We start from the raw sequence: 57671 nt of genomic DNA, 5'->3' as shown, positions 1-57671 counted from the left end.
AATTAAGAAAAATATGACTGGGTATACCGTCTACAATTCGGGTAAAAAGAAAGTGCGTTCCAAAACGATTAACATTACCTTGCAGTTAGAGCTTGGCGTCCGAACCATTTCATTTAATTCCAAGAGTTCAAGTTCTAGTTCAAAGAAGACTACTTCAACAGTTGCAGATGCTTCATCTTCATCAGATACAACGGATTCATCAGTTGATTCTTCAGATTCTTCAGATTCGACGGATACTTCAAATGTTGATACCAAGAACTTGACGACGGATCAAGTAAATGACTGGATTTTGGTTCATTTAAAATCTCAGTATAATTTTAATGTTACTAAGGATGATTTTGAATTTGAACAGGCCAAAAACGATCAAGGCATTTTGGAAATAACCGTTTATGAAAATCATGATGGTCCTGATATGCAAGCTCATAATGCTGATCCGGAAACTTCTCCGAGAGTGGGAACCTATTCTATTAATTCTGATGGGAACTTATATGATGAAGATACTAATCAGGTTATTTCAACGGAGTATGGTAAATAATTTAATGAATGAGCTGGTGTGACCCAGTCAAAGGCACGAAGAAAATAGCTCACCAAAGTTAGACTGAAAAGCCAGCTTTGGTGGGCTATTTGTTTTAGAAAGTTTGTTTTTTTAACCAATCAGCAGTTCGTAACTGTTATTTCTTTTTACCACGTTTTTTCAACAATCTGCGCCGCTTTTTGATGTTCTTTTTAGCTTTTTCAAAATTAATAATATTCTCTTTCTCCTTCTCTTGCGCTTGCAGTTCAGAGTCTTCACCAGCTGCAGCAGCTTGATTATCAAAATTATTAAAAATGAGATCCTCGTCAGCCATCTCAGCAACTTGTTGGTCAAGATCACCAGTATCACCAAAGTCATCGTAATTTTCAGGATCATTTTCAAAGTCTTGGTGGAACTGTTCATTATATTCTTGCATATATTCGAAAATGGCTTTTTTATTTGTCAGATCAATTCCAGCTTTGATTGCTGCCAAGGCGAACTTCTTGCCTGGACCATAAAGTGCTGGATTGCCAGCATTTTTAATAAGCTCAGGATTAGCCTGAGAGATTGCATCTTTTAGCGCTGAACCATTTTTTATATAACCAATCGTATCAAGATAAATAACATAATTTATCAATGTTGGGGCAATATAGCGAGCTTCCTCAACTGAAAAAGCTACATGTCTTGGGAACTCGTCAAGCAAAACACGTTCGGTGCTAGCTTTAGTCCAGCGTTTGGGTACACGCAGATAATAATTATAATTAGCTTCAACGAAAAAATAAGTAATCGTTCTGATAGTTTCTTCATCGATGCCATTTTTCAATAGTGTTTTCCCCAGATATGATCCCAAGAAATCTGCAGTAAAAAAATCATTTTTTTCGAGAATATGTCGTTGAGTTATTTCTGAGAATTCAGTCATATTTATTTTCCCTCTTTTAAGTAATCAACATTAGAATAACATGCTTTGTGGAGCTTTCCTAGAAATGAATTTGGTAAAAATTAAGTTTCTGCTGATTGATCAAGTTAAAAACTCAGCATAATTAATGAAGCAGACTAAAAAATAGCTTCTAAATGGCATTTTTTAGAAAGCTAGCACGGCTCAAGTAGTGAAAAAATTATCGAGCTTTTAATGATCCTTTCGCGCTAACTTAAACGATTCAGCTTTAAAGTTGCTGATTGATATCATTTCTAATCATCCGCTTAGCTAACGCCACATTTTTAGCCAACATTGCTTGAACAATTTCTTGATGAAGATCGGTACCAGTAATATTTCTTTTCCCGTTTTTTAAAATAAAAGCACGCGATGCGGCTGCCAATAAACTTTTTAAAACATCGTAAAGCTGCTGATTATTAGTTAGCTTAGCTAAACCAAGATGAAATTGTGTGTTTTCAGATAAATATGGATTCTTTTCATCGTGTTTTTTAAAAGTTAAGCCGTTTTTGATTTCCGTGGCTGAGCAGTTAGCAATTACTAAACTAACTGAGAGCTCCTCTAATGGAATTCTGACTTGCTGGATATCGTGATAATCTTTTTCAGTCAAAATATTTTGAACGTAGCCTTTTCGCGGATAAACGATTAAGAAGCCTTCACTTGTTAACTGTCGCAAGCTTTCTCTAACAGGAGCCTTGCTGACGTTAAATTCTTCGGCCAATTTACGTTCAGTGAGGGTCGTTGGAGGTGAAATTTCACCACGGATAATTCGCTTCTTAAGATCCTGGTAGATTTTTTGCGTAGCTGAAATAGTTGAACTCATCTTTTTTCCTCACTAATAAAATTTTTAAATACCTCAGTAAAAGAATAATTCTTAGTTTCGAAGTTTGTCAACCAATATTAAAACGATAATTAGTTATTTTGCTTTCTAAGTTTAAGATTATAAAAAAATTAAAAATCAGATTGACAAATCTAATATTAGGAAATAATATAATGACAACTGAACATTCCAGTTAACATGTTCAGAAAAATATTATTATTTTAAGAGGTGATCTTTCGGGGCTTGAATGTTAATTATTGGTAATAATGGCCTAAATTTGTCAGGATGACAATTTATTTGAAATAATGATTTCAATTTAGTCCAAGCTTAATTGGCAAAAAAGAAGGACAACGATTATGGAAAATTTTGATTTGGAAACGCAAGTAAAAAGGGATGATATTGGAAATTTAGAATATAAACTAGAACCTGAAAATTTACGTGCTGCACATTTACCAACTTTTAGTTCAGCAGAAATGAATTTTAAAACTGCTCCAGTGGTTGTTGAGTCAATTGTTAAAACTGCTAAATCGGGAATTTTTGGTTTTACGCTCTGTGATGAACATTATCGTCAAGCGGTTGCTTGGTGGATGAAAACCCAAAGAAAACATCCAATTGACCAAGAATGGATCGTGCCGACTTTAGGAACAATCTTTTCAGTAGCAACTTGCATTAGAATGACGCTGAAAAACAAAGACGATTGTCTGATTGTTCAACCGCCAATTTATGAACGTTATAAGCAAGCAGCTGATCGACTTCAGCGAAAGACAGTTTTTAACCCATTGAAGCATAATGCTGATGGCACATATGCACTTGATTTTGTCGATTTAGCTGAAAAGATGGCTGATCCTAAAAATAAATTATTGATACTCTGTAATCCACATAATCCATTGGGAAAAGTTTGGTCAAAAGAGGATCTTGAAAAAATTGCTAACTTAGCAATTAAATATCAAGTAGTGGTTTTTAGCGATGAAATTTTTGCTGATTATACTTTTGACCAACATGATGTTTATCCGTACTGTTTAATAAATAATGGTAAAAATAATGGGATTTCAGCCATCGGATTAGGGAAAACTTTTAATTTTACTGGAGTCAATCATGCAATTATATTGATCAAGGATTCAAAGTTGCGCCAGCAATTTACTGAGCAACGTACTCAAGATCATTATGGCAGCTTAGATCCACTTGTTCGCGCAGCAGTTCTTGGTGCTTATACGCCAGCAGGTGCAGCTTGGAAGGATGAAGTATCTACTTTGATTGCTAGCAACTATCGGCAATTAAGCAAAGTTTTTAAGTTGATTTTGCCAGAAGTTAAGTTAACACCATTAGAAGGTGGTTATATTACTTGGGCTGATTGGCGAGCTTGGAAGATGTCGGATCCTAATTTATTGAAGTTTTTAACGGAACAAGCCTTATTCTTGCCAGAAAGTGGTCGCAATTTTAATTTAAATCAAGCTGGATTTATGCGGATCAACTTGGCCATTTCTAAAAGTGTAATGACCAAGGCATTGGAAAATCTGCAAAGGGCAATTCAAAAGCTTCGTCAGCGAGAAGTTAAAATCACTTTAAAACCTTTTGATCAAGCGCATCAGCTTGAATTTATCGCTGAGTTTAAAACCGTAAAGTATCAAGCAGGCGATTTGTTCGACACTTTACCAGAATCGGTTGCAACTTGTCCTTCAGCACGATATGATCATGAAACCTTGAAGTTCCTAAGCAGTGGTCAAAATGTAGCTTATCATTTTGAGAAGGTTCAAGGAGCCAACGGTGTGGAGAGAAGGTACATTTTTGACCAAGCAGTCACTGGCAATTTGCAAGTTATTGGCAAATTAACAAGTCAAGTCCGAGATCCTTATCATGGAGATCCTGGAATGAACTTTTTGCAGCATGATACAGGTACTACAGTAGCAGCTTTGATGTTTATCTTATTACCAACAACTGATTGGGCCTGGTATCACCTCCACTATGATTTAAGCCAATTACCAGCAGAAGATTCAGCAATTTGCGGCTGGTCAAAGAATGATTTTAGCCGTTATTGTTCGAGTTCTGAGCTAAAAAATTTATTTTTTGCTTTTGGCAAACTTAGCATTTCAGATGACAATGATCACAAACTGCGAATAGTAACTTTAGATCATGATATTAAATTTCTCGATCAATTAAAAAAACATATTTTTAAACTTTTCAATTTCATGCAAAATTTTTTCAATGACGCCTCGGAACCATTTGTGATGATCATTTATCCGACTCCTCGTGCTCAGGCAACTGGAACAGGTTATTGTCGAACTAATTACTTTGGTTTCGGTGACAAATTAGTTGATTCAGTTACTGAAGTAGATGATACTTTGGCTCACGAACTAGTTCATAATTGGCTAGTATTTAGCGGCGACTCAAACGAAGATGCTTATGGGCTGCTTTATGATGAAGGTGCTGCGGATTATTATGCTGGGATGATGTGTCAACGGACTTTTGGCAAAAAAGATGCGTGGTTGGGATCGCTAAATGATAAGCTGCGTGCTTATTATTCTAATCCATTGCGTGCTGAAAATTGCTTAAATAATTTTGCTACTGGTTGGAAGCAGACCTATGCTTTACGTGCAATTTACGGACGTGGAGTTTTATTAATGCTACAGCTGGATGCTCAAATTAAACGGGCAACTCATCAAGCCAAATCACTTGATGATGTCCAAATTGAAATTGCCAGCAAGACTTCACGTGGTCAAAGAGTAACTTTTGATTTCTTTAAACAATCAGTAAGTAAACTGGGCGGTCAAAAGGCGGTTGAAATTATCAATAAAGCTTTGGGTGCAGGATTAATGCTTCCGCCGAAAGACTTATTTTCTCCAGCTTATCAATTAGTTGAAGGAAAAGTACCGCAAGAGGAACAGGGATTTGATTCAACTGTCCGCTTTGAAATACCATCAATAATCCATGGTTTAATACCTGGATCAAATGCTGAAAAAGCCGGTTTGCAAAATGGGGATGAAATCATTAAATATGATTCAGATTGGAATACGATGGAAGATCCTAAAATGTTGACCAATGTTGTAGTTGATCGTCAAGGACAACAAATTGCTTTAAGTTATCTTGCTCGAGGGTCAAAGACAGCTTGTTGGCAGTATCAAAAAATAAAATTTAGGGTGTGAGAAGATGAATGCTAAACTACGTAAGACTGTTTTTATAAATTCAGTGATCGTAACATTGACGCTTTTTTTGGGAGCTTGTTCAAATTCTTCGAAATCAAGTACTGCTTCAACTAAAAAAGATTTGAATTGGATGCAAACTTCTGAAATTACAACGCTTGATCCATCATTACCAATGGATACCGCTTCTGAATCACAAATTGTTGATAGTAATGAAGGACTTTTTCGTTATGGCAGTCATAGCAAGCTAGAAAAGGCCTTGGTGAAATCAGAAAAGGTTTCTCAAAATGGTTTAACACGAACTTATATTTTAAGAAAATCAAAATGGAGCAACGGCCAGGCATTGACAGCTCAAGATTTTGTTTACGGCTGGAAGCGGACAGTTGATCCTAAAACAGGTTCGGAGTATGGGTATCTTTTTTCAGGCATTAAAAATGCTGATGCCATTGTGAATGGCAAGAAGAGTGCGCAAACTTTAGGAGTAAAAGCAGTTGGTAAGTACAAATTAGTTGTTTCATTTGAAAAAAAGGTTCCATATTTTGACCAACTACTGGCTAAAACCTACTTCTTTCCTGAAAACAAAACAGCTGTTAAGAAATATGGTTCAAAGTATGGAACAAGTTCAAAATATGTGTTAAGCAATGGACCTTACAAAGTTGAAAATTGGAATAGTGGGAAGAACACCTGGAAACTAGTTAAAAATAAAAATTACTGGGATGCTCAAGCGGTTAAAACGCAAACAGTCAATATGAGCGTTCAAGAGACAACATCAACTTCATATGATTTATATCAATCTAAAAAACTTGATGCGACCAGTCTTGATTCTAATCAAGCAAAAAATTTGGAAAATAATTCAGCTTACCATTTGTATTCACCTGGCTCAACAAATTATTTAATATTTAATATTTCAAAAAATAAATTCTTGCAAAACTCAAATATTAGACGAGCAATTTCACTAGCTATCAGTCGAAAAAGCTTAACTAAGGTCTTGGGACCAACTTCCAAAGTTGCTAAAACTATTACTCCAACTGGCTTAACCAAAGTAAATGGAAAAGATTATATTACGACAATTTCGAATTCGGCCAAAAGTTACAATCAAAGTTCGGCTGATAAACAGTTAGCACAGAAATATTTAGACAAAGGATTAAAACAGTTAGGAGTTAGCAAAGTTAGTTTTAAGCTGACCGCTAGTGATAGTGATTTGAACAAACAAGTTACTGAGGCACTGCAGTCACAGCTTGAAATGAACTTGAAAAATGTTAGTGTTGAGGTTCAAAACTTGCCCGCCAAAGCCCTAATGGGACGAATTTCCTCTGCCGACTACGATATTTTGTCAGTTGCTACTGGTGGTGATTACAACGACCCTGCTTCAATTCTTGATGGATTAGTGACAAATGGTTCATTTAATTATGGTGGCTGGTCAAATAAGCATTATGATAAATTGATTACTCAAGCATCTGATGAAAGCCAGACAACTAAACGTTATAAATTATTAGCTCAGGCTGAAGGTGTTGCTCTTAAAGATGAGGCATGGTCCCCACTCTTCTATATGGTTGATCCATGGCTGATTCGCAGCAATGTGCATGGTGTAGTTTATACCAGCGATATTTGGGACCTAAAAACTGCTTATATCACAAAATAATTTATTGTTGTTAAACAGAATGGTTCGATTTAAGGAGTTTGGCAAATGATTTTATATAATATTCGACTTTTACCAGAACTTTCTGGTGGAGTTTCGGCTGAACACGGCTATCTTGAAATTCAAGCTGGCAAAATCAAAATGGTTTCAGCAACCGAATTAACAACAATTCCTGCTAATGCCATAAATTGCCAAGGGATGACCTTATTACCTGGTTTCTTTGATTTGCATACACATTTAGATTTACTAGGCTTTAGCGCCGACTGTCAAGGTGAGCCTTTGGAAATGCTAGTTAAATCAGCCAAGCAAGCGAATTGTTACTTAAAACATGGTTTTACGACTGTGCGAATCTGTGGTTCACAGTACCGCATTTCGCAATACGTCAAAGAAATGGTTGAACAAGGGAGCATAAATGGTCCAACAATTTTATCTGCAGGTAAGATTCTTGGCACAAGTGCTAAAGAAAAAAATAGTGGGATCGATGAGCTTGATTATTTTCAAGATGGTCCCTGGGCTTTTGTTAAAGCAGCTCGTAAAGAATTTGCTTACGGGGCAGATTTCATTAAAATTTATGCTTCCGGATCAGCTTTTAATCCAACAGGAATTCCGCTTAATCCAATTATGACTAAGGAAGAAATTTCTGCAGCAGTTCGCGCAGCAACTGAAGCAAATTCATATGTTGCAGCACATGCCCATGCTGATCAGGCGATTCGTAATTGTATTGAATGTGGCGTCAGAACAATTGAGCATGGTACTTACATGAGCCAAGCAACGTTAAATTTATTAGTACAAACTCCAAACTGTTTTTGGATTCCAACATTATCAGCCATGTTTGTTAGCCAAACTGAGCCAAATGAACGCCAATTTTGGCTGAGTCGGTTGCAGCCAATGCTTGAACAGACTAGTGGTATTTTAAGTCAAGCTTATGTGGCAGGCGTTACGCTAGGATTTGGAACTGATTCTGCTCCAGATGGGAAACAATATGCAAAAGGGATTGAGTTTCAATATCGCCAGAAATATGCCAAAATGAAAAATATTGATATTTTACTTCAGGCTACTAAAGATTCTGCAGCAATTGCTGGCTTTGCTGGGAAAAAGGGTGAGCTCAAGGTTGCTTATGATGCTGATCTGGTTTTAATCGCTGGTAATCCAGTCGAGGATTTATCTGTACTTTCACATCAACCAAAGTCAGTTTGGAAAGCAGGCAAATTAGTTTTTTCTATTTAGTCATTTTTAGCGGCAGTTTAAAAATGTTTTCAGCAAGTCAACTGTTTAAAAGAACAGTTGGCTTTTTTAAGTGCACCCGGCATGGATGATAAGTAAGCAGTGCAAGTCCGCTGTAGGCCGTAGTAGTCGGCGTAATCATATTTTCAGAAAATTATTAAATTACAAAACACCACTTGAGGTATTTATGAAAAATATCACAGATAAGCAACTGAGTTTTTTCTAACTTAATTTGACATTTCAGGTTGATTAAAATTTCAATTGATAATCATTATTTTTATAATTAGACAAACTGTTTTCATATTCAAAAGCAAAAATAGGTTTTGTTTGTTGACAGTTTTTCTTCATCAGCTTCGACTTCAAAACACAACAGCTCGCCAAATTGACTAGTTAATCAAGCTTTAGCCAATTCATGCTGTCCTTTAAGTGAGTATTCATCCAAGAGTTCATTAGTATTTTTATTTGATTCACATTGTTAAAGTAGCTTTTTTAAATTGAAATTTAAAGAGCTTAGTTATATTAGAAAGGCTGTCACTGCTAACTTTTAAAGCTAGCAATGGGAACCTTTTTTAAATTTTTAGACTAGCTTTTCAGCATTAATTAATTTATAATTTTCGTTTAATTGATGTTATCATAAAGGCAGCTTCAATAAACTTGCAAATTAATAGGAGAACCAATATGGATAAATGGCAAAATATTTTTGCACCGACAATTTTAAAACGCGGGGAAAAGTATTTTAAACAAAGAAAAGTTAAGAGCTTACATTTTAACCAAGATCGACGAATTTGGGAAGCTTTTGTTCATGGCAGTCGCAAATACCGTGTTCGGATCAGAGTTGCTAAAAATGGTGACTTGCTAGGCATAGGATGCTCTTGTCCTTATGCAGCTCAAGGTGATCCCTGCAAACACTTGGCAGCGGTTTTCTTCGCTTTAACGGCTCAGAATTTGGTGAGAAATACTGATAGTCCAAATGGGGTTAGTATTTTTGAAAAGCAGCGAACAAGCTACAAATTAATGAAAAAATTAAAAGCTCAAGTCAAACAACAATTGACCGCTGCTTATTACTTTGATTTAAATACGAGTTTGGCAAAAGTTTGGATCGAGGATGAAATTTTTCAACGAGCACTTGCTTTAAAGAAAAGCCATAATTTTACTGCAATCAAATTTAGATTGAAGTTTTCTCAAGATGAATTTAGCAAAGACTTTTATCGACCTTACGAACAAATGATCGAAGCATCTGGACTAACTTCAAATCATATTTCAGCTAATTTAACGCTTAAACGTGATCGAATCGTTGATCTGAACTGTAATCTTTGCCATCGATTTGGTGATTTTTGTGAACATACGGTTATTCTGTTGTTACAGCTAGTTGATGAAATTTTGGCAAATAATCCAGGAGATTTCACTAATTTTGCTGGCTTGAACTTGCTAGATGACTGGCAAGCAATGAAAGCTCAACAGAATCAAGCAAGCTTAATTAATTCTGCGCCAAAACAGTCAATCTCTTTATTGCCAGAAATAATTGATTACCAAGATACTTCATTGTTGCTGCGTTTAAAAATTGGTGAAACGGGTAAAAGACTTTATCAAGTTAAGGATTTGTTTCAGTTAATCAAAGACTTCAAACAGCAGGCAACGGTTCGTTTGGGTAAAAAGCAAATGCTGACTTTAGCTGTCGCTCAGATAACCAGCGATTCATTGCCGTTGTATCACTTTTTGTGCCGCAATTTGCAGCCACTGATTGATTTGAAAAACCAACTTAATCAATATCAGGCAGGTGGTTCACTTTTTGATTTGACTGGCTACGGTTCAAGTGCCATTTTATTAGGGCCAGCCGCTTTGGATGACTTTTTCCAGACCTTTAGTGGACAAACGATAACTTTCAAAAGTGATCATTTCGATGAACCAATGCCCTTAAAACTGATAGAAGGCCATTTTAATTTAGAAATTCAGCTGAAGAAGCTTTACGATGAGCAAAATAATTTTCAAGGCTTAAAAATTGCTTTTGAATTGCCGCCCTTGTATTTAGGGGAAAAGGCGGCCTATTTGGCAGAAGAAGAATTCTTCTATTGTATCCCACTGCCACAGCAGAGTATTTTCAAATATTTAATTAAACAAAATCATTTAGGTCAGCTGGAAGACATTACGATTGGCAAGCAGAATTTGGCTGAGTTTTACTACGATCAGTTACCGCAGTGGCGCCAGGATCCCCAAATTAAGGTGATCGAGCCAACATTGACAGCTACTGAAATGCCAACTGAAGAAACTTTTACTTTCTTGCTTGATATGAATGAAGAGTTTTTAACTTGCCAAGTATGGGTCAACAAACAGCAGGAAACTAAAAACTTACTAGAACAAGCTGACAGTTTACAGTTGCATGTTAGTCGGCGTGAGAAAAAACTGCAAGCTGATTTGATAGAATTTTTTTCTAAAACAGATTCAAAGAATCAAAACTATCGCTTAGAATTTTCAGATGAACATTTATTTCAACTTTTAACTCAAATAATTCCTAAATTGCAAGCGTACGGGACAGTTAAAGTATCCGCCGCACTTAAAAAAATTTCAGTCAAGTCAGCTCCGAAGGTTTCGGTGGGCGTAAAGTTACGAGGTAATTTATTAGATCTTAAATTCAGCAATCAAGATTTCTCACCAACTGAATTGCAGCAGATATTTTCGCAGTATCAATTAAAAAAGAAGTTCTATCGGCTTGCAAATGGCAGCTTCGTCAATTTAGCGGCTGGGAATTTGGCAACCGTTTCTAAGTTGCAACATGATCTGCAGCTGCCAGCGGCTGAATTATTTACTAGCGATAATCAATTAGGAGCAAACCATGCTTTCTTTTTGAACCAGTATCTGAAAAGCAATCAGGTTGAGCTTGACTTACAGACCGACCAACAATTTGAACAGTTGGTCAAACAGTTCGAAAAGATCCAACAACAGCATTTTTCTTTACCGACTCACTTAAAGGCAACCTTGCGACCATATCAGCTCGCCGGCTACCAGTGGCTTAGGACATTGACAGCTAGTCATTTTAGTGGAATCTTGGCGGATGAGATGGGCTTGGGCAAAACGCTGCAAGTTATCACATTATTATTGGCCAATCAGCAGGAAAAATTTGTTGTCCCTAAAACTTCACTGATCGTCACGCCTGCTTCTTTGATTTATAATTGGCAAGCAGAATTGACCAAGTTTGCTCCGCAGTTAAAGGTCATTTTGCTTGCAGGTTCGCAGAATGAACGGCAAGCGCAATTGCAAGCTTTAACCGAAACTAAACCCGATATTGCGATCACTTCGTATGATTTGTTGAAGCGAGATTTGAAACATTATCAAGCAGTTGATTTTGGCTTTGAAATCATCGATGAAGCTCAGTATATTAAAAATCCTCGGACATCAGCAGCTAAAGCCGTCAAGCAACTGTCGAGTCAAATCCGGTTTGCCTTAACTGGAACGCCAATTGAAAATAGCTTGAGTGAGCTTTGGAGCATTTTTGACTTTTTGATGCCAGGTTTTTTAGGCACTTATCATGATTTCCGCAGTCATTATGAAAATCCAATTATCAAAGATCAGCAAACTGCCGTTCAGCAAAAACTAAATCAGCTTGTTTCACCATTTATTCTGCGACGCTTGAAACGTCAGGTACTCAAGGATTTGCCGGAAAAAACTGAGCAACTTTACTTAGTTGAGATGGAAAGCAAGCAGCAGACTTTGTATCGTGCTCAAACTAGTTTACTGAAAAAGCAAGTTGAAGATCAATCGGAGCAAGAATTTAATCAAAGTAAAATTGAAATTTTAGCCGAATTGACTAGGTTACGAGAAATTTGTTGCGATCCGGCTTTAGTCTATGATAATTATCACCGGATTTCTGCCAAACGACTGGCTTGTATGGAGCTGGTGCAACAGGCAATCGACGATGGTCATAAAGTTTTAATTTTTTCACAGTTTGTTTCACTTTTAAAGCTTTTAGCAACCGATTTGCAGCGGCATGGGCTGGAATATTATGAAATCTTCGGCAGTACTCCGAAAAAGCAACGAACAATTTTAGCACAAAAATTTAACCAGAACCAGACACCTGTCTTTTTGATTTCGTTGAAAGCTGGCGGGACTGGCTTAAATTTGACCGGAGCTGATGTGGTGATCCATTTTGATCCTTGGTGGAACTTAGCTGCTCAAAATCAAGCAACTGATCGAGCTCACCGAATTGGACAACAAAATAAAGTGAATGTCTATTCTTTGATCAGCAAAAATAGCATTGAAGAAAAAGTTTTGCAGCTACAGGCAGCTAAAAAACAATTAGCGGATAATTTATTGAATAATCAAAAAGTTACTAGTACTAAGTTGACAAAACAAGATCTTTTACAAATTCTACAATGAAACTATTTTGTTAATGACAAAAAGGTGCCTTAAATATAGGCATTTTTTATAGTAAAATTTCCGGTTATGTTTATTTGGGTATAATAATTCCAGTTGAAGTCACTCTTAATGAAAATAATCAATTATTATAGGCAGTCTTTCACTAAGCATTGCTGGTAAGCATGTCTTTTGGATAGGTTGATTTTTTAGAAAAAAGATTTGGCCAGATCAATCAAACTTTGCCGGTTTTGATTCAAGATTTTAAATTTAAATTAAAGAACGATAAAAGCTATTAAACAAAGACTGGGAATTTCGAACGCTTGTTGAGTTTCATGTTTGTCGATAAAATCTTAGTTGTTCTTTTTGGACAAGGAAAGGTTTTATTGAATCTTTACTTCTGGTAGAAGGAATCAACGGCTTATCCCTTTTGGATCTATATGTCAGCGAAGTTATTAAGGACTATCAAAAATATCGAATTGAAATTACAAGATGACAAGAAAAGAATTATTGACAATTTTACTTAGAAGTGTCCATCATATAATGATTTAAAAATTATTTTAAAAAATCAGCCGAAAATTTGGCTGATTTTTTATTTAAAGTGGTATCCTTTGAAATCATTTGCGTAATTATCAATTAAGAATGAAAGGGGCGGTATCTAATAATGGCATTGAAAATTAAATTTATTGATTTTAATAATTTACTCATTGCACCAGATTGAACTGCCAGTATATAAGCTCTGCCAAACGAAACAGGAAGAATTATTGATTTTGACTTATAAAAATAGAATTCGGCGAGATATTATGCAGCTTCAATTCCGAAACGATACTGACTTACTTGATTTTATAAGTTGGAAAAGATTATTAGGCCGTTAGAAATTTAACAAAAAACTATAGTTAATTTTCTCGAAAGAATCAAAAAAAGACCGTAAAAGAACGCTTTTAACCCGATTTATCGGACAGCCATCTTTTTACAGTCTATTAAAATGAATTTTACCTTTTAGTGATTAAAGATCTTTGCAAACATAATAGGCTTGCCAAACTGCATCCATGATTTTTCCAGGTTTGACAGCATCCCCAAACAAGTAGGTTTCTTTATCAGAAGTTTGGAGCAGCTTGTAGAAGGGATCATTTGAGCGATAACCGATCGCGCAGATGACTGAATCACCGTTGAATTCTTTGACTTGACCGTTTTGATCTGTTGCAACGACTTTAGTGCCATCGATATGGTCAACTTTTGTCTTTAATTCCACGTTAATTCCTTCATATGGCAACAATTCAGCCATCATTTGCCAATTTGCAAAACAGGAAGCACTTGGACCGCCACAGATTTGATCGCTCATTTCAATTACAGTGGCTTTTTTACCTTGACGTTGCAACCAAAGGGCTGTTTCACAGCCAACTAAACCGCCGCCGATCACAGTAACATGCGTTCCAACTTTGGCTTTATTCAGCAAAACCTCTTCAGCTGTTACCATTGCCGAGCTGCCAAAGTCAGGAATGACTGGTTTGGCGCCGGTTGCAACAATCACTACATCAAAACTAGGATCATCAAAGTCCTTCTTAGTTGCTGTTGTCTTGAGCTTGATCGTGACATTTTTAAGCCGAGCTAGCTGTTTTTGATACCAAATGATTAGTTGATAATCATCATTTTTGAAACTTGGTTTTGAACCAGGGACTAAGGCACCGCCAAGTTGATTCGTTGCTTCAAAGAGAGTTACTTGGTGACCGCGAAGTCCACAAATATAAGCAGCCTCCATTCCGGCTGGCCCACCGCCGATGATCAGAACGTGCTTTTTAACGAGTGGGGTTTGTAGTTGGTATTCAGCTTCGTGACCAACTTCTGGATTAACGGTACATGAATAAGGCATTCCTTGACTTAACCGCAACAAACAGCCGTCTTGACAGGAAATGCAAGGGCGAACATCTTCCCAATCATCAGCCTTGATCTTATTGACTAAATCAGCATCAGCTAATAGTGGGCGACCAAATTCAACCAAATCGATTTTGGCATCAAATGCAGCATTGATTGCTTCGGGATCATCCATTCGTCCGGCGACCGCCACTGGAATTTCAATCGCCTCTTTGACTTTAGCACCAAATTCATTGTAGATCCCTTTTTTCTCAAAATACATTGGAGGATGATTCCAAAACCAAGCATCATAAGTACCGGCATCAACATTCAACATATCATAACCGGCAGCCGCTAAATATTTGGCTGCTTGGAGACCTTCAGCCAGATCGCGGCCTTGTTCTGCAAAGTGTTCGCCAGGGAGCCCGCCTTCACGGAGATGACGAATAAAACTTTTAAGTGAAAAACGCAAAGTTACCGGAAAGTCCTCACCACAACGCTGCTTGATGGCCTGGACAATCTCAACTGGGAAACGGAGCCGATTTTCAAGCGATCCGCCGTATTCATCTTGGCGATGATTGAAAAAGCCAATCGTAAACTGATCCAGCAAGTAGCCTTCATGGACAGCATGGATCTCAACACCATCAAAACCAGCTGCTTGGCAAATTGCTGCCCCCTGCGCAAAGTTTTCAATTGTTTGCTGGATCTCTGCTTTAGTCATTGCTCGGTGTTTGATCTTAGGGTCAAAACGATTTTCCTGTTCAGAAGGGGCCCAATTTTGTTTGACTGAACCAGGGAATGCTGAGCGGCCAAAACCAGCTGAAATCATACAAAGAGCTTTGGTGCCATAATAATGGATTTGTTCAAGCATTTCCTTTGAAGTTTTAGTGAAATCATTTGGATTATAGATTGGACAGGGAAGGGTCAAATCAACAAAATCTTGGTAGTCAACGGCGACCAGACCAACAGTAATTAGACCTACACCGCCTTTTGCTCGGCGAATATAAAGTTCCTGAATGTTTTTATTGAAGCCACCTTGACTATCGCCATAACCAACTAGGCCAAGTGGAGCCATGACTGTTCGATTTTTAAGTTGTAGCTTGCCGATAGAAGTTGGAGTAAACAAACGTGAGACATTTCTTTTTTCAACATCAGGTGTTACTAGTACCATTAAGATCACCTTCCTAAAAATAATATTGTTCCAAAATTAATTGTGCAATCATTAACAATGAATGTCAAATATTATTTTAATAAAGTTGTTTAGGAAAGATTAAAGAAAGTAATAGCTTAATTTAATAAGAATATAATTTTGAGATCTACTTTATTTATTTAGTTATTTATTGTGAATTAGTGGCTTATCTTCTTGATGTATTAAAAAGTAGTCATTTTCAAAATAGAATTAGTTGATATAATGCATCAAACGAACTTCCAAAAAGAGACTAAAAGTCTTCATTTTGGAAGTTCGTTATTATTACCAGGAAGCTATTAAAGGGTTAAAACAGTACTAATCATTTTAAACTGCTTTCTCGTAATACCAAACTTGTTCCGATCGTAATTTTGCGTGGAATATGGTTCCTTTTTTCCGAATCAAAGAAGGTCGTTTTTAATAAACGTAATGCTGTAGCTCCCATTTCTTCAGTTTCCACGCGAATACAACTTAAGGAGGGAGAAACATAGCGTGCAATGGATGTATCATTAAATGAAACAACACTGACCCTTTGAGGAACTTATGTAGACGGACAGAAGCTATACGATTGTTAAGTCAAAACAACTAATTTTTAAATTAAAAGAGTCTTCTTAATAAAGAAGACTTTTTTAATATCTGAAAGGCATTAAGATGCTTTAAGCATTAGTATAAACATTTTAACATTGACAGATGTGAAGAAAAAAGTAAAATATAAAAAGGATTAAAAAGCCCTTTTTAAGGACAAACGAAATTTTTTAGGTTAAGAGGAAAGAAAATGTCTTATCAAAGAAAATTTATGGAAATAGCTGCCCAAGAAGCTCTTAGTAATGTTGGTACACAAATTGGCGGTCCATTTGGAACGGTGATCGTTAAAAATGACCAAATTATTGCACAGGCGCATAACTGTGTGTTACAAAACCATGATCCTTCAGCCCATGGAGAAATTACTGCAATCCGACAAGCTTGCCAAAAGCTAGGCACGCATGATCTTAGCGGTTGTGAGCTTTATACGAATGCTTATCCATGTCCAATGTGTTTAGGAGCAATTATTTGGTCGAATATTAAGACAGCTTACTATGGAAATACACCACAAGATGCTGCAGAAATTGGTTTTCGAGATGATTTTATTTATCAGTTTATTCAAAAAAATTGTCAGGATCCAAAAGTTCTAAATTTACGGCAATATGATCGATCGATAACAATTAAAGCCTTTCAAGCTTTTCAGTCGAATAATGATTCAAAACTTTATTAGAAATTAAGTTGCTACAACTTCCCTAGATTAAACTAAATAATCAGATTTAAAGATATTTTTAAATTTGAGTGTTCAAAAAACATCTAAGCCGTCACTTTGCATTTGAACAAGCAATTCTTTGGCTTCTTGTGAGAAATCCTTTTTTGAATAAGCATATCTTTGGTAGTGCGAGTACTGATAAATATTTGACTCAGGGAATTCTTTTTTTAGTAAGCTTTTGCTTTTAGTGAAATATGGGAAACTTTTTCCTAAAAGAATAAAAACTGGATCTTGTTTAACACCGATGACTGTCTTTAATTCATAAGAAAGCCCGGCAATATTATGAGCTAACATTGCAGATGTTAATTCATGCATTGTTTTAGTTGGAATTCCATAAGCTTGCCAACTTGTATCATTTGCAGGAAATTTATATAAGTCAGTCATATAAGCCCCTTCGAGGTAAGTATTGACAAAAAATGGATAAAGTCCTTTTTTCCCATAGCAACTGCCATACTGATTGCTAAGGTAATTTAATTCTTTATACTTAGGAATTACTAGCTGCTGATTCCCTGAAGCTACTAGCCGGCTTAGGCTTTTAGGAACTCCAAAATTGCTGCCAACAAAAACTGCATCAGCATGAAGAATTTTATTTAAGCCTTTTTGAAAATACTCTGATTCAGATTTAGCGATAATTGGGTCCGAGTTGCTTCCATGATGATTTTTTGGCCAATATGCAAAGCTGCCAATATGTGAAAAATGTTTTCTTAAATTATTGTACTGGCACCAAGTTAAATAATTATGTTTTTTTATTGTTATTCCCCCCTGATAGCTAAATTTAGGTTATCAGGTTTTAGTTAACATGTAAATAGAAGATTATAGTTGTACATTAAGTTTACTTTAATCCTAGTTACTAAAAAATATGAATGATAGAGATAGTTTCGAATTGTTATCAGTAACAAAATATTTAAAGAACGCTGTAAAGCTAGAAAAAGAGTGTACTCAAGGATTAAAAGCAAATCTGCATTAGTCAAAAATATCATGAGTTAAGATTTCGGAGCCTCATTCTTTAGCGAAAACAAAAACTGGCCAGTGTTTTGGAGAACTATGAATAATTAAATGGAATGTTTAATCAAAGTAATGATTTAAAAAATTTGTATTATAAAACAATTTTTATTAGATATTAAACTTTGATAAAAAGAATATTGAATCAAAAAAACTTGATTGTTAAAAAAATTGATAGTTTGTCTTGATTTGCTAACTCTTTTTCTTTAGTATTACTCTAAATGAAAAGGAGTGATTAGTTTATGGGGCGAAAAAAACTATTTTGGTTATCACTGATTGGCATAATTAGTTTAACTGCTTTGTCTGCTTGTGGTAAATCAACAAACAGTTCTGGGGAAATTGCGGACAAACAGGTTTTGAACTGGGATGAATCTTCTGAACTACCGACGATGAATATTTCGACGGCAACAGACACGATTAGTTTTGATATGTTGAACAACACTAATGAGGGTCTTTATCGAATTGGTAAAAATAGTAAAATTGAACCGGGAATCGCCAAAACAACTAAAATCAGCAATAATGGTTTAAAATATACTTTTACTTTGCGTAAAAACGCTAAATGGAGTAATGGTCAAAAAGTTACTGCACATGATTTTGTTTACTCGTGGCGGCGAACAGTCACTCCATCAACTGGAGCTGAGTATGCTTATTTGTTTGATGGTATCAAAAATGCTGATGCGATTGTTGCAGGCAAAAAATCACCAACTACTCTGGGTATCAAAGCTGATGGAAATTATAAATTAGTTGTAACATTGGAAAAACATGTTCCTTATTTTAAATTATTGATGGGATTTCCAGTTTTCTTCCCACAAAATAAAACAACGGTTACTAAATATGGCAGCAAGTATGGGACAGCTTCGAAGTATTCAGTCTACAATGGACCATTTGTAATGAAGGGGTGGACTGGCTCGAATCTGAATTGGAGTCTAAAGAAAAATCAAGACTATTGGGATAAGAAAAATGTTAAATTAAGTCAAATCAATTTTAAAGTCAATAAAAGTACTTCTACCAGCTACAATTTATATCAAAGCGGCAAGCTAGATGAAACTTTATTGGATGCAGAACAAGCAAAGCAGCTTTCGAATTCAAAAGAGTTTACACCGCGCAAAGAATCACGAATTTCTTATCTTGAGTTTAATCAAACGCAAAAGAATTTCCAGAATAAAAAAATTCGTGAAGCAATTTCATTGGCGATTAATCGTCAACAATTAGTCAAAAAGGTTTTAGGCGACGGTTCAACAACTGCTCCGGGAATTGTTTCTCGCGGTTTGGCCAGTTATCAGGGAAAGGACTTTGCAACTGCGGCTAAGACATCAGCTGGTATCTCATATGATAAAGATAAGGCAAAGCGGCTTTGGAAGGAAGGACTCCAAGAACTCGGGGTCAAGAAATTAGACTTTACTTTATTAGCTGATGATACTGATATTGCTAAAAGTGTTTCTGAGTATATTCAAAGCCAAATTGAAGAAAACTTACCAGGGGCAAATGTTTCTGTTTCGAATGTGCCGTTTAAGACTCGGTTAACGCGCTCTGAAAATGGTGATTTTGAAGTAGTACTTTCAGGTTGGGGAGCAGATTTCAGTGATCCGATCACTTTCTTACAGCTCTTTACCTCTGATAACTCATATAATGATGGCAAATGGAAAAACGATCAATATGATCAGTTGATCAAAGCTTCAGGGACAGCAGATGCAACTAATAAATCACAGCGTTGGCAAGATATGGTGCAAGCTGCCAAGATATTAATGAAGGATCAGGGCGTCGCACCACTTTATCAACAAACGCAAGCAACTTTAGTCAAATCAAAAGTTAAGGGAGTAATTTACAATTCAGCCGGTGTCAGTTTTAATTTCAAAGAAGCTTATCTGAGTAAATAGGATCAGAAATAATTAAATTAAGAAGGGTGCTTAACTCAAACAATCAACTTGAGTTAAGCACCCTTGATTTTTTAATGTTGTTTGACAGTTTTGATTAAACGAGCAATATTTTCAGCAGTTTGTTGAATATCATGTTTTGAATCGGCGAATGCTCGTTGAAGATTTTTCGCACCAGCGGGAGAAGAGAAAATTGCATCAAAAATCTGGTTATCATAGAGGTCTGATAAATTATTGCCGATCCCGCCGGCAATCCCGATCACTACAGCTGCTGGATTGATTTTCTTAACTGTCTGCGCGACACCAAATGGAGTTTTGCCAAATTTAGTTTGAAAATCAATTTTTCCTTCACCGGTGAAGCAAAATTGTGTGCCGGCAGCTTTTTGGGCTAAACCGCTGTATTCAATCACTAATTCGATTCCCTTTTTCATGGTCGAATTGGTGAAAGCTAATAAACCTGCTCCCAGGCCGCCAGCTGCACCCGCCCCCGGTAGCATTTCAAGATCTTTTCCCAAGTCACGTTTGATGATGGTCGCATAGTGGTGCAAATTGGCATCAAGTTGCTTGACCATGGTGGCGGTTGCTCCTTTTTGCGGGCCAAAAACGGCTGAAGCACCGTTTTTGCCAGTTAAAGGATTGGTCACGTCCGAAGCAATCAAGATTTCCGTTTTAGCGATCCGCGAATCGACTTGTGAGATGTCTAAATGATCAAGTTGGTTTAAGTTGCCGCCGCCAAGCAGAATTGGCTGTCCGTTTTTGGTCAGTAAACGAGCTCCCAAAGCTTGAGCCATACCAGCTCCGCCGTCATTAGTTGCGCTGCCGCCGATTCCGAGAATGATCCGCTTGACGTGATGATTCAAAGCATCAAGAATTAATTCACCAGTCCCAAAAGTGGTAGTAATCAGCGGATTATGTGTTTGATCAGTCACATACTGAATTCCGCTGGCTTGGGCCATTTCAATTACAGCGGTTTGAGAATCTCCTAAAATTCCGTAATAAGCGTCAACACCTTGTTTTAGTGGCCCATGGACTTGACAATGGATCTTGGTTCCGTGAGTGGCATCGATCAAGGACTGGACTGTTCCTTCACCGCCATCAGCCATTGGGACTAACTGATAATCAGCTGTTGGGAAGACTTTGATCAGCCCTTGATAAATGCTTTCAGCAACTTCTTTAGCTGTTAGCGAACCTTTAAAAGAATCTGGAGCAATTAAAAATTTCATTTGCGACTCCTTTCAAAAATTAACGATGCAAGCAATTTTAACGATTAAAGGTGCAAAAAGCCATAGAGGATTGTGGCAGTCAACATTGCTGATCCACCAACTAAGGCTTCATACAAAATCGCTTTTGATCGCTCTTTAATGTCCATATGCATCGCATTAGCAGTAACATGGAAATAATTACCATGTGGCAGTTGGTCGATCACGATCGCTCCAGTATGAACCATTGCAGCAGCAGCTAAAGGTGCTACGCCAAAACCGAGAATTGCTTTGGCAAATGAACCGGTTGCTAAAATTACTCCGGTAGAAGTTGAAGCCGCAGCCGCAGCCATTAAGATTCCTGAAATTGGTGCTAACAATGTTCCAGACAAGCCACTGGATTTAATTGCTTGGATCAACATCTCCGGGAGATTTGATGAGGTAATGGTCGCACCGATTGCACCGGCACCAATTAAAATCAAAACTACATCGGTCATTTTCGAAACACCGCTCAAAGCAAACTCCCGCAATTTTTTCCCTTGATGCATGGCTAAAGCCCCGATTACAGCTGCTAATGGCAAAACGTATAAAGCATCTAAGTTGAACTTTTCTAGAAATTCAAGATGAAAAATCGATCCAATTGGATTTAATAGTAATAAAACAACTGCAATAATTGGTGCAACCAGTGCTTGAGCAAAAGTTGGCTGAACTTTTCTTTTTTTATTTTTGGGTTCGCTGATCAGTTCCAAATCATGCTGGCTAACGGCAGAGCCTTTTTCGCGAATCAATGAAGCAGTAGCTACGGCAACTAATAAAGCGACGACTGCCGGAATAAAATCAGCAATCATTACTTGACTTAATTGTAACCCAAAGCCTTTAGCAGCGGCAATCGTATTGGCATTTGGTGAAATAATATTGCCAGCTTTGCCGCCACCTGATAAAGCAACCAGTAGCGAGAGTTTAGATATTTTTAACCGCTCACCAACCTCTAAGGCAATCGGAGCAACGATCAAAACGGCGACAGGGATAAAAACTCCCACCGCGGTAATCAGCATTGTAGCAAATGTCAAGGCAAAAATTGCCATTTTGTTGCCGAATTTTGCAACGATCGTCCGTGCTAGCACATCAGCTGCACCAGAATCCATCATGACACCAGCTAACATTCCGGCAGCCAGGACTCGTAAAACAGTTCCCATTACATTTTGTGAGCCCTTAGTTAGAATATTGATCGTCTGAACTAAATCAGCTCCGCCAATCAAACAGCCAAAAATGGCACCTAGAAAAAGTGAATATACCGGATTGAGCTTCTTTAGGATCAAAATAATTGCTAGTAGCAATCCTAAAAGAGCACCCCACCAAGAAATCAACATAAAATCTTCCTCTCCAAATCTTTTTAAATAGACACTTCACAATGTTCAAATATACTCCTTTTATTTGATAAAATAAACACATATTAGATACCAATTTTTAATTTAAACTTATTGAAATTCTTTTATATAGGCGTTTTTGACTAATTTTAAAAAGCATAAAGATTCACAAATGATAAATTAACTAGCAATTATTTGTTTCAAGCAATTGTTTTGAAAAAAGATTGCTTGAATATATTTTTGCACTTTAACAGTGCAAAGATAGGTTTGATAGCTTACTGTAAGCGCTATATTATAAAGCTGAAAAAGAAATGGAGGATGATTTTAATGAGTGAACGAAAAAGTATTTTATTAATTTGTGGTTCTGGTGCTTCGTCAGGTTTTATGGCAGCCAATATGCGTAAAGCTGCCAAGAAAAAAGGTTTGAATTATGAAATAAAGGCGCGGAGTGAATCAGAATTAGCTGATTATGCAGATTCAATTGATGCCCTAATGGTTGGCCCACACCTGAAATCGGAAATTGATGATATTAAGGAACAAGTACCAGACAAGGTTAAGGTCATTTTAATGAAGCCCGATTATTATTCAATATTAGACGGTCAGGCAGCTATAGATCATTTAAATTCGGAACTTGATATTTAGTATTAAATAATTTGAGGTGAAAAAAATGAATGGTTTCATTGAATTTTTAAATAAGAAATTTGCTCCTAAAGCTGAAATTATAAATCGAAATACTTGGATAAACGTTTTAAAAGATTCAATTTTACAAACACTGCCGTTTATTTTGGTCGGATCACTAGTTAGTTTATTAAGTATTCCAGGAAATTGGTGGAAGTGGTGGCCTGATTTTAGCCCGATAAGTAGTTTCACTTTTGGCTTAATTTCCATCTTTGTAGCGTTTTTGGTTCCATTTAATTTAATGGAACGAAAAAAATTAAAGAAACAGCGTCTAATTGCAGGTTTGACATCGGTTGCGTTATTTTTAATGATGATACATCCGGTTATTAACTCGAATTCAATTGCAAAACTTAATTTTAGTTATTTTGGTGCTGGCGGTATGTTTGTTGCTATGATTTGTGGTGTAATTGTTGGTATTATAATGAATGCTTTTGGAAAGTTTTCATTTTTCAGTGAAGATACTGTTATACCCGATTTTGTAACCGCATGGTTTGATTCAATGCTTCCAATTGGTTTAATTATTGCAGTTGGGTGGGTAGTAATTGATCTTTTTAGTTTTAATTTATATCAACTAATTTCTAGTGCGTTTTCTCCTCTTGGAACAGTTTTAGAAACTTTGCCAGGATTTATCCTTGTAATGTTTATTTATTGTTTCTTTTATTCAATGGGTGTTTCAAGTTGGGTTTTCACACCTATTATTACCCCACTTCTTATTCAAGCTATTCAAAAAAATGCAACTTTAGTTTCTCATGGTCATGATCCAAAGTTTATTGTAACCTATGAAGTCATTTTTGTTGGCTTTTTATGGTGGGGAGGAACAGGGTGCACTATGCCTTTAAATCTAATGATGTTAAAAGCAAAGTCACAAAGGTTACGAGCATTGGGCAAAGCTTGTATCGCACCAGCATTATTTAACATCAATGAACCAACTGTTTTTGGAACCATTGTTTGGAATCCATACTTAATGCTGCCTATGTGGCTTAATGGTATAGTGTTGCCAGCAGTGGTTTGGATAGCGCTTAAGCTTGGAATTACAGCTCTTCCTTCAGCGGTTAACGAGTTATGGTATATTCCATTTCCAATAGGTAGTTGGTTAGTAAGTCCTCATATTGGTTCGATATTATTGACACTGATTGTCTTTGCTATTTCTTTTTGCATTTGGTATCCATTTTTCAAAGTTTATGATACTAATGAGTATAAGAAAGAGCAAAATGCAGAAAATAATAAATAAAAGAGGAAAATGAACATGGATGATACAAAAAATTTAGCTGAAAAAAACACAATGGAAATAATTTTGCATGCTGGTGATGCACGTGTTTCAATTATGAAAGCCCTAGATTTGATTGGTACTTCAGATTACCAAAGGGCTAATGATTTAATGAAAGATGCACATAAAAAATTAGTTTTGGCACATCGTTTGCAAACAAATAAATTGCAGCAAGAGGCAGAAGGAAAAAAAATAGCATATTCTGTTCTATTTACACATGCGCAAGATACTTTAATGACTATTAATACAGAATACAATCTTGTCAAACATTTAATAAAAGTGTTTGAAATTAAGGAAGGAAAAGAAAATGATGGAAAAAAATAATTTTCCTTTTTTCCCAGATGATTTTTTATGGGGAGGTGCTCAAGCAGCCAGTCAGGCTGATGGAGCTTATAAGGTCGATGGAAAAGGTTTGAACTCTTCAGATATACAACCATATCTTAATGGCAAATCAAATGAAGAAATTCAGCGTTTAGAAAAGTCAGGTATGACTTTAGCAGATGTTAAAAAAAATATTAAAGATAATAAAAATTATTATCCTAAACGTTATGGAATAGATTTTTATCATACTTATCCAGAAGATATTAAATTGCTTTCTGAAATGGGATTTAAAACCTTTAGAACCTCGTTAGATTGGTCCAGAATTTTTCCTAATGGTGATGACCAACAACCTAATAAGGAAGCATTAAATCATTATTCAAAAATGATAGATTGTTTAATTGATCATCATATTGAACCAATAATTACTATGAATCATTATGAAACACCAGTCAATATCACGCTTAAATATGGAGGTTGGCCTAATAAAAGGGTTATTCCATTATTTGAAAGGTTTGCAAAGACTTTGTTAGATTGGTATGGCAGTCGGGTAAAATATTGGATTGTAGTTAATCAAATTAATATGGTTCAAATTGAACCTTGGCTATCTGTAGGTGTTGCTAACGATCAGTACGAAAATATTGAGGAAGCCTTATATCAATCTGTGCATAATCAAATGGTAGCGGCAGCTTGGATAAAATCTTATGCTAAATCGTTAAAAAATTCTGAAATTAAAATTGGTACAATGGTGGCAGATGGTACAGTTTATCCTTTCAGTTGTAAACCAAATGACGTGATTTTGGCCATGCAACAAAATAGAATGCAATATATGTTTACAGATGTTCAATTTAGGGGATATTATCCGCAATTTGCTCTAAATTATTTTAAAGAAAAAGGAGATAACTTAGAAATTACTGCCAATGAAATGAAAATTATTAAAAATAATCCATTAGATTTTCTAGCTATTTCGTATTATTATTCAAAAATGGTAGATTCTAAAAAGAATAAATGCGTTCCTTCTGATACTAGTGAGAATCCATTTCTGGATAAAAGTCCATGGGGCTGGGCAATCGATCCGCAAGGACTTTACAACAGCTTATCACAGTATTATGATCGTTATCAAAAACCAATTATTATTGCTGAAAATGGTATAGGTATGTATGATAAAATCGAAAATAACCGAATACATGATGAGTATCGTTGTACTTATTTAGGTCAACATATTCAACAAGTAGGACGTGCGATTCATGACGGTGCCAAAGTGATTGCATACTGTGCTTGGGGGCCAATTGATATAGTGTCCTGTTCTTCGCAACAAATGTCTAAACGCTATGGATTTATATATGTAGATAAGGATGATGAAGGACATGGTTCCGGCAAAAGAATTAGGAAGGATAGTTTTTATTGGTATAAACAGGTAATTAAGTCTAATGGTAAACAAATTTGATTGCAATTAACTACTTCGAATGGGGACTTGATGAACTTGATAAAAAGTACACAGTCAAAATTATTGAATTATTTAAGAGATAATCCAGGCTTCCATACAGCTGCAGAGCTTGCAATTGAAATTGGGAAATCGAAGCGTACAGTAAAAAATTATATTCAGGATTTAAAGATTAACTATCAAATAATTTCAGGTCGTGAGGGTTATAAGTTTCTTCAAACAAAAAAAGATTATTATGATTTAAATTCATTTTCAAATCAAAAGAACAAATTGTTGAATGAACTGATAAATTCTTCTACACCGCTTAATATTTATGATTTGGCCGAAAATTTTTATGTAAGCGAATCTGTGATTAAAAGAACGGTCAAAGAATTACAAACTAAAGTTGCGCACTTTAATTTAAAAATTATGTATAAAAATGATTCACTTTGTTTAATAGGGTCTGAACAGGATAGAAGACATTTAATATCATCTTTATTGTATAATGAAATTTCTGGAACATTTTTGAATGAAGATGTTTTGAAAAATAACTTTCCTCAAATTGATGTTTCATCAATTTTTAAAATCGTGGTTCATGAAGCTGAAAAAGAAAAAATTTATTTAAACACTTTTGACTTAAATAACATTGTTTTGCATATTTTAATCTCAGTTGAAAGATTGCAACAAGGTTACAAAATAAAAAATGGAATTGGAATTTCAAGTAGTAAACAGGGATATGATTTTGCAACAAAAATTTTAAATCAAATTGAAGACCAGTTAAAAAATGTTCATTTTGATTTTAGTGATCGTCAAGAATTGAAGACAATTATTAATAGTTCGGCTTCCAGGAAAGATAAATCATTTGATAACTATCTTTCTTCGCAAACAAAATATTTGCTTTGTCAAATAGTGAAGTATATTAAAGAGGTTTATTCGATTGATTTGAGCCATTCAAAATTCCTAAAACAATTTGGGTTGCATTTAGAAAGGCTTATTGTGCGTTTAAAAAGTAAGCAAATTGTACACAATCCATTGGCGGAATCTATAAAAATGAGCAGTCCAACAATTTATGAATGTGCGGTGCTTATTTCACATTTAATTAGTGAAGAATGCAACATTATCGTTCCAGACAATGAAATAGCATTTATTGCATTGCACATAGGGAACGCTGTATCTGAACAAATATCTTCAAATAATAAAATTAAAGTAATCTTGTTGGCTCCAGAGTATCAGGAAAACATTGTTCAGATTGTCAGCAAGATTGAAAAACATTTTTCTGAGCAAATGGTTATTATAGATATTGTTCAAAACTTTAGTTCAATAGAAGATCAGGATGCAGATTTAATTGTTTCTTTAAATGGTTCGACAGACAATCAAGTTAAGACAATTTCCGTTTCTCAGTTTTTAACTTTTAAGGACTTAGATAAAGTTGGTAAAGCTATCACTGAAGTTAAAGCTACAATTAAGAAAAAGCAATTCTTGCATGATGCGGGTAACTTTTTTCGCCCAGAGTTTTTTCTGTACAACAAAGGTTTGAAAAAACGCGATCAAATTTTAGCTTATGTAGTTGAGGGCTTTTCAAAAGAAAATGTTACTACTAAAGAATACTTTTCTCGTTTGATCAATCGAGAAAGAATGTCAAGCACTGCTTTTGGAAGAGTAGCAATTCCACATTCTTTTGATATGATAGCACAAAAAAGTCGCGGATTTGTTGTTATTAATCCTAGTGGCGTTCAATGGGATAATGATAATAAAGTTTATTTAGTAATTGTTTTAGCAGTTGCTAGTGACGACAAAAAAATATTTAGAAATATTTTCGATAAAATCTCTAATGTAATGGTCGATAGTAAAAATATTGAGGAATTAGTCAATTGCAAAGATTATAAGGATTTTATTGAAAAATTAACTGATTTGATTGAACAAACTGATTTTTAATCAATATAATTTCTAAAATTAAAATCAAAACGGTTTACTCAACTCATTTATCGTTTCTAGCAAGCTCACAAATTTTCAGATTTTGTGGGCTTGCTTGATTTTACGCATATTGAAAAGTTATAAATTTTCAGTTACTGTTTAAATAGCCGGCGGTACTTAATAAATTATTTACACAGAATTTGTTTACTTGGAGGGAAATAGTTGAGCTTTTTTATTAGTCAAGAAAAATTTAAAACATATATTACAGAAAAACAACCAAAAATTAATTTTGATGAAACAAAAACGGTTATTGCGCTTAGTACAGTTAAAACCAATCCAATTATTAATTGTTTATACATTGATAAAGACTTTTTCTTTGCTGCTCGTTATCATAGTGCACTTGACTTTTTCTCAGACAATTTTTGTTTAGAAAACAGTCAAATAAAAAGAATGTATCTAATTGATAAGCAGCTGTCGACAAAATTAATTATCGAAACGAATGAGATTTTAAATAATCAGACTAATTTAACTTTGAAAATGAATTTGCCAAAATTGAATTTTACTCCTTGGCATGTGAGAAATTTAAAATTGTTGCGTACAAAGTTACCTTTTAAAAATTGATCTTGGTTCATTTATATTTAAAGCAGCTTCAATTAGACAAATTAAGCTGTTATAAAAAAACGAAGCGATTTGTTTCATTTTTTTATAACAGCTTTTTTAATGAAATAATTAATTGTGACAATTGTCATTTGAAATTTATGATTAAAATCACGTTAAACTCATCATGAAAATTGTTAAGCTAAATTTAAGAAATGAAGAAAGGAGGCAAATAATGAAATACCTATTGTTGGTTAGTCACGGTGATTTTTCTCAGGGATTAAAAAATTCATTGTCAATGTTTGCAGCCAACAAACTTGATGATGTTATCGCAATTGGTCTAAAGAAGGAAGAATCTGTGGATCAGTTAGCTGCTAGATTTTCAAAGCAACTTGATACATTAGATAAAAATGCGGATTTCCTGGTTTTGGGAGATATTATTGGTGGTAGTCCATTAACAACGATTTGTAATGTTTTGGCTCAACACGGTTTGCTAGAATCAGCTACGATTTTAGGTGGAATGAATTTTCCAATGGCTTTGAATGCAATTATGTTAAAAGATTCACTCAGGAGTGCCGATCTTGTTGAAACCGTTTTAAGCGAAGCAAAATCAGCATTAAAGGAGTTTAAGCCAAGCATTGCTGCTGACGATGATGATGAAGAGGAAATTTAGCTGGAGGAGGAGAAAAAATGACAGTTTCTTTTGTAAGGATTGATGATCGTATGATTCATGGACAAACAGTAACTCGTTGGGCGAAGGAATATCCATGTGATGGGTTAATTGCAGTTAATGATTTAGTGGCTAAAAATCCTGTTTTGAAAGATGCCTATAAAGCTGCTTCCGATAAAAAAACTTTTGTTTGGAGTTTGGCCGCTTGGCAAAAAAAATGTCAACGAGTATTAGATTCGAAAGACAATTATTTCTTAATTACTAAAAATCCAATTGATATGAAAAAAATTCTAGTTGATCAAAAATTCGTGCCTAGTGATGTAAAAAAAGTGATTGTTGGACCATGTAATGATCGTCCCGGAACGACAAAATTAGGCAACAATCAGTCGATTACGCAGAAAGAAGCTGATGCAATCGAAGCAATTGAAAAAGCTGGTTATCAGGTCAGATTTCAGTTACTTCCAGATGTTTCAATTGGAGATTGGGATAAATTTAAAGGACAATTTGGCTATTAAACTAAAAAGGAGCGATTTATTATGACAATTAGCTGGGTGCAAGCGGCTATCTTGGGCATTTTTGCTTGTTTATCATCTTTGCCTGGTATGGCAGGTACATCGATTGGTAATTATACCTTAGGACGTCCTTTAGTCGGTGGTTTGGTTTGTGGTATTGTTTTGGGCAATCTTAAATTAGGCATTATGTGCGGGGTTGCAATGCAGCTTGTTTATATTGCATTAGTAACACCAGGTGGAACAGTTTCAGCAGATGTTCGAGCAATTTCCTATATTGGTATTCCTTTAGCAATGGTGGCTATTCAATCGCAAGGTTTAGCGGCAACATCATCTTCAGCAGCTAATCTTGCAAAATCGATGGGAACCTTAGTAGGTACAATCGGGACTGTTTTGTTTTATGGTACAGCAACTTTAAACTTAGTTTGGCAGCATATGGGCTGGCGTGATGTAGAAAAAGGCAATTTTAAAAAATTATATGCGGTTGACTGGGGTTGGCCATGGATTTCCCATTTATTATTTTCTTTCATTCCAACCTTGATTATGTGTAAATTGGGAGCAGATGCGGTAACTGCTTTAAAAACGGCTTTGCCAATGGATGGTATTCCAATGAAAACGTTGTTCACCGTCGGAGCAATGTTACCATGTGTCGGGATTGCAATCTTGTTAAAACAAATTGTTGAATCAGCAGTGGATTTTGTACCGTTTTTTGTTGGCTTCACTTTAGCGGCTTCACTTTCACTTAATTTAGTATCCTGTGCCGTTATTTCACTAATTTTTGCTTTATTATTCTATAATCTTGAAATGGCTAAAAATGCACGCACAACGGTACCAGCTAGTGGGGGATCAGTTGGTGACGATGACGATGATGATGATGAGGAGGATATCTAATATGGCAAATAAAAAAATCAGCAAAAAAACATTAATGAAATCATTTCATCATTGGTATTATGGAAATCTGACTTGCTTTTCGCAAGAACATATGCAGACATTCGGTTATTTGACTTCAATGTTACCAATTGTTGAAGAACTTTATGATAAAAAGAAAGATCAAGAAGAAGCAATAAAAACTTATACGGCTTTCTTCAATACTGAACCGCAAATTGGATCTGTGGTTGTTGGTATTACTGCTAGTTTGGAAGAAGCACGGGCGAATGGGGCTGAAGGAATTGATAGCGAAACGATCAATGGCTTGCGTGCCGGTTTAATGGGACCATTGGCTGGAATTGGTGATTCAATGATTGTTGGGACCTTAATCCCAATTATTTTAGGGATTTCGTTAGGACTCTCAACCGGTGGGTCTCCAATGGGGGCAATTTTTTACATCATTGTTTGGAACCTATTAGCTTATTTTGGAATGAAATTTGCTTATTTCAAAGGTTATGAAATGGGTGATAAAGCAGTTGAGTTTTTGGTTGGTGCTCAAGGAAAAGCCATTCGAAAAGCAGTTTCAATTGTCGGTGGCATGGTCGTTGGAAGCGTTGCAGCAACTTGGGTTTCGGTCGAAACTTCTTTTGAATTAAAAAATTCTGCAGGCAAAGCATACTTAGTTTTGCAAGATAAACTTGACTCAGTCTATCCAGGACTATTGACGGCTGGATTTATTATCTTTTGCTGGTGGTTAATGGCAAAAAAGAACATTTCTCCAGTTAAGGTTATGCTTTTACTAGTGGTTATCGCATTTGTGGGTGTATTAATCGGTTTCTTTAACCCAGGATTGAAATATTAGTTTAGAAGACTTAGGATCCGATAGGGAGGGACAGTTTTGAGGAAAAAAGATTTGATCAAAGGATACAAAACCGAAATCTTATATCAGAAACATATGTTGGAAAATTTGCAACGATGGTTTTCATTATTTCTTGGATGTGTTGGTATTGGGATCATTATGCTTTACTTTTTTCATATGACTAATCTCCCACTAAAAATTTTAGGCATCATTTTGATTGTAGTTGGAGCAATCGGTATGTTAATTTTTGGTTCAGGAATCTATCATGGTAATCGTAATTTGCAATTAGTTGTTAAAGATTTTAAATTGAAATTGTCGACTGATAAGATTCAAAATTGTTCATCGTCACAAAGTAAGGAGTAAATTGGAATGTTTCCAAAACTAGTTTTTAGTGATATTGATGGTACGCTGCTTAACAGTAATCATCAAATTACGTTTGAAACGAAAAAAGCAATTTTAAAAACGGTTGCGGCTGGAAGTAAATTCATTCCTGTATCAGCAAGGATGCCAGCTGCCATCCTGCCTTTGATTGAAAGCTTGGGATTAAGAATGCCATTTGTATCGTATAATGGTGCTTTGATTTGTGATGAGAACAATCGAGAGTTAAATTCTTTAACCTTGTCGACTGAACTGGCAGAAGAGATTTGTCAAGATATTGAAAATAATTATCCTGAATTAGTTTGGAATGTTTATTCAGCAGATTTTTGGTTAGCAACGGATGCTGATCATTACTGGATCAAAAATGAGGAGTCAATCGTTGGGCTCAAAGCAACTAGGTGCCGGACGGTCGAAGAAATTGCAAAACTAACAGCAGTTCATAAGTTGTTGCTGATGGGGCCAACTTCCAAAGTTGATCAATATCTTCCTTTACTTAAAACTAAGTATCATCAATTAGCAATTAATCAGTCAGCACCGCATTTGATTGAAATTACAGCTAATAAAGTTGAGAAAAGTCAGGCGGTTTTATGGATGATGAATTATTATCAGGTAGCATTAGAAAAAACGATTGCATTTGGTGATAATTTTAATGATTTGGGAATGCTTAAAGTTGTAGGTAATGGTTATGTGATGGAGAATGCTCCTCAAGAACTAAAAAAATTGAATTTCAAGCAAACACTTGATAATAATCATGATGGAATTGCTCAAATACTCAATCATTTATTCGAATAAGCACAAGTTAAGTTTAACCTGTATTGATTTTGTATTATTTAAGCTAAACTTGTATTAAAAGGCAACAATACCTGTTTTAAATTATTAAACAGGTGTTGTTGCCTTTATTATAAGACTAACAAAAACAAAGGTTGGCATTAAACTTGCTTATTATTAAGTGACGAGAATAAATCGAGGGGGAACTGTCATGATTAATATTTTAATTTTAACTAAACAGAAGTTGATTGGCGAATCTTTTAAACTAGTATTGTCAACTCATCAAGAGCTTAAAATAACTTTAGCAGATCAATATAATTGGCAGTTAGCAATCAAAGATCAGAATATTATTATCCTTGATATTGGTTTATCTGAACCGGAATGTTTAAAATGTATTTACGATACAATGAAGACATCGATCAAGGTGATGATGATGCAATTGTCAGGTGACCGTTGCGCTTTGTATACGCTTACCAAAATTAATTGCTTAGGATTTTTGCTTCAGTCACGACAAGTTTCTTTAAATAATCTGTATCAAGAAATTCTTTCCGTATATCAAGATGGAGTTGATCGCAATGATACTAAAGCAGTTGATTTATTTTCAACCATTTTGACCAAGGAAAAAATCAATCTGGCTGCTGAAAAAGCAGCTGAAAAGTTGTCGAAAACAGAATGGAAAGTTATTCATAATATTAAATTGGGTTTATCCAATAAAGAAATTGCACAAGAACTTTTTTTATCAGAGGGAACGGTTAGAAATTATTTATCGAACATCTTGTCTAAACTAGCATTAAGAGACCGTACGCAACTAGCAATCTGGGCTTTGCAAACCGGCGACTTACAGTATAAATTGATAAAAAACAAAATATAGTTTTCTAATTTTTAGTAAGCGTTTACAAAAATATAATTAAACAAATAAATTTTAAGAAAGAAGTAGATCATTATGAAATATCGCCTTGAAGAATTAGCTCAGTTGATAGATCATACCTGTTTGTTTGCCGCTGCTAGTCAGCAGCAAATTGAAAACCTATGTGAAGAAGCAATTAAATATCACTTCAAAATGGTTGCTATCAATGAATGTCAAACTAAATTATGTGCAGATTTATTGAAAGACAGTCAGATTCATGTGGGTGCAGCAATAAGCTTCCCACTTGGGCAAACTAGCTTAGCTACTAAAAAATATTCAGCCTTGACTGCGATTAGTGATGGAGCAGATGAAATTGATTATGTTATTAATCTGTCTGCAGTAAAGAATCATAATTATCGGTATATTGAAAATGAAATGCAAGCAATGACGGAGCTTTGCCATCAGCATCAGGTAATTTGCAAAGTAATTTTTGAAAACTGTTATCTAAATTCACAGGAAATAATTAAACTTTCTCAAATTGCTAAGCAAGTTCGACCAGATTTTATTAAAACCTCAACAGGATTTGGGACAGTTGGAGCTAGAGTTGAGGATGTGAAATTAATGCGAAAAATCGTAAAAGATCAAGTGGGAGTCAAAGCTGCTGGAGGTATCCGAACAGCCAGTCAATTTAAGCAAATGCTTGAAGCCGGTGCAACGAGAATTGGTACAAGTCATAGTATTGCAATCATTGAAGAAGTTAAACAGTCGTTGAAAGAAAATAAGCAGGAATATCTTGAAATTTAAGCAAGATTAACAATTTATAATAATTATTGTATATTTAAACTAAAGGTTTTTGTCAAATAGGCCAAAAAGGAATTGTGAGGTAGCAACATTGAAGAGAATGGAAAAGGTTTTTCAATGCTTACTTAAAATTTGGAATAAGGCTGATTATGAATACTTATTAAAAGTTCAAGGAACAACAACTGCAGAATTAGCAGATAAGCTAGAATTGGCCCGTTCAAATGTTTCAGCGGATTTGAATAAATTGGTTCGTTTAGGGAAAGTATTAAAGATCAAAACATTCCCAATCAAATATGTTCCTGTTGAAGTAGTAAGTAAACAATTGAAGTTAAAGCAACTATATTATTATGAGATAAATGATTTAAAAGAGTTATTAAACACGGATCAAGTTGAAAAGGGTAAAGGAACTCCAACTGCCAAAGGAAAAGATCTTTTTTCTCAAAACCCATTAAATGAAATGATCGGTTATACAGGCAGTTTAAAAAAAGCAACTTCACAAGCCAAAGCTGCTATCATGTATCCGCCTCACGGCTTGCATATGATGCTAGTTGGACCGACAGGAGTTGGCAAGACTTATTTTGCAAATAAAATTTTTGCTTATGCCCAATATAAAGAGATTTTTTCAGCAGATACGCCGTTTGTCTCTTTTAACTGTGCAGATTACTATAATAATCCGCAACTACTTTTATCAACTTTGTTTGGATATGTAAAAGGCGCTTTTACAGGGGCTGATAAAGATCAACCGGGATTAGTTGAACAGGCATCAGGAGGAGTTTTATTACTGGATGAGGTTCATCGCTTGCCACCAGAGGGACAGGAAATGCTGTTTTATTTCATTGATAGTGGAACCTTTAAACGTTTAGGTGAGAGTGAAAAAAATCGTCGAGCCAATGTTTTGATTATTTGTGCTACCACAGAGGATCCAAATTCGACTTTATTAAAGACTTTTTTACGTAGGATACCAATGACAATTGAAATACCAACACTTGATGAGCGACCCTTGAGTGAAAAAATTGAATTAACAAAATTCCTTTTTCAACATGAGGCAGATCGAATCAATAAGGATCTGAATGTCAAAATTGACGTTTTTACAGCTTTATTATTAGCAAATAATTATGGAAATGTTGGTGAACTTAAATCACAGATTCAATTAACATGTGCGCAAGCTTTTTTAAACAGTATTGATTCAAACCAAGTTGAAGTCAGTTTGCATGATTTACCAGAAGATTTGCGACAATTTTGGCTAGAAAATCCTGCTAGGATCCGGCGGTCAGCGCATGTTTCGCGTTATCTTGATACTAAGACAGTGTTTTATGTTGGCAAAAAAAATCAAACATTGGAAAAAGATAATATTTATGAGTTGATTGAAAATAAAGTTCACCATTTACAAAGGCAAGGAGTTGCAGCAGAGGATATTCATCAATACATCATGACAGATATTCGTTTGCATATTAAAAAATTTTTTAAACAACCTTTGCCAGTGAAAAAGCTGAGTAAATTCATAGATCCAAAGATTTCAAATTTTGTTGAAAAGCTTAAGCAAATTGCGGAAGCTAATTTAAAAGTTCAATTTGATCAACGCTTTATTTATTATCTTGGCATGCACATCGATGCTTTTTTTAAAAGAGGCAATCAAACTGAATTGCTGTTAAAAGATGAAGTTGAAAAAATTAAAAAGTTGCATTTTGCTGAATATCAAGTTGCCTTGATTTTTCAAAAAAAGATTACTGATACTTTTTCGGTAAAGGTTCCCGATATTGAAGTAATCTATCTGACGATGTTGCTAAGTTCAATTCGAACTTTGTCAGAGAAAAAGCAAGTTGGAGTCTTAGTTGTCGCTCATGGAAATTCAACTGCCAGTTCGATGGTCAAAGTTGCAACTGATTTGCTGGGCAAAGGAAATATCGCTGCATTGGATATGCCGTTAACGGTTTCTCCAGGTGAAATTGTTCGTCAAATGGCAATAATGATCAAAAAATTAGATCAAGAAAGAGGTGCCCTATTACTGGTAGATATGGGGTCGCTTGGTATGATGAATAATCGTCTCGAAAAAATGACCGGCGTAAAATTACGGACAATAAAAAATGTTACTACGACGATCGTTTTAGATGTTTTAAGGAAAATTAATTATATTGATATGGATCTAAATGCTATCTATAGTTCGGTGGAGCATGATGTAGCACATTTAGCGAACAACCAGATCAGTATTGCTAAAGAAGCTAAAATAATTTTGTCTATTTGTATGAGTGGGACAGGAACTGCTGAAAAGCTGAAGCAAATCATTAAAAAAATTATTCAAAAAATTGGTGCTACCGAAGTAGTACAAGTTAAAACTGTTTCAGTTTTAAAAATGAATGAAATTATTCCACAACTGGCAGAAAAATTTAAAATCATCGCTGCTGTTGGAACTAAACGTCCAAGTATGTCACTACCTTATGTTTCACTTGAGGATTTGATTGCAGGAAATGGTGAGCAGCGATTAATTTCAATCATTTCTCGTCAAGGTGATCTTCCAACTGTTATTGAAGATCGAAATGTTGTTGTTGCAAGCATGTGTGAGGATGTTTTGAAAAAGCACTTAATTTATTTGAATCCGATTATTGCTTGCAAGCTACTGCAAAATTGGCTACAACAGCTGCAATTGCAATTAGGAGTTGATTTCTCTAATAGTCAACAGATCAAATGCATTGTTCATACAGCCTTTGCGCTTGAAAGATGTGTTCGCTCACAAACTTTAAAATATACTGAACAGCCTTCAAAAAAGCTGCTCAAGTCATTGCCAGTTATTAAAGCGACGTTAAAAGATGTCACTGCTGCTTTAAAAATCGAAATACCAGTCGGCGAACTGTACTTTATTGCAGAATGTGTTCTTGATGATTAGGGACTGAATTAGAGATGACTTTAAAATTGAAGGTGGAAAAGTATGATTGAAATCATTGTCGCTGGACATGGAAAATTTGCTGCTGGTATGGCTGAAGCAGCTGGGATGATATATGGTGATCATCCAAATTTGACAGCCATATCATTTGAGAATAAAGAGGGAATAGAGGACTTAAAAAATCATTATCGTCAGAAATTAAAAGAATTTCCACCGCAAACAGAGGTTTTGTTTTTAATTGATATTTTTGGTGGTAGCCCATATAATGCAGCGATTCAATTAGCTTATGGTCATAAGAATATTGAAGTTTTAACAGGAGTCAACTTGCCAATTTTGCTTGAAGCTTTGAATTTGCAGCATGAACTGGACTTAAGTGCATCTCAATTGGCACATCACTTGAAAAATTATAACTCAAAGGGACTAAAAATGTTTTCAGAGGAGATCAGAAAGCCAGTTTTTAATCAAGGTACTAAAGCAGAGGATGATTTATCATGAAAATTAAGCTTGTCAGAATTGATGATCGTTTTATCCATGGACAGGTTCTAACCAAATGGATCAAAAGTTATCCGGTGGATCGGATCATTGTCGTTAGTCAAGAAATTGCAAACGATCCAATGCGAAAAATTTTAACACTATCTGTTGCGCCGTCAAATATTAAAGCAAGCGTTGTTTCACCACAAAAAATGATTAAGGTTTTTAACAATCCTAAGTATCAATCGACCTCTGCTATACTACTCTTTGGTAACCCAAGTGAAGTTCTTGAAATTGTTGAAAATCAGCTTTTGATCAAATCCGTGAACGTTGGAGGAATGCGATTTGACCAAGGAAAGTTACATTTAACTGAGTCGGTTAGTGTTACTGCTAAAGACATTAAAGCATTTATGAAGCTTAATGAATTAGGAGTTAAGTTAGAACTAAGACAGCTTCCAAGTGATTCAAAACGTGACTTTCTAAGGATTTTGCAAAATCATCATAAATGACCTCAAATCAATGGAGGGATAAGAATGAATACCTGTCAAACTATACTGATATTGCTAATTGCGGGTATTGCAGGAGTTGGATCAGTTCTTGATGAAGGACAAATGCACCGTCCATTAGTTGTCTGTCCATTAATTGGACTGGTATTAGGTGATTTGAAAATAGGAATAGTTTTAGGCGGTCAGCTTGAAATGATGGCACTTGGCTGGATGAATGTGGGTCTTTCGATTTCACCGGATACAGCTTTATCGTCAGTGATTACAACTCTGGTAGTTATTACAACACATGCTTCAATCGGTGATGGAATTGCGCTTGCTGTTCCACTTGCTGCAGCTGGTCAAGTATTGACGATTTTTGTTAGAACTTTTACAGTTTTTTTAGTTCATCAGGCTGATGTCTTTGCCAAAAAAGGTCAATATCATTTGATTGAAACAATGCATGTTTTAGCGATGATAATTCAAGCTTTCAGAGTCATGATACCGACTGCGGGTGTCATGATTTTGAATATGAAAACTGTTGAAGAATATATTAACAATATACCGAGTGTAATCAGTGACGGTTTGCAGATCGGTGGAGGAATTATTGTTGTAGTAGGTTATGCGATGGTTATTAATATGATGGACTTACCAGATTTAAAGCCTTTTTTTTATTTAGGCTTTCTATTTGCAGCTTTTACCAATTTTAATTTAGTTGGGTTTGGCGGTTTGGGTTTGATTTTAGCTATTTTATATTTACAGCTTGAATATCGTTCACCACAAAAGCTCAAAACCCAAGATTTTTCAGTCGGTGAAGACGATGATGATGACGATTTGGACAATTAAGTGAATGGAGGAAGTCCTTTGAATCTCGAGAAAAAAGATAAAAAAAAGCAACTATCAAAAAAGGATTTGATAGATATGTACATTCGTTCTTGGTTTTTGCTTGGTTCGTTTAACTTTGAACGTGTTCAAAATTTGGGTTTTTGTTTCGTAATGATTCCAGCAATTAAAAGACTTTATGCACCTGGAAAGGAACGCAACGAAGCTTTAAAAAGACATCTTGAATGGTTTAATACGCATCCTTGGCTGACTGCTCCAATTTTTGGCGTAACGGCTGCACTGGAGGAGGAAAAAGCCAATGGTGGAGAAGTTAACGGAACGGCAATTGCTGCCATGAAAATTGGCTTGATGGGTCCGCTAGCTGGAGTTGGCGATCCTTTGTTTTGGGGAACGATTCGGCCAGTTTTAGCAGCCTTGGGAGCTGGAATAGCAATGAGTGGTAGTATATTGGGTCCAATAATTTTCTTTATTGCGATCAATTCAATTCGCTTAACAACAAAATGGTACTTGTTAGATTACGGATACTCTAAAGGAAATAAAATTATTCGCGACATGGTTGGAGATAGGATTAGGAAGTTAACTCGAGGTGCAGCAATTGTTGGACTCTTCATGATGGGGGCATTAGTTTGCAAATGGACGACGATTGATATTCCAATTGTTGTAACTAAGATCAAGGGAAAGACGACAACTGTTCAAAATATTCTGGATTCTGTGATGCCAGGGATGTTAGCGCTTATTTTAACTTTATTTGTATCATGGTTATTAAAAAAGGGTGTTAATCCATTATTAATTATCGTCGTAATCTTTATCATTGGTATATTAGGAAAATATTTAGGCTTTTTAAAATAACCTTACTTAATTGAATCAATAAATTCTGTTAATGTTTTTTGAAGGAGTGTGTTAAAATTATGATGGATAAAAAAATGAATTGGATCAAGCAGTTTAGTAAACTTTCAGGATTAGAAAGGAAGAAAAAAATGTCAGAACCACTATTTTTAAAACCTGTTTTCCATGAAAAACTGTGGGGCGGCCGCTTATTGGAAAAGGATTTTGGTTACCAGTTGCCAGCCGGCAGGATTGGTGAATGCTGGGCGATTTCTGGCCATCCGCACGGGCCAAACCAAATTATTAACGGCCGCTTTAAAGGTCAGTTGCTGCCAGATGTTTATGTTGCTCAGCCAGAACTATTTGGCAATCCTGGATCAAAAGTTTTTCCATTGCTGATCAAGTTTTTAGACGCTGAAGCTAGTCTGTCAGTTCAAGTCCATCCTGATAATCAGTACGCTCAAGTTCATGAAGGTGAATTAGGCAAGACAGAATGCTGGTATGTTTTGCACGCTGAACCTGGTGCATATTTAATTTATGGTCATCATGCTAAAACTCGTGCTGAATTGCGCCAAATGATTGAAAATGGTGATTGGGATCAGCTCTTGCGTAAGAAGTACGTCAAAACTGGTGACTTTGTTTTTGTTCCCAGTGGGACGATCCATGCCTTGAATCAGGGAATTGAAGTCATTGAAACCCAGCAAAGTTCGGATACAACTTATCGGCTATACGATTATGATCGAGTCGACCAAAAGACGGGCCAAAAACGTGCATTGCATTTGCAGCAATCGATTGATGTGACGGATGTACCTTTCAAAGAGCCGGTATTGAATATCAAGTCTAAAAAAATTGGTCAATCGACGATCACGACTTTAGTGGAGCCACCAGTTTCACCATATTTTTCCGTTTACAAATGGGATGTTACTGATAAGTTGAGTTTAAAGCGTGGTCAACGGCCGTATGTTTTGGCCTCGGTAATTGCTGGAGCGGGGACCTTGACAGTGGGCAAGCAGGCCTATGAAATCAAGAAAGGTACCAACTTTATCTTGCCGCATGATGTCGACGAATGGACCTTAACTGGGAAATTAAGCTTGGTAGCTTCGAATCCAGAATAGTAAGCTGAAATAAATTATATAAGAGGCTGAGAAAAATATTTTTTTCAAGGTCTTTTTATTTACAAGAATTAATTGTCAAAGCATTGACAATTAATATAAAGCGGTTACAATGAAAACATAAACGTTTATCAAATGTCAAAGCTTTGATAATTTTAAAAGGAGCTGATTTAAATGGACATGTTACTTGCTTTAGTACCTTCAATCCTTTGGGGCTCATATTCACTAGTAATCCCTAAGTTAGGTGGAAATACCGGTCAACAGACTCTTGGAGTGACATTAGGAGCCTTGGTATTTGCTTTGATTACTTTTCCATTTACTCCGCATGATTATACATTTTTGAATGTTCTCGTCAGTTTTATTTCTGGCTGTGTCTGGTCGTTAGGCTGTCTTTATCAAATGAAAGCGTTTAAGAAGGTTGGCGTTTCACGGACGATTCCGATCACAACGGGAATGCAACTGATTGGTACCAGCATTTTAGGCGTGATCTTTTTTAAAGAGTGGGCTTCTAAAAGTGCCTTAATGGTCGGAACGCTAGCTTTATTGCTCTTAATTATTGGGATCACCTTCACTTCTTATTCAGAAAATGTCGCGGAGCATGGCAATTTACGTAGTGGTGTAATTATCATTTTAATTTCTTCAGTTGCCATCATCACTAATGTCATGTTGATCAAATTCTTCAGTATCAGCAGTTTTGATGCTGTTTTACCACAGTCAGTGGGAATGGTTGTTGGTGCTTTAGCAATTACTTATCAACAACCGAAGCTATTGTCAAAAAAGACTTTTCAATTGACACTTCCTGGGATCTTATGGGCGTTGGGCAATTTGATCATGCTTTATTCGAATAATAATTTTGGGGTTGTAATCGGATTTCCACTTTCACAACTTGGCTTAGTGATTTCAACAATTGGCGGAATTTTTTTCTTAAAAGAAAACAAAACACCGAAAGAAAAAAAGGCAGTTCTAATCGGATTGTTGTTTGTGTTTGTCGGAGTGATTTGCATTGGGATTTCCAAAGCTTTGTAATTTAAAATAGGGGTGAAAAATTATGGAAATAAACTTAGAAAAAGCACGGAATTATGTTAAGAATCATCAAAAAAATTTTAATTCACGATTTCGATTAAACTACCATTTGATGGCACCACTGGGCTGGATGAACGATCCGAATGGACTGATCTGCTTTAGAGGTCAATACCATGCATTTTATCAATTTCATCCTTACAGTAAAGATTGGGGACCAATGCACTGGGGCCATGCAACCAGTCCCGATATGGTTCACTGGCAGAATCAACCGGTAGCGCTTGCGCCAGGGGAAGAGTTTGATCAAGGCGGCTGTTATTCTGGCAGTGCGGTCGACTATCATGGACAATTAGCGCTAGTTTATACCGGTCATGTTTTCGACGATCCCCAAAATAATGATCCATTTTCTCCTGACTTTCGCCAGATGCAGAATTTAGCGCTCAGCCAAGATGGTATTAATTTTACCAAATTTGCTGATAATCCAATTATTCCATTGCCACCTCAAGACAACGATCGCAACTTTCGGGATCCGAAAGTATGGTTTCAAAATGGTGAGTGGAATTTAATTGTTGGCAGTTCTGCCAATAATGTCGGTCGAACTTTAATTTACCGGTCACCTGATTTGAAACACTGGAAATATCTTGGCGTCTTAGCCACTTCAGCCGGCGAGCTTGGCAGCATGTGGGAATGTCCAGATTTTTTTACCTTAGATGGTTGCGCAGTGCAGACTTTTTCACCGGTTGGAATTAAAGCGCAAGGCGATAAATACCAAAACGTTTTTCAAACCGGCGCTTTAGTTGGCAAGTATGATTATCAAAAAAATGAGTTTAACCATGGAGCCTTTAATGAGTTGGATAAGGGACATGATTTTTATGCGGTGCAGACTTTTCAGACGGCTGATGGTCGCAGAGTTGCAATTGGCTGGATGAATATGTGGCAAACACCGATGCCAGAAAAATTGGATAATTGGGCGGGAGCTTTTACCTTGCCACGCGAACTGAGAGTTCAAAACGGTCAAGTTACCATGCAGCCAATTGAAGAATTAAAGAGTCTACGACAAGAAGTCTTGTTGAGCAAAAATAATTTTCAGTTAGAAAGTCAGCAAGAATTGCTAACGTTGGCTGGAAACTCCGCTGAAATTTTGTTAAGAATTCCGTTGCGGCAGCAACTGGCAGCGCCAAAGATCGGTTTCAAATTGATTGATCGAAAACAGCAACCGATCTTGTCATTTGTCTATGATCGTTCAGAAGGAAAACTAGTCTTAAACCGTTACCAAGCAGATGGAATTAGGAAGGCGGCTGTTACTGACTTAACGGAGCTTGATCTGCAGATTTTCGTTGACAAGTCTTCAGTTGAGATTTTTGTCAATCATGGGCAAGCGACTTTTACCAGTCGAATTTTCCCAACCAGTGACTTAGGTTTGGCTTTAACTGGTCAAGATCAAGCAGAGATCGATCAGTTGCAAATCTATCGCTTGGCTCAAGTTATCGAATAAATAAAGAAATGTAAAAATCTCCCCTTGTTTATTGATATGCCCCGCAATCATTCGAGTTATTAATTGTCGGTCACTTCAGGTTAAGCGGAGATTTTTTTGATTTTACCTATTTGCTTTTGTTCTTGGTGGCAAGAGCTTAACCGGTAATTTAATGCGTTTGCCAGGATCTTCAAAATCACCTTGGACTTGCTTCAATAGTTCAGTAACAGCAGTTTCAGCAATTTTTGCAATCGGTTGTTGGATAGTTGCTAATTCTGGCACATAATCACAGATAAAGTCGGTTCCATCATAACCAATTACTTTAAAGTTCAATTGATGTTCACCGGCCAGTTTTTGAAAAAGGATGGCGGTTAAATCATCAGCGACAAAGTAACCGTCGATGTCTTGATTCCTTTGGATAATTTTTGAAACAATTTTCTTTTTCTTAGCAAATGGCAGTTCATAATCAATTTCAAAAACTTTGGTTGGCAAACTCTTTTGTTGCATAAATTTAAAATAGCCTTGTTTCCTTTCAAAACTGTAAGGAGCTGATTTTGATTGCGTGCTATTAACATGGGCAATTTTTCTGGCACCTTGATCGTACAAATATTGTGTAGCTAATAATCCACCGGTAAAATTATCACTGCTGACAACGGTTATCTGGTCTGCAAGAATTCGATCAATTGAAATAATTGGTAAATAGGCTCGCTGATAAGTTTGAATGTCAGTATTATGCGAACCAACAATTAAACCATCAACTTGATTGGCTAACAGCATCTGAACAAAATCTTTTTCTTTGGCTGAATTATTTTTGCTATTGCAAAGAAAAGTTTTATAGCCTTTTTTAAAAAAACGATCTTCGAGTTCGGCGACGATTTGCCCATAAAAAATATTTTCAGTAGTTGGGAAGATCAAACCAATAATATTGCTCTTGCCTTTTAATAAAGTTCTAGCAAGAGCGTTGGGTTGGTAATTAAGCTCCTCCATTGCATTTTTGACTTTTTGTTTAGTTTTATCGCTTAAAGCACCACGATTGTTGATAACTCGTGAAACGGTAGTTGGGGTGACTCCAGCAAGTTTGGCAACATCATTCAGTGTTGGCCTTTTCATATCATAGCACCTCTAATTTAGCAATTTTAAGTCAGTAGACAGGCAAAAATGGCTGTTGACTTTGACCTTTCTAGTTTAAACTTTTTTTGGTTATCTTTTCAAGCCAATACCTTAAATCTTATTTAGTAATCGTTTTTTAACAATTAACTGTAAGATATTTACAACTAAAATCGTTTAATGACAAATCCCATTAATAGATTTGTTTCATTTGATGCTCTATAATTAATTATAAGTAAGAAATGTATAATAATGTGGCTATAATTACCCGTTTTTTGACACCAATTTGAGTTAACAGCCAAGAGAAAATGCATTTTTTAAATCTTAAGTTTGAAATTTAATTTACCGAAGGTTCTGGTGCTTTTTACTTAATCGGGTATCAAGCAGCAGACCTTTTTTAAATTTTTTAACCAAAAAGAAGGTGATTTGAATGAAAAAAAGTCAAAGATTGCAAAATAGTTTTTTAAAATATTGCGTCTATACGATTTCCTTAGGAGGCTTTTTATTTGGTTATGATACTGGTGTGATCAATGGAGCCTTAGTCTTCATGAGTAAACCAGATCAGCTTAACTTGTCACCAACAACTCAAGGAATCGCTTCCAGCTCGCTGGTTATTGGAGCTTGCTTGGGTGCTTTGGGATCAGGTCGAGTAGCTGATCATTTAGGACGAAAGCAAACTTTACGGCTGATCGCAATTATTTTTACCGTAGCAACATTTTTATGCGCATTTTCTTTTAATTATTGGCTCGTGAGCTTATTCAGGTTCATTTTAGGCATTGCAGTTGGAGGTGCATCAAGTTTATCGCCAATGTATTTAGCTGAGATTTCGCCACGCTTGGTCAGAAGTCACAATGTTAATCAAAACGCGATTTTTATTGTACTAGGTCAACTGGCGGCTTTTACAGTCAATGCAATTTTAGGCAGTATTTGGGGTAACTGGCATGATATTTGGCGGATAATGGTTCTTTCAGCAGCGGTTCCATCAGTTGCTTTGTGGATCGGTTCATTTAGGTTGATCAGCAGCCCTAAATGGTTGATTTTTAAACAAAAGCCTCATCAGGCACGAAAAGTGGTCAATCGGCTAGGATTTCGGGATGAACAGAAATTTATTGATCATTCTAAGCAAGAAATGTCTCAGTCACAAAAGGTCATTAGTTGGAGCGATATCTTTAACAATTATTTTATGCGGTATCTTTTATTTTCGGGAGTGATGATCGGCTTTATCCAGCAAATTTCTGGAATCAATACGGTCATGTATTATGGAACGATCTTGTTACGAAAAGTTGGCTTAGGGGTTGATGCTGCATTGTATGCCAATATTTTTATTGGGGTCGTTTCAGTGGCTGCCAGTATTTATGGAACACGGTTAACGGAACGAAGTAATCATCATTTGATGTTTGTTTTGGGTTTGCTTGGAAATGCAGCATTTTTGTTGATTTTAGGGTTGGTCTTGAAGACAAATCTTTTTTCAACAGGGGTTACCAACGTTTTAGTTTTGCTGACCTTAGCACTTTTTTTGGCTAATCATCAAGGGATTGTCAGCCCAATTACCTGGTTGCTGCTAGCAGAGATTTTCCCCCAAAAAATCAAGGGTAAATTAATGTCGCTTTCAACGGCTACTACTTGGATTACTAATTTTGTAATCAGTTTAGTTTATCCGCAGTTGATCGTAGTTTTGGGGACGGCTTGGATCTTTTTCTTATTTGCGATAACCAATGGACTAAGTATCTTGTTTGTCAAAATTTTTGTAAATCAAAAACATCTGACGACGGCTTATCGACAGGTTGCTCAAAATAAGTAAGATTAGCTGTTTTAAAAGTTAATCAGATAGTTGATGATTTTTGAGTGAGTCTATTTAAATTACTCAAAATTGTCTTTTTTTTTCGCGATACGAATCAGAAATCAAGCCATAAAGCGTTGTATTAATGATTTTGTCCAACAGTTTAGAAGAAGTGATTTGATGCTTGATTAAAAAATCAGGATCAATCACCAATTCACCAATTTTTTCAATTAAGGAAGACAGAAGATCAGTATCAATTTCTTGCTTTAAAAAACCACTTTGCTGAGCCTCCGACAATAATTGATTAACACATTTGATATTAAAGTTTTTGACTTCTTGAATTTCGTTCCATAGTTCAGGATAATAATTTTTAATATCTTCTAGCGAACTAACTGGTAATTTATAACTATGCTCTTCGCGAATAATAGCTCGAATTTTAGCTAAGAACGGTAAATCACTAGTTGTTAAATTTTTAACTTTAGCATAATTACTATCAATTATTTGCTTCACGTAGAGTGTGATTATTTGATCTTTACTGCTGAAATGGTTGTAAATTGTTTTTTTGCTAATATGTAAAAAAGAAGCTACTTGATCGAGTGTAAATTTTCTAATTCCATATTGTTGAATTAAGCTTTGAACAGCTAATAGTACTTTTGATTCAATATTCATAACGATTCTCCTAAACATTAGTCGATAAAAGTTAGTTCAATTATAAAACTCATAAAGATAAAATTTCAATTATTCAGTAATTGCGGATTTGTGAGAACTTACATTTAGGTGTAATTAAAATTAACCACATAAAATTTTTAACAGTAGAATGAGGAAATAAAATACTATGTCTTTTGAAAATCAAAAGGCCAGCAAAGCTTTCTAAGCTAGGTAATAGTTGCTTTTAATGAAAATTTAGTTGTCAAATCTATATCGAATCAAGTCCTAGTTAGTCAAACAGTTGCTAATTAGTTAAGGGTGTTAAGCAAGCTGCAGTTCTTCCGCAAACTGGAGAATCAAGGAGTAATTTTGTTAGCCTTGAGTGGGGTGATTAGCAAAAATCAAATTAAAGCGTAAAGATAACTATTAATTTTAAGGTTTATAAAAGCGAAAGCAGCAGACGGGGTTATTGAGGGATTAGAAGATCGGGCTGGTTCGATTCAACTGGTTCAGTGGCATCCAGAAAATCTTTGGCAAAATGATCCGCTGGAGGAAAAACTTTTTCAACAATTCTTCAAAAGGGTTGAAAGAAATAAGAAATCGTCCTAATAAAAAGTTTTTAAGTTGAAACTAATCTGGATAAGGGATTTAATAACTTAGTTTTACAAACGATATAATTTAAAAATGGTTGAGAGTTTTTTGGCTCATTATTTGTTATGTTTAAATATTAAAAAATAGAGTCGAAGGGCTAATTTGCACTTCTTAATTTTAAGTGATAATCTTTACCTGTAAGTATTACAAACTAATAAAACAATTAATTGAAGTAAATTAAAAATTTATAAAGCTTAAATTGCTTGAGAGAATAAGTGAATTAATATTCAAAGGAGTTTTGCGATGCAAGAAATAAATGATGATGAAGTTGCAGTTATAATGGTCACTTTCAATCCTAAATTGAGTATCCTCAAAAAAACACTTCCTCAATTACAACGATGTTTTTCATTAGTTGTTTCTGATAATGGATCGCATAACGTTAATCAAATCAAGCAACTGCTTAGGTCAGCACCTAATGCTAAGCTATTAGCTCACTCTCGAAATCTTGGTATTGCTAAGGCTCAAAATGATGCTTTAAGGTACATTTTTAAAAACTTAAAACAAATCAAATACTTTTGTTTTTTAGATCAAGATAGTTTTTTAGCCGAAAGTAAAATTTTAAAATTATGCCAAGATCTTCATAATTTAATGACTTCTAAAAAGGCAGCGATCCTTGGACCAGCGATCAAAGTTCCATTTTTAGGCAAACAGAATGTTTTTCAGCACCAGTACCAACTGGTTCCGGAAATAATCAGTTCGGGCAGTGTAATTGCTAAACAAATGTTTACTAAATTAGGATTATTTTCAGAAGAGTTATTTATTGATTTTGTTGATTATGAATGGTGCTGGCGGGCACGAAAATATGGATATCATGTTTTTGTTGATCAAAATGTTTTTCTTAAACATCAACTTGGTTGGAAGAAAAACGAGATTCGTCGGGGTCAAAATATAATTGCCGCTTTTCGCTTATACTATGTTTTTCGGAATTGTCTATACTTGATGAAAACTAAACGAATGATTACGACTGAAAAAAAGTTGTGGCGTAAAAATTTACTTGATCAAGCCTGGTATAATTTGATGTTTTGCCCGCATCGGTGGCAAAGATTCAAAATGATTATTAAGGGCTGCTGGGCAGCTGTTAGAATGGTTCACGAAAGTACTAAAGATTTGGTGACTAACGGACAGAAAGATTGGCGGCAAAGCATATAAGATATTAAGATTGAGATGGCAATAATTAAAAATGAGGTGGATAGATGGCTGAAGAGAAATTGCTGCATGAAATTGTGATTCCAACTAAACCGTTATCAGCTTGGTTTTATTTACATAACGAAAAAGAAACCAACACTTATATTGCGCCGCATTGGCATCAAGGAATCGAGCTTTCTTTTACCGTTTCTGGTTCTATTGATGATTTTGTAATCAATGAACAACATTTTCGGACTAACATTGGCACAATTTTGGTTGTCAACTCGCAAGTCATTCATAGTGTCTCTTCGAAATTAAAAGCTGACAATCAAGCCATTTCAATTATTTTTCCATATTCATATGTTAATCGTTTGTATCCAGAAATTACGAAAGAATTGATAGATATTAATCAGCCAAGTAAATTTGATCATTTAAAAAAAGTGATGTATGTTGAGCTTCAAGCGCTTTTATTTAAAGTTTATGAAAACCTGCAAGCAACTGATAAATTTAAAAATTTAAGATTGGAAACTTTATCAAATCAAGTTTTGCAGAACTTATTGGAGTATTTTACGAAGTCTCAGGATAAGACTGACACTATTTCAGGAACTAAGGAGTTTGAAGTTACTAGGATTCAGGAAATTACTGAATTTGTTAGTAAAAATTATCAAAACAAAATTAGTTTAGCCGAAATTGCACAACAAGTTAATGTTTCAAAGCAGTATTTGGCAAAATTTTTTAAGCAGCATTTGGAAATAACAGTTGGACAATATATCAACGACTTTCGGGCACAAAAAGCTTATTATGCTTTACTGGGACGGGAGGGTAACTTAACACAAATAGCTCAAAAAAATGGTTTTTCGACAGTTAGAACGATGAATCAGGCCTTTACCAAACTTTATGGCAAAACTGCTTCTAAATTTTATCGAGACCAGAAAAGAGATTAATATTTTACAATAAATTGGCTTAGATCTTTATATAAGTCAATTTTTATTTCAATTATAATGTAAGCGAATTCAAAAAGGAGGAATTATTAATGGTTGAAAAAAGTGTGTTGGCTGCGATTTTAAAAATTCGCTCTGAGTGGAAAAAAAGCGATGATCAAAGGGATGCTGGCCTGCCACCGGAAGTTCCCGGAGTTACTAGAATTGATGATTTAGCTTACGGGCCAGATCCAAAATGGAATTTACTTGATATTTATTTGCCACAAAATATCACCGGCAAAATTCCAACGATTATTAATATCCATGGTGGTGGTTGGTGTTATGGTACCAAGGAAACTTATCAGTTTTATGGTTTAGGTCTCGCCAAAAGGGGGTTTGCTTTCATTAACCCCAATTATCGTTTGGCGCCAGAAGTGACTTTTCCAGCCGAATTAGATGATGTTGATCGCTATATCAGTTGGATCGCCCAACATGCTGCTGAATATAATTTAGATTCAGAAAATGTTTTTTTAGTAGGTGACAGTGCCGGTGGTCAAATGGCAGAACAGTATGTTGCAATTTTAAAAAATCCAATTTATCGTCAAAAATTTGGTTATAAATTGACTAACTTGCAGTTTCGCGCGCTGGCACTAAATAGTGCGGCAGTTTTTCTGCTTGATCCGGGCATGATTAGTGGACCAGTAAAAGGATATTTTACTGATGAAGTTTTATTAAAACAAAAGGATCTGCTAGCTACAGAAAAATACATTAATGCAGCTTTTTTGCCGACCTTTATTTCAACTGCCAATCAAGATTTTATTCGTGATGCATCAGTAAAATTTGCGGGTTTTTTAACTGGCAAAGGGGTTGAACATGTTTTTAAAGAATATGGTGATCAAGAACATCCCCGGCCGCATGTTTTTTTAATCAATCAAAAAGATCCAATTGCCGCTCAAGCTAATGATGATGAAATTGAGTTTTTTAAAAAACACCTTAAAAAGTAAAAACTGAGGGGGTAAATTAAATGAAGCAAACCAAAGATAAATTAATTTTTAAAGTATCATTGCTTTCAATTTCACTATTTTTAATGATGGCACCGCAAATTTCTTCAGCTTTGCCCTTAATGGCTCATGCTTTTCCTGGAGTCAACCAAGCAGGTGTTGAAACCTTGGCAACTGTTCCTAACTTTGGCATCGTGATTGGTTTATTGCTGAGTCCATTTTTGATTCGACAATTTGGGCAAAAACCGACGATTATTACTGGATTAATAATTACTTTAGTGACAGGAACTTTTCCGATGTATGTTGATGCTTATTTGCCGATTCTGATTTCACGTTTCTTGATTGGGTTCGGGATCGGTTTGTTTAATTCAATGGCTGTTAGTCTGATTCCACAGTTCTATAAAAGTAATGAAGAAGAGCTGGCTTCAATGATTGGTTATCAAAATGTGATGAGCAGTGTTGGTGCCGCAATTGCTTCATTTCTGTTAAGTTATTTAGTCACCATCAGTTGGCATGCAGCCTTTGCAATTTACTTTTTGGTAGTGCCTTCTTTAATTTTATTCATTCTATTTGTCCCCTTGCCAAAGAAAAAATCAGTTGTAACTTCAGTTTCAGCACCAGATCAGGTCAAACAGACCGTTAATGGCAAGGTTGTTCTGATTTCGGTACTGATGTTTTTGATTTTCTTGTTTTATATGCCGGTTTCTTATTCATTACCGAGTCTAATTGTTGATGAAGGACTTGGGACTAGTAGTACGGCGGCTTTAATAGCTGGATTTTCAACTTTAGTTGGGATCCCGATTGGAGCTAGTTTCGGAATTTTGTTTAAACATTTACATGATAAAGTTTTTCCGATTGGATTTGCAATGGTAGCTTTCGGCTTTGTTTTACTGGCATTATCAAGCAACTTAGCCTTCTTATTTGTTTCAATAATCGTTTTAGGGTTTGGTTTTGGAATCGGCGTGCCTTATATGTATAACTGGTTGGATTGGGCTGCACCGATTAATTCGATCAATTTAGGAACTACGATTGTTTTGATTTTAGTTAATATTGGTTGCTTCGTTTCACCAACAATTGTCAATTTATTGTCAAGTTTATTTGGAAAATCAACACCGCGTGGGATTATGATCTTAAGTGCCATAGCCTTTGCTTTGATTTTCATTTACGCCTTAGGCCATTATTTAAAAGTCCATCAGCAAAGCTTAGTTAAATGAATTCTTGAATGAAGAGACATTTTTATGATTTTGAAGAAGGTTTGCACAATTTGGCAGAGTCACATATGGTATTTTTGGCGAAACTTGATTGGTGTAGTCCCAAGGTATCTTTTAAAAAGCTTGGTTAAATAACTTTGGTCATAAAAGCCTAACATTGCAGCAATTTCAGTTATTGATTTATTTGAGAAGACCAGTTGGCTTTGAACTTCACGAATCTTTTGCTCATTTGCATAGTCAACGATCGTCTGATTAGTGGCCTGCTTGAAAATGCGGCAAAGATAATTTTTGGAATAATTCAGCTGTTTTGACATTTGATTGAGATCCACCGGTTCATTTAAGTGCTGATAAATATAATCTTGAATTAAAAAAATTAAAGTAGCCTTCGAAAAGTTTTGGGCGGTGCGGATGTGACTAAGAAATATTTCGCCGATTTCTTGAGTCAAGTCAACAATACTATTAATTTGAGTTAAGCGTTCAATTCTTTGAACACATTTATCGCTTAGCTGATAGGCTGATTCAGGATGCATCCCGCCTTTGATCGCTGCACGTGTAAACAGAGTCGTTGCTGCAATCAATAAGTCCTTGCTATTTCGTAATTCATTTCCAGTGGCCATTTTTCCGAAAGTTCCGCTTTCAATAAAGCTTTTTAAGCGAGGTTTAAATTCTGCCAGGTTTCCTTTTTCCAAAGATTTCAACATCAACAATTCTCGATAATAACTATTATGGTAGATTTGTTTTTGATCATTGTCGTCATTTATCAGTGGCTCAGGGTCATTAATAAAAGCGGGTTTGTCAATTTCAGGCAACTGTTTGAACAGACTAAAATAGAAAATTCGTGTATTAGCAATCAACCTTTCCAGACTGACACTGGGAAAGCTATCATGGAAGTAGCCTAAAGTCGTGATCGTTTGAAGGTTACACCAAAAAACTAGCAAATGATATTTTTTTGACGGTAAACAAAGGACACTGAAGCATTCATTTTTACTCGTATTAAAAACGCGGCAGCTTTTAGCAGGTAATGTCGGTTCAATTTTATGCAAGAATTTTGCTGGAAAATTGGGAGAAACGGTCTGTTTGAATTTACCAGTTAACTTTTTATTTTCATCGTAGACAAAAATTGATATTTTTGCAGCGATGTGGAATTCTTTTAATAGGTTTGCCAACTCACTCATTTTGAAGGCCCTTTCTTTTGTGCAATATAATACTGAGTTTGAGTATATTATACAATTAAAAACGTTTGAATTGATTATAATAAATAATAATCAGTAATTAATTTGCTCGCAATTTGAGCTTAGATTTGGTTGATAAAAGTTTTAAGGTCAGAGGTGAGTCTTATGCATCGTTATTTAAGTATTGATATTGGCGGAACGAACTTAAAATATGGTTTGTTGGATCGCGCTGGCAGACTGATCATGAAAAGTAAATGTGTAACGCCTGATAATAAAGCAGACTTTTTAAGAAATCTCAATCAAATCGTTGCCCAATATTATTCACAAGTTGCTGGAATTGCCATCAGTACGCCAGGAAAGGTTGATGCCCAGCAGGGGATCGTTTATTTTGGCGGTGCGTTGCCATATTTGGATGGCATGAATTTTAAAAAAATGATTCAAGAAAAGTATGGACCTACTCCTGTTGGAGTTGAAAATGATGGCAAAGCTGGGGCCTTAGCCGAATTGTGGCTCGGGGTCTTACAAGATCATCCGAATTCGGCTGCAATTATCCTTGGTACGGGAGTTGGCGGAGGAATTATCCTGAATAATCAGTTACTGCCAGGAAGTCATTTTCAGGCTGGAGAGTTAAGCTTTATGGTCAACAATTATCGGCAAATCAAATATCAGAAAATGGTTGGTATGGATGTCTCGGCAGTCGGGATGGTTGAAAAAATTGCAACTGTTTTGAGTTTACCGAATAAAAAAGATGGAGTTGCTGTTTTTGATCAAATCAATCAGGGAAATGAGATAGCAGTTAAAATTTTTAAGTTGTTTTGCCAAAAGGTTGCTTACTTAATTTTAAATATTCAAAGTGTTGTTGATTTAACAACTTATGCAATTGGTGGTGGCATCAGTAGTCAACCGCTGTTGGTCAAAACAATCAATGAAGAATATGATAAAATGTTATTAGAATTACCATTAGTTAAAGAAACTTTAACGCGACCACAGATTAAAAAAGCTAAATTTGAAAATAGTGCCAATCTTTACGGCGCACTTTATAGTTTATTGGTTCAGTTAGATCAAGAAAGGGGTAAGTTTTAATGGCTGTTTTCAATGGGACACCAATTACGCAATTTCCAAAAGATTTTTTATGGGGTGGAGCCACGGCTGCTAATCAGTTAGAAGGAGCTTGGAATCAGGATGGTAAAGGGCCGTCCATCGATGATGCACTTCCTGGTGGAAAAGCTAGATTTGCAATTGCTGGCAGTCCAGACTTTGATTGGCAAATTGATGAAAAAAAGTATTTATATCCTAATCATCGGGGAATTGAACACTATCAATATTTTAAAGATGATATTAAATTATTTGCTGAAATGGGTTTTAAATGCTATCGTTTTTCCGTCGCTTGGTCACGAATTTTTCCTCAAGGTGATGAAACAACACCTAATGAAGCCGGTTTGAAATTTTACGATCAGCTGATTGATGAATGCTTGAAGTACCACATTGAACCGGTTATTACGATCTCCCATTATGAACTGCCATTAAACTTGGCTAAAAAATATGGTGGTTGGAAAAACCGTCAATTGATCGACTTTTATCAGCGTTTTGCGGAAGTTATTTTAAAGCGTTATAGTGATCGTGTTCATTACTGGATGACTTTTAATGAAATCAACTCAGCTTTTCATTTTCCAGTAATGAGTCAAGGCTTGGTGCCAAGCACTGGGTCACAAGATTTTACTAATATTTTTCAAGCTTGGCATAATCAATTTGTTGCCAGCGCCTTGGCAGTCAAATTTGCACATCAGCTTGATTTAAACTTGAAGATTGGTTGTATGATTTTATATGCGACAAGTTATCCAGTTGATGCAGATCCGCTCAATCAGTTGGCTAATTTAAAAGTAAACCAAGATTTGAATTTCTTTTGCGCTGATGTTCAAGTCCGAGGCAAATATCCGGCAACAACGGCCCGTCTATTACGTGAGCATCACGTTGATCCGCAAAAGTTGACCATTACCGAGCAGGATCTGCAATTGATTGCAGCTTATCCAGTGGATTATATCGGCTTTAGTTACTACATGTCAACGGTGACTGACGTAACGCATCAGAATGCTGAAAATGTTGCTGGGAACTTAGTTGGCGGAGTTAAAAATCCATTTTTAAAAACTAGTGATTGGGGCTGGCAAATCGATCCAACTGGTTTGCGGATTGCGCTGAATCAACTATATGGTCGTTACCAAAAACCTTTATTTGTTGTTGAAAACGGTCTTGGAGCAGTTGATAAATTAACAGTTGCTGGAAAGATCCATGATGATTATCGAATCGATTATTTACGACAGCATATTAAAGCTATGCTAGGAGCATTAAATGATGGTGTGAATTTAATGGGTTATACTCCTTGGGGGTGCATCGATTTGGTAAGTGCTTCAACTGGTCAGATGAGCAAACGGTATGGCTTTATCTATGTTGACCTTGACGATCAAGGCCAAGGAAGTTTAGAGCGAATTCGCAAAGATTCATTTTATTGGTATCAAAAAGTTATTAAGAGCCAAGGACAAGAAATTTAATTTAAAGCAGTTGAAAAATTATTTAAGCAGGTCATTAGATCAAGACGGAATAACAGTTGATCTAATGGCTTTTTTTAGTAGCTAAGAAATTATTTTCCCCAAATGAAGTTAACAACGTTATTGATAACTTGGTGATTATTTCGTGGCATATTGCTGTGTTGGGCTTGACGACCGGTAATTTTTAATTCGTGATAAGCAGCAATTTGTTTTTTTAATAAATAAGCTAAAGAACGGACAGAAATGGTACTGACTGTACCATCTGAATCAGTACCATTTTTTAGATCACCATAAATATTTAAAACTTGTGCTTGAGTTGGAAAATTTGTCTTATGTTGTAGCAAGTAACGATATTCGGGATGAATAATTTTGGGCAGCCCATCTTTTTGCAAAGAGTTTTGCTGATAATAATCATCCCATAATTTTACCAATTCACCATTTTTTGGTTGACTGCTTTTATGCAGATTTAAAATTCCGTTAAATGGTCCAGCAATTAGTGCTAATTTTCTCAAACGGGGTAATTGAGAACGATTGCCATATTTAGCATTGTAAGCAACTAAGACATAAGCACCCATTGAATGTCCAATTGCATTGTAAGTTTTAACGTTATAATGCCGTTTTAAGCGCAACATAACACGGTGCAACCAAATTAGATCTTTTTTTTCACCCGCTCGATTATCTTTAAAGACTAAAAAGATGATTGGATATTTTTTATGCGACAGACTGCCGGTAATTTTAATTTTCCCATTTCTCTTGACCACCACATTCAAAGCAAATTGGGCCTTTTTTTCAGTGGCCGCTTGTTTGGCTATTGGATATTCAGCAGCTTTACTGCTTCCCCAGCCATGAACAAGAATCGTTGGGATAGCGTTATTTGCGGCAACTTTAGTATCGATTTTCTTAAAAGTTAAGAAACCAATCAGACTAATCAGGACTATTGCAATCAGACCTAAACCAAATTTTTTGCCTCTATTCATTTTTCTCAGTCCTTTATTAAATAAGGGGTGAACTAGACTAACTCAGCCTTAAAAAAATCAGTTGTCAGTTCTAAAACTTTTGATCGAGCACTGCCAGTCAAGCCATGATCAGCTCCACTCAAAAGATTGAGCGTGCTGTTTTGGTAAATTTTATCATAAGATTTGGCAACCACTGGTGAAACGATTTGATCATTAGTTCCGTGAATTAAACAAACTGGCTTTTGAAAAATTTGTGAAACTTCAAAAATCGGCAGGCTTTGAGCAATTCGCAAGTAAAAACCGCCAACTTGTTTCTGCTTAATAGTAGTCAGCAGATCTGGAATGTGTTTTGGATTATAAGTAGCACCTTGTAAGACACCCCTTTGAGCGTCAGTTTTTAGCGACGCAGCTGGGGCTAAAAGTGCCAATCTTTGAATCAGATCAGGATAATAGCCTGCCAGCATACTAGCGATTACTCCTCCTTGAGAGTGACCAAGCAACATAATCTTTTTGATTTGTGGGATAGCTCGGGCATAATCCAAAGCAGCTTTAGCGTCCGCAAGTTCATTTAAAACGGTCATATTTTCAAAATCGCCATCACTTTTTCCGTGACCATTGAAGTCAAAGCGCAAAGTAGCAAGTCCTGCTTGATTAAAATGCTTTGCCAATTGATAGATCAGTGAGTCGGCAGTGTAGCCCATATCACTGGTAAAGCCATGTAGTAAAATAACTAATTTTAATGTATTACTGGGGATGACCAGGTCTCCGCGCAGAGTTAAGCCATCACGTTTAAATGCAATTTTCATCGGAAGAATTCCCCTTTAATTTGAATGTAGACAAATATTTGGATACTAGGTTAATCGTGAAAAAATTTTAGCTTACTACCCTTTTAAAGTAAAACTAATCCTATAATTTAAGAAAGTAAAGGCTGTTCGGCAGATTTTAAAAAAAAAATATTCTTTTGCTAGATTTTTAACAGGTGAACAATTTCTAAATTACTGCTATACTTTAAAAGGTAAATGTGCAAAAATAAATCTGTTAACAAAATTTTGTAAGGAGTTAATTTCAAATGAAAGGTATTATTCTCGCTGGTGGCAGCGGAACACGTTTGTATCCGATCACCCGCGGTATTTCAAAACAACTGATCCCGGTTTATGATAAGCCGATGATCTAT

General features: G+C 35.6%; 49 protein-coding genes and 1 pseudogene (1 of these 50 running past the window's edge). 38 read left to right on the top strand and 12 right to left on the bottom strand.

All coding sequences use genetic code 11. The annotated features are described in order from the left end of the window. Positions 1-535: the 3' end of a TcaA 3rd/4th domain-containing protein gene (locus KH893_RS05435; RefSeq protein ID WP_281165133.1), read on the top strand. It extends 869 nt beyond the left edge of the window; the window shows 535 of its 1404 coding nt (coding positions 870-1404); its start codon lies beyond the left edge, outside the window; the stop codon is at positions 533-535. Positions 536-671: 136 nt separating this feature from the next. Here the strand turns inward: KH893_RS05435 and KH893_RS05430 are convergent, their stop codons facing one another. Together KH893_RS05430 and KH893_RS05425 are read right to left on the bottom strand one after the other, a co-directional pair. Then, a complete protein-coding gene (locus KH893_RS05430) occupies positions 672-1433 on the bottom strand; it encodes a hypothetical protein (protein ID WP_281165132.1) in 762 nt (253 codons plus the stop codon). A gap of 244 nt (positions 1434-1677) precedes the next feature. Then, positions 1678-2268 carry a GntR family transcriptional regulator gene (locus KH893_RS05425; protein WP_281165131.1) on the bottom strand — a complete coding sequence of 197 codons (591 nt, stop codon included), beginning with the start codon at positions 2266-2268 and terminating at the stop codon, positions 1678-1680. A gap of 353 nt (positions 2269-2621) precedes the next feature. On the opposite strand from KH893_RS05425, the gene KH893_RS05420 reads away from it, so the two are divergent. The 5 genes and pseudogenes from KH893_RS05420 to KH893_RS05400 all read left to right on the top strand — a co-directional run bounded on the left by KH893_RS05420 (position 2622) and on the right by KH893_RS05400 (position 12636). Next, the gene (locus KH893_RS05420; RefSeq protein WP_281165130.1) at positions 2622-5405 is read left to right on the top strand and encodes an aminotransferase class I/II-fold pyridoxal phosphate-dependent enzyme; all 2784 of its coding nucleotides are present in this window, start codon (positions 2622-2624) and stop codon (positions 5403-5405) included. A 4-nt stretch (positions 5406-5409) separates the two neighbouring features. Then, on the top strand, positions 5410-7044 hold the full coding sequence (locus KH893_RS05415; RefSeq protein WP_281165129.1) for a peptide ABC transporter substrate-binding protein: 1635 nt from the start codon (positions 5410-5412) through the stop codon (positions 7042-7044). 45 nt (positions 7045-7089) lie between these two features. After that, entirely contained in the window at positions 7090-8268 is a 1179-nt protein-coding gene (locus tag KH893_RS05410) for a metal-dependent hydrolase family protein (RefSeq protein ID WP_281165128.1), read from the top strand. 121 nt (positions 8269-8389) lie between these two features. After that, a pseudogene (locus tag KH893_RS05405) lies at positions 8390-8491 on the top strand (IS30 family transposase); the annotation flags it as partial. 452 nt (positions 8492-8943) lie between these two features. Continuing rightward, complete coding sequence (locus tag KH893_RS05400) at positions 8944-12636, top strand: DEAD/DEAH box helicase (protein WP_281165127.1); 3693 nt, start codon at positions 8944-8946, stop codon at positions 12634-12636. A gap of 982 nt (positions 12637-13618) precedes the next feature. Here KH893_RS05400 and KH893_RS05395 read toward each other — a convergent pair. Both KH893_RS05395 and KH893_RS05390 read right to left on the bottom strand, forming a co-directional pair. Continuing rightward, the gene (locus KH893_RS05395; RefSeq protein ID WP_281165126.1) at positions 13619-15634 is read right to left on the bottom strand and encodes an oxidoreductase; all 2016 of its coding nucleotides are present in this window, start codon (positions 15632-15634) and stop codon (positions 13619-13621) included. Positions 15635-15971: 337 nt separating this feature from the next. Further along, on the bottom strand, positions 15972-16148 hold the full coding sequence (locus tag KH893_RS05390; protein WP_427859932.1) for a substrate-binding domain-containing protein: 177 nt from the start codon (positions 16146-16148) through the stop codon (positions 15972-15974). Between the two features lie 276 nt (positions 16149-16424). On the opposite strand from KH893_RS05390, the gene KH893_RS05385 reads away from it, so the two are divergent. After that, positions 16425-16901, top strand: a complete 477-nt coding sequence (locus KH893_RS05385; protein ID WP_281165125.1) for a nucleoside deaminase — start codon at positions 16425-16427, stop codon at positions 16899-16901. Between the two features lie 72 nt (positions 16902-16973). On the opposite strand, the gene KH893_RS05380 is transcribed toward KH893_RS05385, so the two are convergent. Then, positions 16974-17324, bottom strand: coding sequence for a hypothetical protein (locus KH893_RS05380; RefSeq protein ID WP_281165124.1), 351 nt, complete (start codon positions 17322-17324; stop codon positions 16974-16976). 860 nt (positions 17325-18184) lie between these two features. On the opposite strand from KH893_RS05380, the gene KH893_RS05375 reads away from it, so the two are divergent. After that, positions 18185-19819 carry a peptide ABC transporter substrate-binding protein gene (locus tag KH893_RS05375; RefSeq protein ID WP_281165123.1) on the top strand — a complete coding sequence of 545 codons (1635 nt, stop codon included), beginning with the start codon at positions 18185-18187 and terminating at the stop codon, positions 19817-19819. 71 nt (positions 19820-19890) lie between these two features. On the opposite strand, the gene KH893_RS05370 is transcribed toward KH893_RS05375, so the two are convergent. Together KH893_RS05370 and KH893_RS05365 are read right to left on the bottom strand one after the other, a co-directional pair. Continuing rightward, a complete protein-coding gene (locus tag KH893_RS05370; RefSeq protein WP_281165122.1) occupies positions 19891-21039 on the bottom strand; it encodes a glycerate kinase family protein in 1149 nt (382 codons plus the stop codon). 44 nt (positions 21040-21083) lie between these two features. Next, positions 21084-22385 carry a GntP family permease gene (locus KH893_RS05365; protein ID WP_281165121.1) on the bottom strand — a complete coding sequence of 434 codons (1302 nt, stop codon included), beginning with the start codon at positions 22383-22385 and terminating at the stop codon, positions 21084-21086. A 324-nt stretch (positions 22386-22709) separates the two neighbouring features. On the opposite strand from KH893_RS05365, the gene KH893_RS05360 reads away from it, so the two are divergent. The 22 genes from KH893_RS05360 (at position 22710) to KH893_RS05255 (ending at position 43404) form a co-directional block, all read left to right on the top strand. Further along, positions 22710-23024, top strand: coding sequence for a PTS sugar transporter subunit IIB (locus KH893_RS05360; protein ID WP_281165120.1), 315 nt, complete (start codon positions 22710-22712; stop codon positions 23022-23024). A 25-nt stretch (positions 23025-23049) separates the two neighbouring features. Further along, entirely contained in the window at positions 23050-24291 is a 1242-nt protein-coding gene (locus tag KH893_RS05355; RefSeq protein ID WP_281165119.1) for a PTS sugar transporter subunit IIC, read from the top strand. A 15-nt stretch (positions 24292-24306) separates the two neighbouring features. Continuing rightward, positions 24307-24651: a PTS sugar transporter subunit IIA gene (locus tag KH893_RS05350; RefSeq protein WP_281165118.1), complete on the top strand. Its 345-nt coding sequence runs from the start codon at positions 24307-24309 to the stop codon at positions 24649-24651. Next, complete coding sequence (locus KH893_RS05345) at positions 24638-26092, top strand: glycoside hydrolase family 1 protein (RefSeq protein ID WP_281165200.1); 1455 nt, start codon at positions 24638-24640, stop codon at positions 26090-26092. Before KH893_RS05350 ends, KH893_RS05345 begins: the two co-directional genes overlap by 14 nt. A 30-nt stretch (positions 26093-26122) precedes the next feature. Then, positions 26123-28003: a BglG family transcription antiterminator gene (locus KH893_RS05340; RefSeq protein ID WP_281165117.1), complete on the top strand. Its 1881-nt coding sequence runs from the start codon at positions 26123-26125 to the stop codon at positions 28001-28003. 201 nt (positions 28004-28204) lie between these two features. Beyond that, the gene (locus KH893_RS05335) at positions 28205-28603 is read left to right on the top strand and encodes a hypothetical protein (RefSeq protein WP_281165116.1); all 399 of its coding nucleotides are present in this window, start codon (positions 28205-28207) and stop codon (positions 28601-28603) included. A 211-nt stretch (positions 28604-28814) separates the two neighbouring features. Next, positions 28815-29252, top strand: coding sequence for a PTS sugar transporter subunit IIA (locus tag KH893_RS05330; RefSeq protein ID WP_281165115.1), 438 nt, complete (start codon positions 28815-28817; stop codon positions 29250-29252). Between the two features lie 17 nt (positions 29253-29269). Continuing rightward, the gene (locus KH893_RS05325; protein ID WP_281165114.1) at positions 29270-29764 is read left to right on the top strand and encodes a PTS sugar transporter subunit IIB; all 495 of its coding nucleotides are present in this window, start codon (positions 29270-29272) and stop codon (positions 29762-29764) included. A 21-nt stretch (positions 29765-29785) separates the two neighbouring features. Continuing rightward, positions 29786-30649 (top strand): PTS mannose/fructose/sorbose/N-acetylgalactosamine transporter subunit IIC, encoded by an 864-nt coding sequence (locus tag KH893_RS05320; protein WP_281165113.1) that lies wholly within the window; start codon positions 29786-29788, stop codon positions 30647-30649. Position 30650: 1 nt separating this feature from the next. Then, entirely contained in the window at positions 30651-31487 is an 837-nt protein-coding gene (locus tag KH893_RS05315; protein ID WP_281165112.1) for a PTS system mannose/fructose/sorbose family transporter subunit IID, read from the top strand. Positions 31488-31523: 36 nt separating this feature from the next. Beyond that, complete coding sequence (locus tag KH893_RS05310) at positions 31524-31847, top strand: DUF202 domain-containing protein (RefSeq protein WP_281165111.1); 324 nt, start codon at positions 31524-31526, stop codon at positions 31845-31847. A 6-nt stretch (positions 31848-31853) separates the two neighbouring features. Then, on the top strand, positions 31854-32654 hold the full coding sequence (locus KH893_RS05305) for a Cof-type HAD-IIB family hydrolase (RefSeq protein ID WP_281165110.1): 801 nt from the start codon (positions 31854-31856) through the stop codon (positions 32652-32654). A gap of 187 nt (positions 32655-32841) precedes the next feature. Then, on the top strand, positions 32842-33501 hold the full coding sequence (locus tag KH893_RS05300; RefSeq protein ID WP_281165109.1) for a response regulator transcription factor: 660 nt from the start codon (positions 32842-32844) through the stop codon (positions 33499-33501). A gap of 72 nt (positions 33502-33573) precedes the next feature. Further along, positions 33574-34281, top strand: a complete 708-nt coding sequence (gene deoC, locus KH893_RS05295) for a deoxyribose-phosphate aldolase (RefSeq protein ID WP_281165108.1) — start codon at positions 33574-33576, stop codon at positions 34279-34281. Positions 34282-34378: 97 nt separating this feature from the next. After that, on the top strand, positions 34379-37159 hold the full coding sequence (locus KH893_RS05290) for a sigma-54-dependent transcriptional regulator (RefSeq protein ID WP_281165199.1): 2781 nt from the start codon (positions 34379-34381) through the stop codon (positions 37157-37159). 42 nt (positions 37160-37201) lie between these two features. Further along, positions 37202-37651, top strand: a complete 450-nt coding sequence (locus tag KH893_RS05285) for a PTS sugar transporter subunit IIA (protein ID WP_281165107.1) — start codon at positions 37202-37204, stop codon at positions 37649-37651. Beyond that, the gene (locus KH893_RS05280; protein WP_281165106.1) at positions 37648-38136 is read left to right on the top strand and encodes a mannose/fructose/sorbose PTS transporter subunit IIB; all 489 of its coding nucleotides are present in this window, start codon (positions 37648-37650) and stop codon (positions 38134-38136) included. Before KH893_RS05285 ends, KH893_RS05280 begins: the two co-directional genes overlap by 4 nt. A 24-nt stretch (positions 38137-38160) precedes the next feature. After that, complete coding sequence (locus KH893_RS05275) at positions 38161-38955, top strand: PTS mannose/fructose/sorbose transporter subunit IIC (RefSeq protein ID WP_281165105.1); 795 nt, start codon at positions 38161-38163, stop codon at positions 38953-38955. Positions 38956-38973: 18 nt separating this feature from the next. Next, positions 38974-39801, top strand: a complete 828-nt coding sequence (locus tag KH893_RS05270) for a PTS system mannose/fructose/sorbose family transporter subunit IID (RefSeq protein ID WP_281165104.1) — start codon at positions 38974-38976, stop codon at positions 39799-39801. Between the two features lie 128 nt (positions 39802-39929). Then, entirely contained in the window at positions 39930-40892 is a 963-nt protein-coding gene (gene manA, locus KH893_RS05265; RefSeq protein ID WP_281165198.1) for a mannose-6-phosphate isomerase, class I, read from the top strand. A gap of 171 nt (positions 40893-41063) precedes the next feature. Next, a complete protein-coding gene (locus KH893_RS05260) occupies positions 41064-41915 on the top strand; it encodes a GRP family sugar transporter (protein ID WP_281165103.1) in 852 nt (283 codons plus the stop codon). A 22-nt stretch (positions 41916-41937) separates the two neighbouring features. Further along, entirely contained in the window at positions 41938-43404 is a 1467-nt protein-coding gene (locus tag KH893_RS05255; RefSeq protein ID WP_281165102.1) for a glycoside hydrolase family 32 protein, read from the top strand. A 102-nt stretch (positions 43405-43506) separates the two neighbouring features. On the opposite strand, the gene KH893_RS05250 is transcribed toward KH893_RS05255, so the two are convergent. Then, positions 43507-44493: a LacI family DNA-binding transcriptional regulator gene (locus KH893_RS05250; RefSeq protein ID WP_281165101.1), complete on the bottom strand. Its 987-nt coding sequence runs from the start codon at positions 44491-44493 to the stop codon at positions 43507-43509. A gap of 427 nt (positions 44494-44920) precedes the next feature. On the opposite strand from KH893_RS05250, the gene KH893_RS05245 reads away from it, so the two are divergent. Then, entirely contained in the window at positions 44921-46291 is a 1371-nt protein-coding gene (locus tag KH893_RS05245) for a sugar porter family MFS transporter (RefSeq protein ID WP_281165100.1), read from the top strand. A gap of 63 nt (positions 46292-46354) precedes the next feature. Here KH893_RS05245 and KH893_RS05240 read toward each other — a convergent pair whose 3' ends face one another. Beyond that, positions 46355-46939, bottom strand: coding sequence for a TetR/AcrR family transcriptional regulator (locus KH893_RS05240; protein ID WP_281165099.1), 585 nt, complete (start codon positions 46937-46939; stop codon positions 46355-46357). Between the two features lie 873 nt (positions 46940-47812). On the opposite strand from KH893_RS05240, the gene KH893_RS05235 reads away from it, so the two are divergent. The 4 genes from KH893_RS05235 (at position 47813) to KH893_RS05220 (ending at position 51829) form a co-directional block, all read left to right on the top strand. Next, positions 47813-48718 (top strand): glycosyltransferase, encoded by a 906-nt coding sequence (locus KH893_RS05235; protein WP_281165098.1) that lies wholly within the window; start codon positions 47813-47815, stop codon positions 48716-48718. Between the two features lie 44 nt (positions 48719-48762). Next, positions 48763-49638 carry an AraC family transcriptional regulator gene (locus KH893_RS05230; RefSeq protein WP_281165097.1) on the top strand — a complete coding sequence of 292 codons (876 nt, stop codon included), beginning with the start codon at positions 48763-48765 and terminating at the stop codon, positions 49636-49638. Between the two features lie 89 nt (positions 49639-49727). Beyond that, positions 49728-50618, top strand: coding sequence for an alpha/beta hydrolase (locus KH893_RS05225; RefSeq protein ID WP_281165096.1), 891 nt, complete (start codon positions 49728-49730; stop codon positions 50616-50618). Between the two features lie 20 nt (positions 50619-50638). Beyond that, positions 50639-51829 (top strand): MFS transporter, encoded by a 1191-nt coding sequence (locus KH893_RS05220; RefSeq protein WP_281165095.1) that lies wholly within the window; start codon positions 50639-50641, stop codon positions 51827-51829. Positions 51830-51888: 59 nt separating this feature from the next. On the opposite strand, the gene KH893_RS05215 is transcribed toward KH893_RS05220, so the two are convergent. Beyond that, the gene (locus KH893_RS05215) at positions 51889-53001 is read right to left on the bottom strand and encodes a helix-turn-helix transcriptional regulator (protein WP_281165094.1); all 1113 of its coding nucleotides are present in this window, start codon (positions 52999-53001) and stop codon (positions 51889-51891) included. Between the two features lie 162 nt (positions 53002-53163). On the opposite strand from KH893_RS05215, the gene KH893_RS05210 reads away from it, so the two are divergent. After that, positions 53164-54081 (top strand): ROK family protein, encoded by a 918-nt coding sequence (locus tag KH893_RS05210; RefSeq protein WP_281165093.1) that lies wholly within the window; start codon positions 53164-53166, stop codon positions 54079-54081. Continuing rightward, positions 54081-55544, top strand: coding sequence for a glycoside hydrolase family 1 protein (locus KH893_RS05205; RefSeq protein WP_281165092.1), 1464 nt, complete (start codon positions 54081-54083; stop codon positions 55542-55544). Before KH893_RS05210 ends, KH893_RS05205 begins: the two co-directional genes overlap by 1 nt. An 89-nt stretch (positions 55545-55633) precedes the next feature. On the opposite strand, the gene KH893_RS05200 is transcribed toward KH893_RS05205, so the two are convergent. After that, positions 55634-56518, bottom strand: a complete 885-nt coding sequence (locus KH893_RS05200) for an alpha/beta hydrolase (RefSeq protein ID WP_281165091.1) — start codon at positions 56516-56518, stop codon at positions 55634-55636. A 32-nt stretch (positions 56519-56550) separates the two neighbouring features. Beyond that, positions 56551-57303 (bottom strand): alpha/beta hydrolase family protein, encoded by a 753-nt coding sequence (locus KH893_RS05195; protein WP_281165090.1) that lies wholly within the window; start codon positions 57301-57303, stop codon positions 56551-56553. 263 nt (positions 57304-57566) lie between these two features. On the opposite strand from KH893_RS05195, the gene KH893_RS05190 reads away from it, so the two are divergent. Beyond that, positions 57567-57671, top strand: a 105-nt coding sequence (locus tag KH893_RS05190) for a sugar phosphate nucleotidyltransferase (RefSeq protein ID WP_263851258.1), incomplete at its 3' end; no start/stop codon positions are given.

Source organism: Liquorilactobacillus sicerae (genome assembly GCF_029916425.1).
Lineage (GTDB): Bacteria > Bacillota > Bacilli > Lactobacillales > Lactobacillaceae > Liquorilactobacillus > Liquorilactobacillus sicerae.
This window is presented reverse-complemented; position numbering and strand designations above follow the sequence as displayed.

Excerpts from the sequence above, each read along its gene's own strand:
- KH893_RS05300 (WP_281165109.1), top strand. The coding sequence starts at position 32,842 with ATGATTAATATTTTAATTTTAACTAAACAGAAGTTGATTGGCGAATCT.
- KH893_RS05410 (WP_281165128.1), top strand. The coding sequence starts at position 7,090 with ATGATTTTATATAATATTCGACTTTTACCAGAACTTTCTGGTGGAGTT.
- KH893_RS05220 (WP_281165095.1), top strand. The coding sequence starts at position 50,639 with ATGAAGCAAACCAAAGATAAATTAATTTTTAAAGTATCATTGCTTTCA.
- KH893_RS05315 (WP_281165112.1), top strand. The coding sequence starts at position 30,651 with ATGGCAAATAAAAAAATCAGCAAAAAAACATTAATGAAATCATTTCAT.
- KH893_RS05400 (WP_281165127.1), top strand. The coding sequence starts at position 8,944 with ATGGATAAATGGCAAAATATTTTTGCACCGACAATTTTAAAACGCGGG.
- KH893_RS05420 (WP_281165130.1), top strand. The coding sequence starts at position 2,622 with ATGGAAAATTTTGATTTGGAAACGCAAGTAAAAAGGGATGATATTGGA.
- KH893_RS05225 (WP_281165096.1), top strand. The coding sequence starts at position 49,728 with ATGGTTGAAAAAAGTGTGTTGGCTGCGATTTTAAAAATTCGCTCTGAG.
- KH893_RS05395 (WP_281165126.1), bottom strand. The coding sequence starts at position 15,634 with ATGGTACTAGTAACACCTGATGTTGAAAAAAGAAATGTCTCACGTTTG.
- deoC (WP_281165108.1), top strand. The coding sequence starts at position 33,574 with ATGAAATATCGCCTTGAAGAATTAGCTCAGTTGATAGATCATACCTGT.
- KH893_RS05360 (WP_281165120.1), top strand. The coding sequence starts at position 22,710 with ATGAGTGAACGAAAAAGTATTTTATTAATTTGTGGTTCTGGTGCTTCG.
- KH893_RS05370 (WP_281165122.1), bottom strand. The coding sequence starts at position 21,039 with ATGAAATTTTTAATTGCTCCAGATTCTTTTAAAGGTTCGCTAACAGCT.
- KH893_RS05365 (WP_281165121.1), bottom strand. The coding sequence starts at position 22,385 with ATGTTGATTTCTTGGTGGGGTGCTCTTTTAGGATTGCTACTAGCAATT.
- KH893_RS05280 (WP_281165106.1), top strand. The coding sequence starts at position 37,648 with ATGAAAATTAAGCTTGTCAGAATTGATGATCGTTTTATCCATGGACAG.
- KH893_RS05205 (WP_281165092.1), top strand. The coding sequence starts at position 54,081 with ATGGCTGTTTTCAATGGGACACCAATTACGCAATTTCCAAAAGATTTT.
- KH893_RS05240 (WP_281165099.1), bottom strand. The coding sequence starts at position 46,939 with ATGAATATTGAATCAAAAGTACTATTAGCTGTTCAAAGCTTAATTCAA.
- KH893_RS05255 (WP_281165102.1), top strand. The coding sequence starts at position 41,938 with ATGGAAATAAACTTAGAAAAAGCACGGAATTATGTTAAGAATCATCAA.
- KH893_RS05380 (WP_281165124.1), bottom strand. The coding sequence starts at position 17,324 with ATGACTGACTTATATAAATTTCCTGCAAATGATACAAGTTGGCAAGCT.
- KH893_RS05215 (WP_281165094.1), bottom strand. The coding sequence starts at position 53,001 with ATGAGTGAGTTGGCAAACCTATTAAAAGAATTCCACATCGCTGCAAAA.
- KH893_RS05250 (WP_281165101.1), bottom strand. The coding sequence starts at position 44,493 with ATGAAAAGGCCAACACTGAATGATGTTGCCAAACTTGCTGGAGTCACC.
- KH893_RS05340 (WP_281165117.1), top strand. The coding sequence starts at position 26,123 with ATGAACTTGATAAAAAGTACACAGTCAAAATTATTGAATTATTTAAGA.
- KH893_RS05345 (WP_281165200.1), top strand. The coding sequence starts at position 24,638 with ATGGAAAAAAATAATTTTCCTTTTTTCCCAGATGATTTTTTATGGGGA.
- KH893_RS05350 (WP_281165118.1), top strand. The coding sequence starts at position 24,307 with ATGGATGATACAAAAAATTTAGCTGAAAAAAACACAATGGAAATAATT.
- KH893_RS05285 (WP_281165107.1), top strand. The coding sequence starts at position 37,202 with ATGATTGAAATCATTGTCGCTGGACATGGAAAATTTGCTGCTGGTATG.
- KH893_RS05245 (WP_281165100.1), top strand. The coding sequence starts at position 44,921 with ATGAAAAAAAGTCAAAGATTGCAAAATAGTTTTTTAAAATATTGCGTC.
- KH893_RS05235 (WP_281165098.1), top strand. The coding sequence starts at position 47,813 with ATGCAAGAAATAAATGATGATGAAGTTGCAGTTATAATGGTCACTTTC.
- KH893_RS05430 (WP_281165132.1), bottom strand. The coding sequence starts at position 1,433 with ATGACTGAATTCTCAGAAATAACTCAACGACATATTCTCGAAAAAAAT.
- KH893_RS05210 (WP_281165093.1), top strand. The coding sequence starts at position 53,164 with ATGCATCGTTATTTAAGTATTGATATTGGCGGAACGAACTTAAAATAT.
- KH893_RS05200 (WP_281165091.1), bottom strand. The coding sequence starts at position 56,518 with ATGAATAGAGGCAAAAAATTTGGTTTAGGTCTGATTGCAATAGTCCTG.
- manA (WP_281165198.1), top strand. The coding sequence starts at position 39,930 with ATGTCAGAACCACTATTTTTAAAACCTGTTTTCCATGAAAAACTGTGG.
- KH893_RS05305 (WP_281165110.1), top strand. The coding sequence starts at position 31,854 with ATGTTTCCAAAACTAGTTTTTAGTGATATTGATGGTACGCTGCTTAAC.
- KH893_RS05425 (WP_281165131.1), bottom strand. The coding sequence starts at position 2,268 with ATGAGTTCAACTATTTCAGCTACGCAAAAAATCTACCAGGATCTTAAG.
- KH893_RS05275 (WP_281165105.1), top strand. The coding sequence starts at position 38,161 with ATGAATACCTGTCAAACTATACTGATATTGCTAATTGCGGGTATTGCA.
- KH893_RS05325 (WP_281165114.1), top strand. The coding sequence starts at position 29,270 with ATGACAGTTTCTTTTGTAAGGATTGATGATCGTATGATTCATGGACAA.
- KH893_RS05415 (WP_281165129.1), top strand. The coding sequence starts at position 5,410 with ATGAATGCTAAACTACGTAAGACTGTTTTTATAAATTCAGTGATCGTA.
- KH893_RS05375 (WP_281165123.1), top strand. The coding sequence starts at position 18,185 with ATGGGGCGAAAAAAACTATTTTGGTTATCACTGATTGGCATAATTAGT.
- KH893_RS05320 (WP_281165113.1), top strand. The coding sequence starts at position 29,786 with ATGACAATTAGCTGGGTGCAAGCGGCTATCTTGGGCATTTTTGCTTGT.
- KH893_RS05290 (WP_281165199.1), top strand. The coding sequence starts at position 34,379 with ATGGAAAAGGTTTTTCAATGCTTACTTAAAATTTGGAATAAGGCTGAT.
- KH893_RS05385 (WP_281165125.1), top strand. The coding sequence starts at position 16,425 with ATGTCTTATCAAAGAAAATTTATGGAAATAGCTGCCCAAGAAGCTCTT.
- KH893_RS05260 (WP_281165103.1), top strand. The coding sequence starts at position 41,064 with ATGGACATGTTACTTGCTTTAGTACCTTCAATCCTTTGGGGCTCATAT.
- KH893_RS05355 (WP_281165119.1), top strand. The coding sequence starts at position 23,050 with ATGAATGGTTTCATTGAATTTTTAAATAAGAAATTTGCTCCTAAAGCT.
- KH893_RS05230 (WP_281165097.1), top strand. The coding sequence starts at position 48,763 with ATGGCTGAAGAGAAATTGCTGCATGAAATTGTGATTCCAACTAAACCG.
- KH893_RS05330 (WP_281165115.1), top strand. The coding sequence starts at position 28,815 with ATGAAATACCTATTGTTGGTTAGTCACGGTGATTTTTCTCAGGGATTA.
- KH893_RS05195 (WP_281165090.1), bottom strand. The coding sequence starts at position 57,303 with ATGAAAATTGCATTTAAACGTGATGGCTTAACTCTGCGCGGAGACCTG.